At 67.6% G+C, this 57,671-nt stretch carries 43 protein-coding genes and 1 tRNA gene (1 of these 44 only partly in view); 23 read left to right on the plus strand and 21 right to left on the minus strand.

Features of this window, described 5'->3' with window-relative positions; genetic code table 11:
* Both R2601_RS07235 and R2601_RS07240 read right to left on the minus strand, forming a co-directional pair.
* Positions 1–1,374, minus strand: a 1,374-nt coding sequence (locus R2601_RS07235) for an alanine/glycine:cation symporter family protein (protein ID WP_007795817.1), incomplete at its 3' end; no start/stop codon positions are given.
* Positions 1,375–1,392: 18 nt separating this feature from the next.
* On the minus strand, positions 1,393–1,830 hold the full coding sequence (locus R2601_RS07240; RefSeq protein ID WP_007795820.1) for a universal stress protein: 438 nt from the start codon (positions 1,828–1,830) through the stop codon (positions 1,393–1,395).
* 277 nt (positions 1,831–2,107) lie between these two features.
* Here R2601_RS07240 and R2601_RS07245 point away from each other — a divergent pair, with 277 nt between their 5' ends.
* On the plus strand, positions 2,108–2,449 hold the full coding sequence (locus R2601_RS07245; protein WP_007795823.1) for a DUF2853 family protein: 342 nt from the start codon (positions 2,108–2,110) through the stop codon (positions 2,447–2,449).
* 439 nt (positions 2,450–2,888) lie between these two features.
* On the opposite strand, the gene R2601_RS07250 is transcribed toward R2601_RS07245, so the two are convergent.
* The 4 genes from R2601_RS07250 to tsaD are packed head-to-tail and all read right to left on the minus strand — an operon-like array spanning position 2,889 to position 5,617.
* Positions 2,889–3,308, minus strand: coding sequence for an EVE domain-containing protein (locus R2601_RS07250; protein ID WP_007795827.1), 420 nt, complete (start codon positions 3,306–3,308; stop codon positions 2,889–2,891).
* Positions 3,305–3,577: a YciI family protein gene (locus R2601_RS07255; protein ID WP_007795831.1), complete on the minus strand. Its 273-nt coding sequence runs from the start codon at positions 3,575–3,577 to the stop codon at positions 3,305–3,307. Before R2601_RS07255 ends, R2601_RS07250 begins: the two co-directional genes overlap by 4 nt.
* Before the next feature lies 1 nt (position 3,578).
* Entirely contained in the window at positions 3,579–4,541 is a 963-nt protein-coding gene (locus R2601_RS07260) for an NAD(P)H-dependent glycerol-3-phosphate dehydrogenase (protein ID WP_007795833.1), read from the minus strand.
* Positions 4,538–5,617 (minus strand): tRNA (adenosine(37)-N6)-threonylcarbamoyltransferase complex transferase subunit TsaD, encoded by a 1,080-nt coding sequence (gene tsaD / locus R2601_RS07265; protein WP_007795837.1) that lies wholly within the window; start codon positions 5,615–5,617, stop codon positions 4,538–4,540. The genes R2601_RS07260 and tsaD overlap by 4 nt, the downstream gene beginning before the upstream one ends.
* A 72-nt stretch (positions 5,618–5,689) precedes the next feature.
* On the opposite strand from tsaD, the gene R2601_RS07270 reads away from it, so the two are divergent.
* The 5 genes from R2601_RS07270 (at position 5,690) to R2601_RS26950 (ending at position 10,558) form a co-directional block, all read left to right on the plus strand.
* On the plus strand, positions 5,690–6,436 hold the full coding sequence (locus tag R2601_RS07270) for a uroporphyrinogen-III synthase (RefSeq protein WP_007795841.1): 747 nt from the start codon (positions 5,690–5,692) through the stop codon (positions 6,434–6,436).
* A 47-nt stretch (positions 6,437–6,483) separates the two neighbouring features.
* Positions 6,484–8,007: a COG4223 family protein gene (locus tag R2601_RS07275; RefSeq protein WP_110740000.1), complete on the plus strand. Its 1,524-nt coding sequence runs from the start codon at positions 6,484–6,486 to the stop codon at positions 8,005–8,007.
* Positions 8,008–8,017: 10 nt separating this feature from the next.
* A complete protein-coding gene (locus R2601_RS07280) occupies positions 8,018–9,553 on the plus strand; it encodes a heme biosynthesis protein HemY (protein WP_007795846.1) in 1,536 nt (511 codons plus the stop codon).
* 45 nt (positions 9,554–9,598) lie between these two features.
* Positions 9,599–9,674 (plus strand) — tRNA-Thr (locus tag R2601_RS07285).
* A 713-nt stretch (positions 9,675–10,387) separates the two neighbouring features.
* Positions 10,388–10,558, plus strand: a complete 171-nt coding sequence (locus R2601_RS26950) for a hypothetical protein (RefSeq protein ID WP_007795849.1) — start codon at positions 10,388–10,390, stop codon at positions 10,556–10,558.
* Positions 10,559–11,312: 754 nt separating this feature from the next.
* Here R2601_RS26950 and R2601_RS07290 read toward each other — a convergent pair.
* Genes R2601_RS07290 through R2601_RS07305 form a run of 4 tightly spaced genes read right to left on the minus strand, consistent with a single transcriptional unit; the run spans position 11,313 to position 15,496 of the window.
* Positions 11,313–12,323: a glycosyltransferase gene (locus R2601_RS07290; protein ID WP_007795853.1), complete on the minus strand. Its 1,011-nt coding sequence runs from the start codon at positions 12,321–12,323 to the stop codon at positions 11,313–11,315.
* A 29-nt stretch (positions 12,324–12,352) separates the two neighbouring features.
* Entirely contained in the window at positions 12,353–13,339 is a 987-nt protein-coding gene (locus R2601_RS07295; RefSeq protein ID WP_007795855.1) for a glycosyltransferase family 2 protein, read from the minus strand.
* Between the two features lie 11 nt (positions 13,340–13,350).
* A complete protein-coding gene (locus tag R2601_RS07300) occupies positions 13,351–14,274 on the minus strand; it encodes a glycosyltransferase family 2 protein (protein WP_007795858.1) in 924 nt (307 codons plus the stop codon).
* 4 nt (positions 14,275–14,278) lie between these two features.
* Entirely contained in the window at positions 14,279–15,496 is a 1,218-nt protein-coding gene (locus R2601_RS07305; protein ID WP_007795860.1) for an oligosaccharide flippase family protein, read from the minus strand.
* Positions 15,497–15,710: 214 nt separating this feature from the next.
* Between R2601_RS07305 and R2601_RS07310 the strand changes: the two genes are divergently transcribed.
* On the plus strand, positions 15,711–16,928 hold the full coding sequence (locus R2601_RS07310; protein WP_007795863.1) for a polysaccharide biosynthesis/export family protein: 1,218 nt from the start codon (positions 15,711–15,713) through the stop codon (positions 16,926–16,928).
* 12 nt (positions 16,929–16,940) lie between these two features.
* On the opposite strand, the gene R2601_RS07315 is transcribed toward R2601_RS07310, so the two are convergent.
* The 3 genes from R2601_RS07315 to R2601_RS07325 all read right to left on the minus strand — a co-directional run bounded on the left by R2601_RS07315 (position 16,941) and on the right by R2601_RS07325 (position 21,504).
* Positions 16,941–19,439: an ATP-binding protein gene (locus R2601_RS07315; RefSeq protein WP_254656041.1), complete on the minus strand. Its 2,499-nt coding sequence runs from the start codon at positions 19,437–19,439 to the stop codon at positions 16,941–16,943.
* A gap of 32 nt (positions 19,440–19,471) precedes the next feature.
* Entirely contained in the window at positions 19,472–19,990 is a 519-nt protein-coding gene (locus R2601_RS07320) for a putative pterin-binding protein (protein ID WP_007795867.1), read from the minus strand.
* 134 nt (positions 19,991–20,124) lie between these two features.
* Positions 20,125–21,504 carry a WecB/TagA/CpsF family glycosyltransferase gene (locus tag R2601_RS07325; RefSeq protein ID WP_007795869.1) on the minus strand — a complete coding sequence of 460 codons (1,380 nt, stop codon included), beginning with the start codon at positions 21,502–21,504 and terminating at the stop codon, positions 20,125–20,127.
* 313 nt (positions 21,505–21,817) lie between these two features.
* On the opposite strand from R2601_RS07325, the gene R2601_RS07330 reads away from it, so the two are divergent.
* From R2601_RS07330 to R2601_RS07340, 3 genes are all read left to right on the plus strand, one after another.
* Entirely contained in the window at positions 21,818–22,432 is a 615-nt protein-coding gene (locus tag R2601_RS07330; protein WP_007795872.1) for a response regulator transcription factor, read from the plus strand.
* Positions 22,433–22,558: 126 nt separating this feature from the next.
* Positions 22,559–24,031: a GumC family protein gene (locus R2601_RS07335; protein ID WP_007795875.1), complete on the plus strand. Its 1,473-nt coding sequence runs from the start codon at positions 22,559–22,561 to the stop codon at positions 24,029–24,031.
* A complete protein-coding gene (locus R2601_RS07340) occupies positions 24,028–25,332 on the plus strand; it encodes a hypothetical protein (protein ID WP_007795880.1) in 1,305 nt (434 codons plus the stop codon). Before R2601_RS07335 ends, R2601_RS07340 begins: the two co-directional genes overlap by 4 nt.
* Before the next feature lies 1 nt (position 25,333).
* On the opposite strand, the gene R2601_RS07345 is transcribed toward R2601_RS07340, so the two are convergent.
* Positions 25,334–25,666 (minus strand): 2-dehydro-3-deoxyphosphooctonate aldolase, encoded by a 333-nt coding sequence (locus R2601_RS07345; protein WP_007795882.1) that lies wholly within the window; start codon positions 25,664–25,666, stop codon positions 25,334–25,336.
* Between the two features lie 335 nt (positions 25,667–26,001).
* Here R2601_RS07345 and R2601_RS07350 point away from each other — a divergent pair, with 335 nt between their 5' ends.
* A complete protein-coding gene (locus R2601_RS07350; RefSeq protein WP_040544469.1) occupies positions 26,002–27,066 on the plus strand; it encodes a Hint domain-containing protein in 1,065 nt (354 codons plus the stop codon).
* A 34-nt stretch (positions 27,067–27,100) separates the two neighbouring features.
* Here R2601_RS07350 and R2601_RS07355 read toward each other — a convergent pair whose 3' ends face one another.
* Entirely contained in the window at positions 27,101–27,601 is a 501-nt protein-coding gene (locus tag R2601_RS07355; protein ID WP_007795887.1) for an SH3 domain-containing protein, read from the minus strand.
* A 105-nt stretch (positions 27,602–27,706) separates the two neighbouring features.
* Between R2601_RS07355 and R2601_RS07360 the strand changes: the two genes are divergently transcribed.
* Together R2601_RS07360 and R2601_RS07365 are read left to right on the plus strand one after the other, a co-directional pair.
* Positions 27,707–28,693, plus strand: a complete 987-nt coding sequence (locus tag R2601_RS07360) for a 2-hydroxyacid dehydrogenase (RefSeq protein WP_007795890.1) — start codon at positions 27,707–27,709, stop codon at positions 28,691–28,693.
* A gap of 258 nt (positions 28,694–28,951) precedes the next feature.
* Complete coding sequence (locus tag R2601_RS07365; RefSeq protein WP_007795893.1) at positions 28,952–29,800, plus strand: hypothetical protein; 849 nt, start codon at positions 28,952–28,954, stop codon at positions 29,798–29,800.
* Between the two features lie 65 nt (positions 29,801–29,865).
* Here R2601_RS07365 and R2601_RS07370 read toward each other — a convergent pair whose 3' ends face one another.
* Together R2601_RS07370 and R2601_RS27145 are read right to left on the minus strand one after the other, a co-directional pair.
* Positions 29,866–31,431 carry a 2-isopropylmalate synthase gene (locus R2601_RS07370; RefSeq protein ID WP_007795897.1) on the minus strand — a complete coding sequence of 522 codons (1,566 nt, stop codon included), beginning with the start codon at positions 31,429–31,431 and terminating at the stop codon, positions 29,866–29,868.
* 90 nt (positions 31,432–31,521) lie between these two features.
* Positions 31,522–31,746, minus strand: coding sequence for a hypothetical protein (locus tag R2601_RS27145; RefSeq protein WP_217626364.1), 225 nt, complete (start codon positions 31,744–31,746; stop codon positions 31,522–31,524).
* A 24-nt stretch (positions 31,747–31,770) separates the two neighbouring features.
* Here R2601_RS27145 and R2601_RS07375 point away from each other — a divergent pair, with 24 nt between their 5' ends.
* Positions 31,771–34,761 (plus strand): calcium-binding protein, encoded by a 2,991-nt coding sequence (locus R2601_RS07375; protein WP_007795904.1) that lies wholly within the window; start codon positions 31,771–31,773, stop codon positions 34,759–34,761.
* 45 nt (positions 34,762–34,806) lie between these two features.
* Here R2601_RS07375 and epsE read toward each other — a convergent pair whose 3' ends face one another.
* Positions 34,807–36,009, minus strand: coding sequence for an exopolysaccharide biosynthesis GT4 family glycosyltransferase EpsE (epsE, locus tag R2601_RS07380; RefSeq protein WP_007795908.1), 1,203 nt, complete (start codon positions 36,007–36,009; stop codon positions 34,807–34,809).
* Between the two features lie 242 nt (positions 36,010–36,251).
* Between epsE and R2601_RS07385 the strand changes: the two genes are divergently transcribed.
* The 7 genes from R2601_RS07385 to R2601_RS07415 all read left to right on the plus strand — a co-directional run bounded on the left by R2601_RS07385 (position 36,252) and on the right by R2601_RS07415 (position 53,061).
* Complete coding sequence (locus R2601_RS07385; protein WP_040544472.1) at positions 36,252–37,109, plus strand: glycosyltransferase family 2 protein; 858 nt, start codon at positions 36,252–36,254, stop codon at positions 37,107–37,109.
* A complete protein-coding gene (locus R2601_RS07390) occupies positions 37,106–38,470 on the plus strand; it encodes an oligosaccharide flippase family protein (protein WP_007795915.1) in 1,365 nt (454 codons plus the stop codon). The genes R2601_RS07385 and R2601_RS07390 overlap by 4 nt, the downstream gene beginning before the upstream one ends.
* A 186-nt stretch (positions 38,471–38,656) precedes the next feature.
* Positions 38,657–45,127, plus strand: coding sequence for a type I polyketide synthase (locus tag R2601_RS07395; protein ID WP_050768409.1), 6,471 nt, complete (start codon positions 38,657–38,659; stop codon positions 45,125–45,127).
* Positions 45,128–45,131: 4 nt separating this feature from the next.
* Positions 45,132–46,154, plus strand: coding sequence for a glycosyltransferase family 2 protein (locus R2601_RS07400; protein ID WP_007795920.1), 1,023 nt, complete (start codon positions 45,132–45,134; stop codon positions 46,152–46,154).
* Between the two features lie 5 nt (positions 46,155–46,159).
* Positions 46,160–50,854 carry a MupA/Atu3671 family FMN-dependent luciferase-like monooxygenase gene (locus tag R2601_RS07405; protein ID WP_007795923.1) on the plus strand — a complete coding sequence of 1,565 codons (4,695 nt, stop codon included), beginning with the start codon at positions 46,160–46,162 and terminating at the stop codon, positions 50,852–50,854.
* Positions 50,855–50,924: 70 nt separating this feature from the next.
* Positions 50,925–51,515, plus strand: a complete 591-nt coding sequence (locus R2601_RS07410; protein ID WP_254656042.1) for a 4'-phosphopantetheinyl transferase family protein — start codon at positions 50,925–50,927, stop codon at positions 51,513–51,515.
* A gap of 220 nt (positions 51,516–51,735) precedes the next feature.
* Entirely contained in the window at positions 51,736–53,061 is a 1,326-nt protein-coding gene (locus R2601_RS07415) for a GumC family protein (protein WP_007795929.1), read from the plus strand.
* 89 nt (positions 53,062–53,150) lie between these two features.
* On the opposite strand, the gene R2601_RS07420 is transcribed toward R2601_RS07415, so the two are convergent.
* The 3 genes from R2601_RS07420 to R2601_RS07430 form a co-directional block, all read right to left on the minus strand.
* Positions 53,151–54,287 (minus strand): CpsD/CapB family tyrosine-protein kinase, encoded by a 1,137-nt coding sequence (locus tag R2601_RS07420; protein ID WP_040545207.1) that lies wholly within the window; start codon positions 54,285–54,287, stop codon positions 53,151–53,153.
* Positions 54,288–54,505: 218 nt separating this feature from the next.
* Positions 54,506–55,264, minus strand: coding sequence for an MHYT domain-containing protein (locus tag R2601_RS07425; RefSeq protein WP_144266898.1), 759 nt, complete (start codon positions 55,262–55,264; stop codon positions 54,506–54,508).
* A 363-nt stretch (positions 55,265–55,627) separates the two neighbouring features.
* Positions 55,628–56,554, minus strand: coding sequence for an MBL fold metallo-hydrolase (locus tag R2601_RS07430; RefSeq protein ID WP_007795938.1), 927 nt, complete (start codon positions 56,552–56,554; stop codon positions 55,628–55,630).
* Between the two features lie 123 nt (positions 56,555–56,677).
* On the opposite strand from R2601_RS07430, the gene R2601_RS07435 reads away from it, so the two are divergent.
* On the plus strand, positions 56,678–56,887 hold the full coding sequence (locus R2601_RS07435; protein WP_040545208.1) for a hypothetical protein: 210 nt from the start codon (positions 56,678–56,680) through the stop codon (positions 56,885–56,887).
* An 11-nt stretch (positions 56,888–56,898) separates the two neighbouring features.
* A protein-coding gene (locus tag R2601_RS07440; protein WP_007795943.1) for a DUF6976 family protein crosses the window boundary here: on the plus strand, positions 56,899–57,671 show its 5' portion. The gene runs 226 nt beyond the window's last position; the window shows 773 of its 999 coding nt (coding positions 1–773); its start codon is at positions 56,899–56,901; its stop codon lies beyond the right edge, outside the window.

The following is a 57,671-nucleotide window of genomic DNA, read 5'->3' on the forward strand; positions in this document are numbered from 1 at the left end:
GCCGATCACGATGAACAGGCAGAAGATCACCTTGAAGACGACCTCCTTGGCCGCGCCCTCACCGAACATGTAGGTCCAGGCCTTGAGCCCGTAATAGCTCCACGAGATCATCGTAGAGAAGGCGAAGAGCACCACCGCGATGGCCAGCAGCGCCGGGAACCACGAGAAGGCCTGCGCGTAGGCCGCCGAAGTCAGCTCGACGCCCGCGACCTCTCCGGCGGTCGAGATCCGCCCGGCCTCGGCATTCCAGACATAAAGCCCGGTCTCGGGATCGACGTTGAGCACCCCGGTGATGACGATCACCAGCGCGGTCATGGTGCAGATCACGACCGTGTCGATGAACGGCTCGAGCAGGGCGACATAGCCTTCGGTCACCGGCTCCTTGGTGCGCACCGCCGAGTGGGCGATGGCGGCCGAGCCGATGCCCGCCTCGTTGGAGAAGGCGGCGCGGCGGAAGCCCTGGATCAGCGCCCCGGTGAAGCCGCCCAGTACGCCAAGCCCGGTGAAGGCACCTTCGAAGATGCGCCCGAAGGCCCAGCCGATCTGATCGAAATTCATCAGCAGGATGATCACCGAGACGACGACGTAGAAGATCCCCATGAGCGGCACCACCTTCTCGGTCACCTGGGCGATCGACTTGATGCCGCCGACGATCACGAGGAAGGTTACCGCGGCGAGGATCAGGCCGGTGATCCAGCCCGGGTAGTCACCGAGCACGCCCGAGAGCTGCGCATGTGCCTGGTTGGCCTGGAACATGTTGCCGCCGCCAAGTGCACCGAGGATGGTGAAGATGCAGAACAGCAGCGCGAAGATCTTGCCGCCCGGCAGGCCGCGCTCCTTGAAGCCCTTGGTCATGTAGTACATCGGGCCACCCGAGACGCGCCCGTCAGGGTACTCGTTGCGATATTTCACGCCGAGGGTGCACTCGGTGAACTTGGTGGCCATGCCGAACAGGCCCGCCATGATCATCCAGAAGGTCGCGCCCGGGCCGCCGATGCCGACGGCGACCGCCACGCCGGCGATGTTGCCGAGGCCGACCGTGCCCGAGAGCGCCGTGGCGAGAGCCTGGAAGTGGCTGACCTCGCCGGCGTCATCCGGGTCGGAGTAGTCGCCTTTCACCAGCGAGATCGAATGGGCGAAGCCGCGCAGCTGGATGGCGCCGAAGTAGATCGTGAAGACCAGGGCGGCGACCACCAGCCAGAGCGCGATCCACGAGAAGTTGGTGCCGGGCAGATCCGCAAAGATGAGCGCCACGTACCAGCCGGTATAGTCGGCGAAGATGGTGTTGATGGTTTCGTCGATGCCCTGCGCCGCGGCCTGGACGGGCAGCAGCGCGGCAACGAGCGCGAAGAGCGAAGCGATACGATTGAACAAGGGACTGTCTCCTCGGGCTCAGGGAACGATGACGGTAGGAACCGGTGCGAGTTGGGCAAGCCCCAGCGTCACCGAGCCGAAGACCCGCGCGGCCATCGACTGGGAGCCGGAGCGTCCGACATAGATCACCGACGCACTGGCCTTCTTGGTTTCCTCGAGGATCAGCTCGACGACCTGACCGTAGCGGATCACGCCATCGGCGGCGATGCCCTCTGCCTCGCATTTCTGCAGCGCCGGGGCCATCACCACCTCGTTGGCGCGCGACAGCTCCTGCTTGCGTCGGCCATGGCGCTCCTCGACCTCCTGCGGTGTCAGGAAGGAATAGGCCGACCATTCCAGAACATGCACCAGCAGCAGCTTTGCGCCCTCTGCCTTGGCGCGGATGATCGCGTAGTCGAGAACCGCCGGATCAGCGGGATGTCCCTCGTAGGCGACCACGAAAGTCTCCGAACTCATCTTGAATATCCCCGTTGTTGTTATGATTGTTGCGGCCCGATTTTGTTGCGCCGCGAATGAATCAATGCTCGGTGACGAAACGGGTCGGTGTCACGAATTTTTTGCAAAACAACCCAAAATTGTACGTCTTCAAGCGGTTTCATGCCGGACAAAGGGCGGCGCCGCGACGGAAAACCCTTTCTATCACCACATGTAGGGCTAAGCTGACCTTGGCCGCGGCAGGGATGTCTGCGGCGAAAAGGGGGCGGCCGTGTCCGCGAAAACTGGGAGAACGACCATGGGCAAGAGAGACGAGCTGATCGAGAAATACGCCGAGGACCTGCGCAGCAAGTGCGGCATGGAGCCCGACATGGCGCTGCTGACCAAGGTAACCATCGGTTGCGGTCCGGCGATCTACAACGATGACGCCTCGACCGTGGCATCGAGCCAGCCGGGCGAGCTCGAGACCGTGAAGGACAATTTCCTGATCAAGAAGCTTGGCCTGTCGGATGGCCCCGAGCTGATGGACGCGATCAACGCGGTGGTCGAGACCTATGGCCGCTCGGAGCGCAACAAGTACCGCGCCGTGGTCTACTACATGCTGACCAAGCATTTCGGCAAGGAAGCGGTCTACGGCTGACCGCCGCGCGGGGCAGGGGCCGACCTCTCGGGAGGGCGGTCCGCCTTGCGCTTGGCCGCCGCGAGAGGCGGTGCCGGGCAGCGGGCGTGATGCTCGGCATTTTAAGCAGATCCGTTTTGTCGCGGGCGCGGTGGTCAGGTATACAGGGGAATGGCCAGAATGGCCGGATCCACATCGAACCGTGCGCTGCGTGGGAGCAGCCAAGGGGTGAGAGCGGAGCCCGGCCAGCCCGGGCTCCGCGTCGCATGACCCTTATCGGAATGGCCTGCGTCGAACTGCCCGCGCGGTCACCTCGGAACAGCACTAGCCCGATCACCGAACCGCCGAATGCCGTGCAACCGCAGTCGCCGTAGATCAGCGTCGGGCGGAAGCGCCGAAGCGCGTGTCTCCGGCGCGATTGCCCTGCTGTCGTGGCAGCGCCGGCGCACGGGCGATCTGCCTAGGGATCGAGACCGGCCATCTCGCAGACCAGCCGCCATTCGACCTCGGTCACCGGCTGCACCGAAAGGCGCGCGCTTTTCACCAGCGCCATCTCCGAGAGCGCCGGCTTCTGCTTGATCTGCTCCAGCGTCACCGGGGTCTTGGCGGCCTGCACCGCCTTGATGTCTACGCACTCCCAGCGGGGATCATCGGTGCTGCTGTCTGGATGGGCGGCAGCGATCACCTCGACGGTGCCGACCACGGCCTTCTCCTTCTGGGAATGGTAAAAGAAGCCCAGATCGCCCACCGCCATCTGGCGCATGAAGTTGCGGGCCTGATAGTTGCGCACGCCGTCCCATTCCTCGCCCGCATCGCCCTTGGCGACCTGGTCCTGCCAGGACCAGGTCGAGGGCTCGGACTTGAACAGCCAGTAGCTCATCCGATCACCTTCTTCCACGCCACCAGCTCGACGCTCTCGAACAGGCCGGCCTTGGCGTAGGGATCGTTGGCCGCCCAGTCCTGCGCCGCGGTCATGTCGGTCACGTCGAGGATCACAAGGCTGCCCGCCATCTCGCCAGCCTCGTCGAGCAGCGGCCCGGCCTGCGCCACCACGCCGGTCGAGTCGATATAGGCGAGATGGGCGTCGCGGTTGTCCTTGCGGGTCTGGAGCGCGCCGGTCTTGTCCTTGGCGATGAGGGCGATCAGCATGTCATTCTTCCTTCAGTGGTCGGTTGAGCAGGTAGGTGATGGCCTCCGAGACGCTGGTGCCGCCGCCGCCGACCTCGTGCACCATGGCGCAGATCGGCAGCTCGATCCCGAGCTTGGCGGCGAGCCGGCTCACCGCCTCGGCGGTCTTCACGCCTTCGACGGTGAGGCTCGGGTCGAAGCGCTCGTGCTTCCCGAGCGACAGGCCGAAACGGTAGTTGCGCGACAGCTCGGACGTGCAGGTCAGCGCGAGATCGCCGAGGCCGGACAGGCCGGCAAGGGTTTCGGGCCTTGCGCCCAGCTTGGCGGCAAGGCGGGTCATCTCGGCGAAGCCACGGGTCATCAGCGCGGCGCGGGCGCTGTCGCCCAGCCCCTCGCCGATGCAGGCGCCGCAGGCGATGGCGATGACGTTCTTCAGCGCCCCGCCAAGCTCGGCGCCGCTGGTGTCGGTGGTGCGATAGAGCCGCAATGCGCCGGTGGAGAGCTGCTGTTGCAGCGCGGTCCCGGCGGCTTCGTCGCGGCAGGCCAGCGTCAGCGCGGTGGGAAGGTTGCGGGCGATGTCGTCGGCGAAGCTCGGCCCGGTGAGGATCGCCGGAATCGCCTGCGGCTTGGCATGGGCGATGACGCCGGTGGGGCCGGTGAGCTCTTGCAGGTCGACGCCCTTGCAGCAGGCCACCAGCCGCTGCCCGGCCAGCGGGCTCTCGATCCGGGTCAGCACGGCATGGAGCGACTGCATCGGCACGGCGAGCAGGAGGGTCCCGGCCCGGGCAACGGTCGCGATATCGGTGCTGGCGGAGATCGCCTCGGGCAGTGGGATACCGGGCAGCCGGGGCGCGCGGCGGTCGCTGTTGATCGCGTCGACGGTGGCGGCGTCGCGGGCCCAGATGCAGATCTCGTGGCCCTCGCGGGCGAGGCTCAGGGCGAGGGCGGTGCCGAAGGCGCCGGCGCCGAGGACCGCGATGCTCATGCCTTGGCCCCCTTCTTGCCGGAGCCCAGCAGCGGCGCGGCGGCCCGGTCGAGCGGCCAGCGCGGGCGGGCCGAGAGCGCCATGTCAGAGGTCTCACCCTCGGCCAGAAGCTCGCCCCCGGCATAGGCGATCATCGCCGCATTGTCGGTGCAGAGCCGCAGCGGCGGGGCGGTGAATGCAACGCCGCGCTCGGCGCAAAGCGACTCGAGCGCGCCACGAATGGCCCGGTTGGCGGCGACGCCGCCGGCGATGGCGAAGGCCGGGACCGCGGGGGCGTCTGCGAGGTAGAGCGCGAGCGCCCGGCGGGTCTTTTCCGCAAGCACGTCGCGCACCGCGGCTTGGAACCCGGCGCAGAGATCGTCGCGGTCGGCCTCGTGCAGCCCGCCCTGCGCCTCGACCAGCTTGTCACGCATCCGCAGCAGCGCGGTCTTGAGGCCGGAGAAGCTCAGGTCGCAGCCCTCGCGGTCGAGCAGCGGGCGGGGGAATTTGAAGCGGGTCTCGTCCGCGTCGCGCGCGGCGGTCTCGACCGAGGGGCCGCCAGGCTGCGGCAGCCCGAGCAGGCGGGCGGTCTTGTCGAAGGCCTCGCCCGGCGCGTCGTCGATGGTGCCGCCGAGGCGGGTGAAGTCCTCGGGTCCGCGCACGATCAGGAACTGGCAATGCCCGCCCGAGACCAGAAGCATCAGGTAGGGATAGGCCAGCCCGTCGGTGAGCCGCGGCGTCAGCGCGTGGCCGGCAAGGTGATTGACCCCCACCAGCGGCTTGCCGAGCCCGGTCGCCAGCCCCTTGGCCAGCATCACGCCAGAAAGAACGCCGCCGATCAGACCCGGCCCGGCGGTCACCGCGATGGCGTCGATTTCGGAGAGCGGCAGGTCTGCCTCGGCCAGTGCCTGCTCGACGGCAAGGTCGAGCTTCTCGGCATGGGCGCGGGCGGCGATCTCGGGCACCACGCCGCCGAAGGCCGCGTGCAGCTCGGTCTGGCCCATCACCACGGAGGACAGGATCTCTCGCCCGCGCAGCACGGCGGCGGCGGTGTCATCGCAACTGCTTTCCAGTCCTAGGATGATCGGCTCGGGCATCGGCGGGTCCGTTGCATTGTCGTCCCCTTGCAGCTACCACCTGCTCATCCGCCCCACAATGCCGGAGCGCCTATGCCCCCGCCCGAGCCCATCCTGCTGCTGACCCGCCCGAAGGCGGCCTCGCGGCAGTTCCTGACGGCGCTCGAAGACGCGGGGCTGAGCGGGTTCCGGACGATCGTCAGCCCGCTGATCGGCATTGAGGTGACCGGGCCGCTGCCGGATCTCGAGGGCGTTGGCGGGGCGATCTTCACCTCGGCCAACGGGGTTCGGGCCTATGAAAAACTTGGCGGCCCGGTGCTGCCGCTCTGCTTCACGGTGGGCGATGCCACCGCCGAAGCCGCACGCAAGGCGGGATTCGCACCGAAGAGCGCCGGTGGTGATGCCGCCGCTTTGGTCGGATTGATCATCAAGGAGGCACCGGGGGTGCCGCTGGTGCATTTCCGCGGAACACATGCCCGGGGGGCCGTGGCCGAGCGTCTGCGTGGGGCGGGGCTCAGCGCCCGCGAGGCGGTGATCTACGACCAGCCTGCACAGGAATTGAGCGCCGGGGCAAAAGCGGCGCTTCAGGGCGATGCCCCTGTGATCGTTCCGCTTTTCTCTCCGCGAAGCGCGGCCCAATTTGCCGGTGGCGCCCGCGGCGGCGCGCCGCTTATCGTCGCAGCGATGAGCAGAGATGTGGCCGCGGCGCTGGAGGCGCTATATGTGACTCGACTGGAGATTCTGGCACAGCCCGACGCCATAGGCATGCGGCGGGCGGTGATTGGTTTGTTGACGGACTTCGGGGCGCTTGTGAAACCTCGCGGGTCTGTGAAAGGTTAGACAGGCGCGAGTACCGTGCCGAAGCAAGATTTTTGAAAGGGTGGAGCGTGGCCGACGAAAAAAAGCCAGTGGATGGCGCCGAGGAACAGGCAGACGAGGCGAAGACGCCCGAGACGGAACTGACCCCGGAGACAACCTCGGACGCGGTCGTGACCGAAGAGGACGACGCCGAGATCACCTCGAGTGAGGCCGGCGACGATACGCCGACCGGCGAGATCGAGGACCGCGAGGCCGACGAAACCGTCGCGGCTTCCGGCGATGACAGCCTCACGGATGACGACAGCCTGAGCGAAGCGGGCGATGACAGCCTCGCGGATGACGACAGCCTGAGCGCAGCGGGGGAAGACAGCCTCGCGGATGACGACACGCTGGCTTCCGGCGAGGACAGCGTCGGGGACGATACGCTCGAAGGCGATGACCAGATCCATTCGGCGGGCGAGGCCGAGATGCTCGCGGCGGAAGAGCAGAGCTCGGATAGCGATGCCCGCGAGTCGGACCCGGCCTCGGTACATGAACGGCTTGCCAGTTCCCGCGCGGCGTCAAGGGCCTCCGCGGCACCGGCCGCAGAGGTCGCGACCCACGAGACCGTGGTCGAGCGCAAGGGCGGGTTCATGCCGATGCTGCTGGGCGGGGTGATCGCCGCGGCGCTGGGCTACGGCGCCTCGTCCTACCAGTCCGGCACATGGCCCTTCGAGACCGCTGCCGAACCCGACAGCTTCCGCGAAGACACCACCACTGCACTGGGCGAGCAGGCCGCTCGCATCGACGCGCTGGCCGCCGAAGTGCAAACCGCGACGGACACCGCCAACGGCATCGACCTTTCGGGGCTCGAAAGCGCGGTCGAGGGGCTTCGCGCCGATCTCGACGCAGCGTCCGGCTCCTACGACGCGCTTGCCGGCCGCATCGACGCGATCGAGCGGCGCCCGGTGGAAGAGTCGGTCTCGCCCGAGGCCATGGCCGCCTACGAGAACGAGCTGAACCTGCTGCGCGACGCCATCGCCCAGCAGCGGCTCGAGGTCGAGGAAATGACCCAGCAGGCGCTCGAGGCGGAATCGAACGCCGAGCAGCAGGCGGCGCTGTCCAAGGCCCGCGCCGCGCTCTCCGAGGTCTATGCCGCGCTGAGCGCCGGCGAGCCCTATGCCGAACAGGTCAACACCATCGAGGCCAACGGCGTCTCGGTGTCCTCCGAGCTGTCCGGACCGGCGGGCGACGGCGTTCCGACGCTGGCCGCGCTCACCGAGGATTACCCGCCGGCGGCGCGTGAGGCGCTGTCCGAGGCGCGACGCCTCGAGAGCGACGCCGAGACCGGCACCCAGCGCTTTGCCACCTTCCTCGCCGACCAGATCGGCGCACGGTCGGTGACGCCGCGCGCGGGCGATGCGCCGGACGCGATCCTGTCGCGGGCCGAGGCCGCACTGCGGGACGGCGATCTGCAACAGGCTCTGACCGAGCTCGAGGCCCTGCCGGACGAGGCCAAGGCACCGCTGTCGGACTGGATGGCTCGGGCACAGACCCGGGTCGCGGCGGTGTCTGCCGCCGACGGTCTGGCTCAGGAACTGAACAAGGAATAAGGGTCGCACAATGCTCTGGTCACTTCTGAAGATCATTCTCTTCGTCGCCGTCGTGGCGGCCCTGACCCTTGGCGCCGGCTACGTGATGGAAAGCCAGGGCGGCATCCAGATCACCGCCGGCGGCTACGAGTTCAACCTCGGGCCGCTGCAGTCGGTGATTGCCGTCATCGTGCTGGTCATCGCGCTTTACGTGGTGTTCAAGCTGGTCTCGTTGCTCATCGCGGTGCTCAAGTTCATCAACGGCGACGACACGGCGCTGTCGCGCTATTTCGACCGCAACCGCGAGCGCAAGGGCTACCAGGCGCTGTCGGAAGGCATGCTGGCGCTGAGCTCCGGCGAGGGCAAGCTGGCGATGGCCAAGGCCCAGAAGGCCGACCGCTACCTGCACCGCCCCGGCCTCACCAACCTGCTGACCGCGCAGGCCGCCGAGATGACCGGCGACACGCGCAAGGCAGAAGAGGTCTACAAGAAACTCATCACCAACGACGAGACCCGCTTTGTCGGCATCCGCGGGATGATGAAGCTGAAGCTTGCCAAGGGCGACACGGAGACGGCGCTCAAGCTGGCCGAGCGCGCCTTTGCGCTGAAGCCCAAGCACCCCGAGATCCAGGACACCCTTCTGCAGCTTCAGGCCCAGAAGCACGACTGGCGCGGGGCGCGCCAGACGCTGTCGGCCAAGCTCAAGCACGGCTCGCTGCCGCGTGACGTCTACCGTCGCCGCGACGCGGTTCTGGCGCTGTCCGAGGCCAAGGACATCTTTGCCGAGGACAAGCCGATCGAGGCCCGCGAGGCGGCCATCGCCTCCGCTAAGGGCTCGCCGGACCTGATCCCCGGCGCCTGCATGGCGGCGCGCGCCTACATTGCGCGCGGGGAGCAGAAGAAGGCCGTGCGCATCCTCAAGAAGACGTGGAGCGTGCAGCCGCATCCGGACCTCGCCGCCGCCTTCGCGGAGATCGCGCCCGACGAGACCCCGGCGGAGCGTATGAAGCGCTTCCGCACGATCACCTCGATCCGCCCGGATCACCGCGAGACGCGCCTGCTGCGTGCCGAACTGGCGCTTGCGGCCGAGGATTTCCCCGAAGCGCGCCGCGCCATGGGCGATCTCGTCGACAAGGAGCCCGATGCCCGCACGCTGACCGTGATGGCGGCCATCGCGCGCGGCGAGGGTGCCCCCGAGACCGAGGTGCGTGGCTGGCTCGCCAAAGCGCTGGTGGCGCCGCGCGGCCCGCAATGGGTCTGCGACAGCTGCCACCATATCCACGGCGAGTGGGTGCCTGTCTGCGAGAACTGCGGTGGCTTCGACACGCTGAGCTGGACCACGCCGCCGCAATCCGACGCGGCCCCGGCGGGCGCCGAGATGCTGCCGCTGATCGTCGGTGCGCTCGAGGACACGTCCAAGGACGAGAGCGCCCAGGCTGAGGCCGAAGACGCCCCCGAGATCCTCACGCCCAATCCTCCGACCGAGGAGGGCAAGACCGCCGCCGAGGAGACGGTCGAGGATGCCGAGGAAGTCTCTGACGAGCCTGAAAAGGAAGGCGCAAAATAGCCCTTCCCCCCGGGCGGCCCCGGTGCTAAGAGGCCGCCCACCAGTGCCGGTGTAGCTCAGCTGGTAGAGCACGTCATTCGTAATGATGGGGTCGTAGGTTCGAGTCCTATCACCGGCACCAGGTCCCCTTCAGACCCCACCTGTTTCGCAGGCGATCAAGCCCAGCCGATTGGCGCAGAGCGATTCGCCACACCCGGCGAAGCGCGACGTTTTGCGTCTCGGGTGATTCGAGAGATCGCGGAATTTTGCAACCTTGGGGTGTGCTGGAATTTCCGAAGTCATTGATTCTCGGGGATTGCGACCGGATGCCGCGGTATAGCGGAGAATCTTCTGGACTTTGCGCCCTTCGTGATGTGTCGTGCGTCCCACGGAGATATCGGAGGTCGGCCCGCCGGGAGGAGGAGGCGGACCGACCGACAGACGGATGGCGCTGAAAGGGAGAAGGGCCATCCAGTCGTGTTCCGGTCGCCCCTGGGGAGGATTTGGGGCGACCGGGCGTCTTCTACCGAAGTAAGCACCCTGCCGAGGATCGCAACCGTGACGTCGTCGTTAACCCGCGACATGCGACCAATTGGCATATCCGCTGCACATCTTTTCATCGGTGTCCACGGCAAACGAGCCTCGCACGAGCAGCGCGGGAAATCACCCGACAGGCGTGTAAACCTCTTGGAAACACGTCTCGGGGTATCGAAGCCTTGGTTGCGCTACCGTTTCATGCTAATACGAAGGCCCGTCACTGCTCGGACGGGTTGCCACACAGGAAGGCCCATTCACTGGACAGCCCGTCTGCCCACGTCTTCCTGCATGTTCAGCAGTCCTTAGGGAGAGGATCACATGACATTTTTCAATCGCGAACAGGCCAACGCCGTAGAAACCCTGCTCAAGCGCGGCATGTCTGATTTCGATATCGCGCGCAGCGTCTGTGCCGACAACGAAGACCCGGAACTGCTGCTCGAGGCGGTCTCGGCCCAGCGCGAGCGCCGGGAGCGCGCCGACGCGCTCTGATCTGCTCAGCCGGAAAAACGACCCTGGGCGGCGATGGCTCGCCCTCGGTCCTGTCTGAGCCCGAGGCCAGACACCACTCCCGCGACATCAGGATCTCGACGCGCTGAAAAGCGGTCACGTGCCTTTGGGCATGTATCGAAGACTTCGTGGGGGAGGAGCGCGGCGACCCTCAGGGAGGAGGAGAGAGGGCCGCCGCTGATTTCCGGGGTTCAGGGAGGAGGAGAGAACCCCAGGAAACTTGTGAACACCTTGTCGGCGTTGTTGGTATACAAATAAGCGACGCTGCATTGCAGAACAATATCTCTTTCTGCAAGGCAGCAATGAGATTTTTGCATGGCCTTCAGGCCACGGGGATTGTGCAAGTGCGAAATGCCCTCCTGCAAGCCAGCGGCGGGGGCCGCAGAAGACCCCCGCCAAGCCCGGCTCAAGCAGAAAGACGGACCGGTCGTACAGACCGACACTCGTGACAGCGACACAACTCGTACCGTCAACACTGGTACTCGACGGCCAACAGGGCCGTGACCACTTACCCACTCGCTACGCGAACAGACACAAACACCTCACCCGGATCGGACCTTGCCCCAAACACACGGGGCGCCGCGTCCTGACCGGGCCACTCTTCACCGCACTCCCCGATACACTCGTGACCGCACGTAAAAGCTCACTGGTTACTGCACATCCCGAAACACTCGTACCGAACCTCTCAGGCGGGCCCCGAACACCTTGGGGCGCCGCACATTTCGTTGCCGTGGCCTCAGCCCGCCGCGCGCAGGCTTGGCGCCGGCTGACCCAACCGCTCCGCGATCAGATTGTTCCAAGCCGCCGCAAATTCCGCAGCGGCACCTGAGGCGCGGCTCTCGTCGGCTGCATCCGCGCCAGAGCGCAGGGCGAGCGAGAGCGCGTTGCTCCAGCTCGCGATGCCGTGGCCGCGCACGAAGCGGGCTTCCGACCCGGCGCTGTCGCGCAGACCGTCAACATCGGCGACCACCAGCCTGCGGCCTGCGGCCCGGGCCTCGAGCGCCACCAGCCCGTAGGCCTCCCAGCGCGAGGGCATGGCCACCAGATCGACGGCGCGCATCGCCGCCTCGGGCGAGATCGCGTGACCGTGGAACGTGATGCGCTCGTCCCCTTTGGCGAGGGCACGCAGGCTCTCTTCCTCGGCGCCGGTGCCAAAGATCTCGAGCCGCAGCGATGCGTCGCGGATCTCGGTCACGGCGCGGATCAGCAAGTCGAAGCCCTTCTGCCGGTCAAGCCGTCCGATGGCACCGATGGTGCGCCCGCCGGGGCGCGGCGCGGGCAGGGCGCGGAAGCTGCGCAGATCGACCGCCGAGGGGATGACCCGCAGCGCCTGGGGCTGCACCAGCCGGCGCGCGGTGAGCCAGTCGCCCTGAGCGTGGCTGACCGCCACCACGGTGTCGAACAGCGCGTAGGCGTTGCGCAGAAGGGTGAAGAAGCGCAGCTTCGAAGGCACGTTCAGCGCGGTGAAGGCCTCGGTATAGCTGTGCTCCACATGCACCAGCGGCAGGTGGGCATGGCGGGCGCGCAGCGACACCAGCGCCGGCAGCCGCCGCCAGCTGATCGAAAGATGCGAGACGATCATGTCGGCCTGCACCGCGGGGATGCCCTTGTTGCGCGGCACGGCCCGGATCTCATGATGCGCGGCCTGCGCCATCAGCGGCGAGCCGTAGATGTGATCCAGCACCCGCATGACGCCGCCGGGGGTGGTGTCGTCGACCAGGTGAACGATGTGGGGCAGCTTGGACATCACGAAACTCTCCTTTGGCAAACGAAGGCTCACGACCGGCCGGCGGTCAGGACATTGCGGGCGAACCGCATCGGGGCGTCGCCGTAGCGGGCACAGAGCCGGGCGGCGGCGAGGGTGGTCAGGCTGCGCAGCGGCTCTTCGTAGAGCGGCGCGCGGGATTCGGCGAAGGCGCGAGTGACCAGGTCGCAGGCGGCCTCGCCGTCGTTGCTGCTGACCGCGCGGCGGGCGAGGTAGCGCAGCTGGTAGGCGCGGGCCGCCGCCTCGTGGCGCGCGAAGAAGGCCGGGTCGGAGGGGCGCAGCTTGGTCACCATGCGCTCCCACGCGGCGAGCTGCGCATCGGTGCGGGCCGAGAGGCCGGTGGCGTTGATGCGGTACTCGGTGAGCAGGCCGGGCACGCCCTCCATGCTCCAGTCGGTGGTCAGCGCGAAGCGCAGCCAGCACTCGATATCCTCGGACTGGCGGAAGGTCTCGTCGAAGACCCAGTCGCGCTTGGTCTCGCTGGCGGGGCGCCACGAGATCGCCTCGAGCGCCTCGCGTCGGAACACCGGCACCGAGCCGTTGCCCACCGGGTTGCGCTTGAACACATGCGCGGTGCTCACATTGCTCAGCCGCGGGCGCATGGCGTGGCCGGTGCGGCGGCCGGTTTCGTCGATGAAGGCCGAGCCGGCATAGCTCAGGCCGACATGCGGCGAGGTGGCAAGGTGCAGCACGTGGGCGTCGAGCTTGTCGGGCATCCAGCGGTCGTCGGAGTCGCAGAACCCGATCAGCGCGCCGCGGGCATGGGCGATGCCGGTGTTGCGCGCGCCGGCCAGGCCACGATTGTTCTGCTGCACGATGCGCACCCGGCGGTCGCCCTTGGCATGGGCCTCTGCGACCGCGGCGGTGCCATCGGTGGAGCCGTCATCGACGACGATGATCTCGAAATCGCCGAAGCTCTGGGCCGAGAGCGCGTTCAGTGTCTCGGGCAGGGTGGCGGCGGCATTGAACGCGGGGACGACGATGGAAGCATAAGACATCGGGCGGCTCCTTATTTCGAGAACAGGGTGTGGCGCAGCGGCGCGGGAAGCGCCGGGGCGAGCATCGCGGCAAGCGCGGTGGCGGCCCCGCGATGCAGCGGGAACAGGAAGGCACGTGCGTCGCGGCGCAGGCCCGAGAGCGCGAGGCGCAGGGCGAGGCGCGGCTCGCAGCCGACCCGCAGCGCGCGGCGGGCGAGGTAGCGCAGGTGGATGGCCTCGGCGCGGTCGTCCGGGCTGAAACCGAAGCGGCGCGCGGTCTCCATCGCCTGCTCGCGGCCCCGGAGCATGGCGGCAAGGTCCGAGGACAGGCCACCGCTGCTGGTGCGGTAGCGGATGTGATCCTCGTGCAGGCCGCAGAGCTCGTGGCCGCTGCCGACGAGACGGATCAGCCACTCGAGATCCTCGTTGTGCACCATGTCGGCGCGGAAGCCGCCGAGCTTGCGGAACACGTCGGTGCGGACGGTGAGGTTCGACATGGTGCAGACCGGGTTCTCGCCCATCAGCATCGGCACGGTGACGCGGCCCTCGGGCACGGTCGAGCGGGCTCCGACCTGCGCCGGGTCGCTCTCGAAAAACCCGATGCGGCCGAACACGGCGTCGGCTTCGCCCATCAGCAGCGAGGTCACGACCGAGGAGAGCTTGCCCGGCAGCCAGATGTCGTCGGCATCGCAGAAGGCGATGAACGCGCCACGAGCGAGGTCGATGGCGCCGTGATTGCGCGCATCGCTCGGGCCCTTGCCCGGGTTGCGGACCACGGTGAGGCGGGGCTCGTCTTCGGCCAGCGTCTGCGCCACGGCAAAGGTGTCGTCCTGCGAGCCGTCCTCGACGATGATCGCCTGCCAGTCGACCCAGGTCTGACGGGTCAGGCTCTGAACCGTGGCGGGCAGGGTCTTGGCTGCATTGTAGGCCGGGATGACGATGGTGATCAGGGACATGGGCTTACACTTTCACGAAAGACTTCACGAGGACCGGTCCGAAGGCGAACCGAAGCGCCGGCAGGGAGACGATCAGCATCGTCAGGCTGGCGGTGACGAGGTAGCCCCAGGCGATGGTTTCGAGGCCGTAGGGGGCGGTGAGGGCGATGTTGGCCATCAGCGCGGCGGTGAGGAGGACGGTGGCGAGCAGTTCCTGCTGGGGCCGGCCCTCGGCGCGCATCCAGCCGGCGGCGGCGGTCCAGAGCATGGTCGGGATCGCGGCGAGGCAGAGAACCGAAACCACGCCGCTGAGATCGGCCCAGTCGGAGCCAAGGAGCAGCGGCACGTACCACGGTGCGAGCAGCGCCTGCAGCACCACCGCCGGGCCCACGAGGCCGAGCGACACGCCAAGCCCCTGTCGCAGCGCGGCAGAGCGTTCGCTGCTGCCGCACAGGTGCGGGAAGAGCACTGCGGCGAAGGCGGTCGAGAACGAGGTGGCGAGGCTGAGGCCGGCGTTGAAGGCCATGAAATACATGCCGAGCGCGGCCGGGCCGAGCAGGGCGCCGACGATCAGCTTGTCGGCCTGCATCCGCGCCGCCTTGACAATCTCGACCCCGAGCACCGCCCAGCCGAAGGACAGGAAGGGCCGGATCGGCGCCTTTCCGGCGGCCTTGTCGGCGCTCCAGGGGTGCAGGGCGCGCATCGAGACGAGCCAGAACGGCGCGGTCAGCAGCCGCGGCAGCACCAGCGCCAGCGCGGAGGGCCAGACCAGCGCCAGCAGCACCGAGAGCAGGTTCGCCATCACCGCCTGGCCGCCGGCAATCGCGGCGGTCTGCTTGAGTTTGCCGGCGCGCAGCGCGAGGCCGGTCTGCACCAGCCCGCCGGGCATGAAGAGATATTCGCCGGCAAGCACGAGGATCATCAGCGCCAGCGGCACGTTGCCGGTGAGCGCCCAGACGCCGGCGGCGATGGCGCTCTGCACGGAGAAGAGGCCGAGGCACCATGCCCAGTTCAGGCCGTGGGCGCGGTTGCAGGTCGCGGCAAGCTCGGTGTCGGACGCGGCGATGATGCGTTGCCCGACACCATTCTCCGTGAGTGATTTCAGCAGGTCCCCGGTGGCCAGCGCCGCTGCCGCGACGCCGATCTCGGTGGCATCGAGGGTGCGGGCAACCGCAATGACGACACCCAGCCGCGACAGCTTGGTGGCGACTTCGGAGGCGCCATAAGCGAGCAGGTGGCTCATCAGTGGGGTTGCGGTGCGGGACACGGTCAGGTTCTCCTTGATGTTGGAGTAACCATAAATTGCAGGCCGGGTGCTGTCCTGCGCTCGGCGGGAGAGCCAAGCAACTCATGAGAGAGTAATCCTACCCTTGAGGATAGGTAGGCACTGCACATGAGCGAATTTTCTGTCATGCTGGCGACAGATAAGAAGAAAAAGCAGATCACGTGAGGGTTGCATGTCGAGCGCAAGCCGCAAAACCTTAGGCCTTTTTCTGGGCGTCGGCCTCGTCGCCGGCTGCGGCCCTGCGCCGTCGCCGAAGAACCTCGGGCCAATCGACGATGGCGGCGGCTACCAGGCGCAGTATCGCGACCCGCCGCTGAGTTTCGCCGAGACCCCGATACTGCAGTCCGAGCGGCTGAACGCCGCGCGCTGCAAGCCGCTGGCGGGCGGTGTCGCGAGCGGCGATGGCAAGACCGGCGGGCTGGCGCATCACGCGCTGCGCGGCGAGCGGCTGTCGCGCAACGATCTGGTCGACATCCGGGTCGCCGATGACGAGACGTTCGTCGGCAATTACGTGGTGTCGCGCGATGGCACGCTGAAGCTGCCCTTCTTGCCGCCGGTCCGCGCCGAGGGGCGCACCACCGCCCAGATCGAGGCCGACCTGATCAACGCGCTGCTCAATGACGAGTTCTATGACGAGGCGCCGCGCGTCTCGGTCCGTGTGGCGGATTTCGCCGGTGTGTCGGTGGCGGTCTCGGGGGCGGTGTTCGAGCCCCACGCGGCCGAGATCGGCCGGGTCTCGGGCGATGATCTCGACATCGCACGGCAGACCGCGCTGGGCGCCTCGACCGAAGGACGCAACCTCTCGGCCGCGATCCGCGCCGCGGGCGGCATCCGTCCGGATGCGGATATCTCGGCCGTCGAGCTTTATCGTGGCGGACAGCGCTACGTTCTGGACATGCGCGGTGTGTTCGAAGGGCGCAACGCGGTGGACGTGATGCTGATCACCGGCGACGAAGTGGTCGTGCCCTCCCGGCAATGCTTCCAGGAAGACCTGATGCGCCCGAGCCCGATCTCGCCGCCGGGTGTGTCGATGTTCCTGTCGAACCTTACGGTGCCCGCCACCGGCAACGCGCCCTCGGCCATCGGCCGCGAGGTGCGTCAGGTGCCCTACGGGACGCGCATGATGCAGGCGTTGATCGACACGAACTGCGTCGGCGGCACCCGCACCACCAGTGCGCATCGCTCGGCAATCCTGGTGACCCGCGATCCGACCACGCAGGTCTCGACGGTGATCGAGCGCAGCATCGAGAACCAGCTGCGTCGCCCGGACCGCGACGATTACGACCCCTACCTGCTGCCCGGCGACGGCATCGCCTGTTACGACAGCAGCGTCACCAACCTGACGCAGGCGCTGCTGGCGGTGGGTGTCGCCAAGGCGGTGCTGCCCTGACGCCGTAAGGGCCTAGCCGACGAGGCTGGGCTCCGGGGCCGCCTTCCACGCCGCCTGCGCCTCGCTTATGGCCACCACGAGATCCTCGCGGTCCCCGGCCTCGGCGGCCTGCTCGACCAGCAGCAGCGCCTCGCGCACGCCGGGTTGCCCGAAGGCGGCGGCGCTGCCGGCGATCTGGTGGGCGCGGTCGGCGATGGCATGGGTGTCCTCGGGCAGACCAGCCAGCCATTCGAAGAGCGAGCTGGTCTCGGACATGTAGCGGTTGCGCAGCTTTTCCATCGGGCTCTCCTTCTGTTCCACTAAGAGGGGCGTTGCGCCGTCCAGCTTCACCCGGCGGTCCCGACCGGCGCAGAAGCGGACAATGATCTGGGCGAGTTCGGTGCGTTGCAGCGGCTTGCCAAGGAAATCCGACATGCCCGCGGCGGCAAAGCGGTCCTTGGCCTCGGGAAGGACGTTGGCCGAGAAAGCCACGATCGGGGCGTTCCAGTTCGGCCCGTCGCCCTCGCGGATCATCTTGGTCGCGGTGAGGCCGTCCATAACCGGCATCCGGATGTCCATGAGGATCAGGTCGAACGGGCGCTTGGCCGTGATGTCCACCGCCTCCTGGCCGTTGCGGGCTTCGGTGACGTGGTGGCCCATGCCGACCAGCACCTCGTAGGCCAGCTGCATGTTGATGTCGTTGTCCTCGACCAGCAGGATCTCGAGATCGCTGGGCGCCTCGCTCTCGGGGCCGGCGCCGCTGTCTTCGACGGGGCGCTCGACCGGCAGGACCGGGATGCGCAGCCAGAAGGTGCTGCCCTCGCCAAGGGTGCTCTCGACGCCGATCACGCCATCCATGGCCTGCACGAAGCGGCGTACGATGCCGAGGCCAAGCCCGGTGCCGCCGACGCTGTCGCTGACCTGGTGCGAGACGGTCTGGAAATCCTCGAAGATCCGCGCCAGATCACCTTCGGCGATGCCGCTGCCGGTGTCGCTGACCCGGATCTCGATCTTGGCGGGCTCGCCCTGCTCGATCACCTCGGCCTCGATGCTGATGCGGCCTTCGCGGGTGAACTTGATGGCGTTGCCCACGAGGTTGAGCAGGATCTGCTGCAGGCGCGAGCTGTCGACCTCGACCCACTCCTCGGGTGTGCCGACCCAGCCCCATTGCAGGGCATTGCCGTGGGCATGGGCGGCGCTGGTTTGCGAGTCCACGATGTCCTGGAACAGGTGACCCAGGTGGGTGACATCCTCCTGCGCCTTGTCGGCCCCGGATTCGAAGCGCGCCACGTCGAGCACCGCATCCACGTGCCGCATCAGGAGCTCGCCCGAGATCTTCATGTTGCGCATGTAGCGCGACTGGTCACTGCTGAGCTTGGTGTCTTCCATCAGCGACAGGTTGCCGAGGATGCCGTTCAGCGGCGTGCGGATCTCGTGCGTCATCATGGCGAGGAACTCGGCCTTGGCCTGCTCTCCGGCCAGCGCCTTGTCGCGGGCCTGCACCAGTTCGTTCTCGGCCGCCAAGCGGTGCGAGATGTCGCGCAGGAAGGCCACCATGAGCTGCTCGTCGCCGGCATGGGCGGTCTCGATCGCCAGCTCGACCGGGAAGGTCTCGCCGTTGGAGCGCATTGCCTCGAGCTTGACCCGGCCCTGGCCGATCACCCGATGCTCGCCATCGGCGGCAAAGCGGGCCATGCCGGCCTCGTGCGCGTCGCGCAGGTGCTCGGGGACGATGATATCGCCGACCCGCTTGCCGCGCACATCCTTCAGGCGGCAGTCGAAGATCCGCTCCGCCGCCGGGTTGAAGTTCTGGATCCGGCCCGTTGTGTCGGTCACCACCACTGCGTCGAGCGAGGTGTTGAGGATGGTGTTCAGGCGGGCATAGGCGATGGCCAGTTCCTTGCCGCGCTTCTCGGTCTGCTGGGCGGTGCGGCGCGCGTGCATCAGCAGCGCCGCCAAGGCGAGCAGCAGTAGGCCCGTGAGCACCGCAAGCCGCAGCAGCGTCACCGCGACCGAGGTGCGCAGCTCGTCGGATTCGAGAGCGAAGTGCTGCAGGCCGGTGGTGGCGATCTTGCGCACGAGGACGCGCATCTCGTCGGCCTGCGCGGCCAGGTCATCGAGATTGGCGCGCAGCTCGTCCCGCGGGCCGTCGATCAGCGGGATCATCGCGTTGAGCCGGTCGCGCACCTCGGTCAGGGGGGCATCGAAGGCTGGGTCTTCGCGCAGCGAGGAGTAGAGCGAGCCGTTGGCCAGGGTCGAGGTGCGGCTGTAGAACACGTCGAACTCGACGATGACACTGCTCAGGGGCGTCTCGGGTGCGGTGCGGGCCCAGTTCACGGCGTTGCGGAACTCGAGGAATTCGACTTCGGCCTGCGACAGCGTCCAGTGAACATTGTCGGAGCTGGCCGAGCTGAGGAACTTCAGCTCCTTGACGACCTCTCTCACGAGAACGGCGATGGCCAGCAAGCACAAAAGGGCGAGGACCGTTAATACGGCTCGCCCGGTGCGCCGGAAACCGGTTGCTAGCGTCATTCAGCCTCCAGGGGCATGGGTTGAGTGGACCCCTACCTTATCGCCATACGGTCGAGTTGCCAGATGCTCCGTGAGTAGATCACTTCGGTCCGGTACTCGGCATTCGACGAGTACGGGTAAATCAGCCACAGAGGCCCCTTGTCGCGGCGTGACATCAGCTTGCCATCCATTTCATAGGCCACGATCGGACCTTCTTCGACGGCATCGCTGACCGGGATCACGACGGTGTAGTCGTTGATCGCGGTGGCATCGATCTCGGACCCGGTGGCGCCGACATGATCGAGCAGGGTCTTCAGTTCCACACCGGTGAAGGTGATGGTGCCAGGGGTCCAGATCGTCTCGGTGGTGACGTCGGTGGCGCCGAGGGCGCGCAGCATGTCGAGGTCGAACGCCGCGGTTCCGTCGCCGTTGGTGTTCTCGATGTCGCCGCTGATCGTCAGAAGAACGGGGCCGGTCGGTCCTTCGAGTTCACCCGCGGCGACAGAGGTGGCACCGAGGAGAAGCAGCAGAAGAGCTGCGACCCGGGTAAAACGTTCCGTAAGAGTGTACATGGCACCAACCTTGATTCAGATGTTCTGTGAATCCTGCCATCGGACAGGGCTTTTTTCATGCGGGGATCAGGACAGTGACCCTATCCGAAAGGATAGGTCTGACGTCTTTTTCCCAGATATTAGCGGAACTTCGCTCAATACGCGCCGCGTCCCGAGAATACGGCCTGTGCGGTCAAACCCAGCAGAATCAGGTCGAGCAGGAGGCTACGCGAGCGCACATAGGCGATGTCCATGTCCACCATCTTGTCGAAGCCGATATCGGCGCGGCCCGAGACCTGCCAGAGGCCGGTGATGCCGGGGCGTGCATCGAGCCGCTCGAGCGCGTGGGCGGGGTAGGCGGCGACCTCGGTGGGCAGGGCCGGGCGTGGACCGACCAGAGACATGTGGCCGAAGAGCACGTTGAAGACCTGCGGCAGCTCGTCGATCGAGTAGCGACGCAGAAGGCGGCCGACGCGGGTCACGCGGGGATCGCTGCGCGACTTGAAGCAGATGCCCTCGCGGTCCGAGCTGGCGCGCAGCTCGGCCAGACGCTCGGCGGCGTCGGTGTGCATGGTGCGGAACTTGAAGATGGTGAAGGGTTTGCCGTTGCGACCGACGCGGGTCTGGCGGAACAGCACCGGCCCGCGGCTGTCGGCCCGGATCAGCGCAGCCACCAGAAGCAGCAGCGGCGCCATGATCAAGGTGAGGGCGAGGCTGCCCGCGAAATCCAGCAGCCGCTTGCCGATGGCCTCGGGGCCGGCAAGGCGCAGCGCGTGCCACGCGGCCCGTGCCATGAAGGTCGCGTTGCCGACGAGGTAGCGCCCGGCCATGCGGCGCGGCTCCATCGCCAGCCGCCAGGCCCATTCCAGGCGCGCCTTGCGCACGGGCGCGGGCGCGCGTTGCACGGTCCCGGCGAGGAAGTCGAACAGTGCCCCGACGCCAAGCACCAGCCCGGGTGCGAGGTCTGACAGGTGGCGGTCGATCCACAGCTCCTGCTGTGGCACGCCCATGGCAACGAGCAGGATGTCGGCTCCCGAGGCGTTGATCTCGCGGATCGCCTCGGCGCTGTTGGCGGTGCCGCCATAGCCGTCGCGGGTGCCGGCGATGCGCAGGCCGGGGATCGTGGTGGCGAGCTTGCGGGCGGCGGCCTCGGCGGTGCCGGGCTTGGCGCCGAACAGGAAGACCGAGAGGCCGCGCCGGGCCGCGGCGCGCAGCAGCGCCGGGGTGAAGTCGGTGCCGTTGAGGTTCTCGGTCAGCTCCGTGCCGATCATGAGGGCGGCGAGCTCGATGCCGATGCCATCGGGCAGCACCGCGCCGGCGCGGGCCAGCGCCGCGGCATAGTGCGGATCGCGGGCGCGGATGTTGGCGCAATGCGCGTTGAGGAAGAAGACCGTGCGCGCCGCGCCGCCCAGCAGGGCCTCGACGCAGTCATCGGTGGTGGCGTCGACCACCGGCAGGCCAAGCACGCGCTTGGTGTTCAAGGCGGGGGTGGCGGCAAGTGAACGGGCGAATGCGGCGGGGGGCATCATCTTCATGGTGGGGGTCTCCTCCTGGCTGAGTGGCCCCTCCTGCATCGCCTGAAGACAGCGTTAACCTCAATTTCCCAGCCGGTGAGTCCGGTGGCGCGGACGGTGCGCATCCTCGCCGGACGCAGCGTCACGGGCGCGTTCATCCCCGCCTCCTATCCAGCGGGATAGACGCTCTATGCGGGCGTTTGCGAGAGCGACCTATACCTGTGGGTAGGAGGCCTATTCGGCTTTGCCGTGAGCGTTCGCAGAATTGCCTTAACGGGGTGCGGGCACTCGTGTAGCGTGTAGATCCGAAAGCAAGATCTTACGGTGCCCCGATATGCGCGTTCTCATCGCCGACGACCACGACCTGCTGCGCGACACGCTGATCGCCTTTCTTGATGACGAAGATGGAATCGAGACCGGCAGCGCGTCGAGCTTCGACGAGGCGCTTCAGCGCATGAAGGACGATGCGGCGTATGATCTGGTCCTGCTCGACTACAAGATGCCGGGCATGAACGGGCTTCAGGGCCTGAAGCAGGCGCTGGCGATCGGCGGCGCCCGCCACGTGGCGCTGATCTCGGGCGAGGCCAGCCGCGAGATCGCGGAAGAGGCGCTCGAGCTCGGGGCGGCGGGCTTCGTCCCCAAGACGCTGCCGGCCAAATCCCTTGTGAATGCAGTGCGATTCATGGCCATGGGCGAGCAATACGCCCCCATTGCCTTCATGACCGCCGCCGAGGAGGTCGAGGAGCACCCGCTGGCCAAGTCCCTCACCAAGCGCGAGATGGAAGTTCTCAAGGGGCTGACCGAGGGCAAGTCCAACAAGGAGATCGCCCGCGATCTCGAGATCACCGAGCCGACGATCAAGCTTCACGTGAAGACGCTCTATCGCAAGCTCGACGTGAACAACCGCACCCAGGCGGCCATCGTCGCGCGCGACGCCGGCATCTTCTGATCCGGTCACGCCACGGCCTCGCCGAAGGGATAGGTCGGCGGCGCATCCGAGGCCCCCGGCCCTCCGCCCGCGCAACGGCATTCATACACGCTTAAGGTTAATGTCACGGGCAACGGAGGATTGCCCATGACCTTTGCCGACCAGTCCCTTGCCGACCAGACCCTGACCGCCGAGACCGACGCAGCACCCGCCCGCCGCCGCTTCCGGCTGTGGCCGCGCAAGATCAGCCTCCGCCGGCTGCTGATGGGCGGCGCGACGCTCGATCTCAGCCGCCTGCCGCGCTACCTGTGGATCTTCGCGCTGGGCGCGGCGGCGATCTGGGCGCCGATCACCGGCTACCTCAAGACCGCGCCGCTGAAATATTCCAGCCACATGTCGCTGATCCTGCCCGGGTCCGGCGCCTCGGCCTCGGTCAACCTTGCCGAGATCGGGCAGGCGTCGAGCTATTCCAACTCGGCCTTCTCGAGCAACTCGGTCAGCCCGACCGAAACCTACAAGCGCCTGCTTGCCGCCGACCGCGTGCTGCGCGATGCCGCCGACCGGCTGGGCACCGACAAGGCTGGGTTCGGAGAGCCGCGGGTGCGGCTGGTGGACCAGACCGCCTTCATCCATATCGAGATGACTGGCCCCAGCGCCGAGGCCGCCCGCGCGCGCAACGGGGCGCTGCTGGCCGCCTTCTTCGACGAGATCGACCGCCTGCGCGGCGACGAGCAGGACAGCCGCCAGACCGGCGGACTGGCCGCGATCGAGGAATATCAGGGGTCTGTCGCCGCCACTCGCGACGACATTGCCCGCCTGCAGGCCGAGAGCGGGCTGCACTCGTCCGAGCAATACCGCCGCCAGCTCGACGAGCTCGACGACCTGAGGGCGCAGCACGAGACCCTCAGCGCCGAGCACCGCAACAAGCTGGCCGCCGTAACGCAGCTCGAGGCGCAGCTTGGCACCGACGCGGCGCAGGCGGCGATCATCCTGCGCCTGAACGGCGATGCGGATTATCTCGCCCTGCTCGAGACCATGTCGGAGGCCTCGACCGAGCTGGCGAGCGCCCGTGCCCGCTATGGCCGGCAGCACCCGGAGGTGGTGAAGGCCGCCACCGCCTACGAGGCCGCCAGCTCCGAGGCGCAGGCCCGCGCGCGGGCCCTGACCGGCGGGACAGGACAGCTCGAGCGCGCCATCGACGGCGGCCGCGCCACGCTGCTGACCGAGCTGGTGCGGCAGGAGGCCGAGCGCACCGGCCTCGCGGCGCAGGTCGCGGGCCTGACCGCCCATATCGAAGCCGAGGCCGCCCGGCTCGAGGCGCTGGCGCCGCTGGCCGCGCGGCTCGAGGATCTGCAGCGCGACTTCAGCGTCGCCGAGGCGGTCTTTGCCTCGGCCATCGCCCGCACCCAGTCGAGCAAGACCGACATCTACGCCTCGTACCCGCTGGTGCAGGTGCTCGAAGACCCGTCGCTGCCCGACGGGCCGACCTCGCCCAAGCGCAAGCTCGCCGTCGTGGCCGGGGCGGCGGCGACGTTCCTGCTGCTGTTCTCGCTGAGCCTCGCCTGGATCCGTCTGGCGCTGATCCGGCGGCTGCTCTTCACCAAGGCCGAGCGCACATGATCGCGCCGCAGAACCCCGCCGAGGGCATGGTCTGGAAGACCATCGTCTGGACCTGGCCACTCTACGGCATCGGCGCGCTCTACGTGGTCGGGCCGGTGCTGGCATGGCTGCTTGCGATGCTGGCGGTGCTGGCGCTCTATCTTGGCCCGGCGATCCGCAGCGACCTGCGCGCAACCGGGCCAGTGCCGCCGGTGGTCTGGGGCTGGATCCTCGGCATGGCGGTGATGCTGGTGGCGCTCTGGGCCGGGCATCTCGACTGGGGGCTGGGGCTGAAGAAGACCATCAAGTCCTCGATCGGCTGGGCCAAGGGCTGGGCGCTGCTGGCGCTGTTCCCGCTGGCTGGCGCGGTGCTGCCGATCCGGCGCGAGATCCTGATCCGGGCGCAGTGCAAGCTCGGCTTCTACACGCTTTGCCTCGCCCCGAGCCTGCTGATCGCGCCAACGCTGGGCCTGCCCGAGCGCATCTTTACCTCGCCGCTCAAGGCCATCGGCGGGCCGGGGCCGGAGTATTTCTCGGTCTACCTCTTCACCTTCGACCCGGCCTCCTGGACGCCGCGCTGGCAGTTCTTCGCGCCGTGGTCGCCCTTTGCGGCGCTCTTGGGGGTGACCACCGTGCTGTTCGCTCTGGAAGAGAAAGAGAACAAGTGGCGCGCGGCGGGCGTGGCGGCGGGTGTGCTGATGATCCTCGCCTCGAAGTCGCGCATGGGGCTGGTCGGGCTCGTCGCCTGCACCATCGGGCCGCGGATGATGCCGCTGATCCTCAAGGGATGGGCGTGGGGCGCCTTCGCCGGGCTGACCGCCTCGATGGCCATCGTCGGGCCTGGGCTCTTGCGCGCCATCGACAGCGGCGTCTCGGCCTTCAAGGGCGCGCGGGCCGACAGCACCCGCGTGCGCGAGACGCTGCAGCGCATCGCGCATGAGCGCTGGCAGGAGGAGGCGGTGTGGTTCGGCCACGGCACTGTGCATCCGGGGCCGCATATCGTCGAGTACATGCCCATCGGCAGCCATCACACGTGGTTCGGGCTGCTCTTCGTGAAGGGGCTGACGGGGCTTCTGGCCTTTGCCGTGCCGCTGGTCTGGCAGATTTGGATCGCGCTGAAGGACGCCGCGCTCGGGCCGCGCGGTCGGCTGCCGCTCGGCATCTGCATGGTGCTGGTGCTGCTCTCGTTCGGCGAGAATATCGAGATCGAGGCCTATCTCTTGTGGCCGGCGCTGGTGGTGCTGGGCCTGCACGCCCGCGAGGTCGCGGATGCGCGGGCCGAAACCCGGCCAGCGCCCCAAACAGAGCCTGTTGCGGCCTGACTTAGCCCGCCTTGGTCAGATCGTCGATCGCCCGAAGACCTTTCAGCAACCGCCCGAGATCCGAGATCGGCACCATGTTGGGGTCGTCCGAGGGGGCGTTGTCGGGGTCTTCGTGGGTCTCGATGAAGACCGCCCCCGCGCCCACCGCCAGCGCGGCGCGCGCCAGCGGTTCGACGAACTGGCGCTGGCCGCCCGAGCTTGCGCCCTGACCGCCGGGAAGCTGCACCGAATGGGTGGCGTCGAAGGCAGCGGGCAACTCCTCTGCCAGACGGGTCAGCGCCTGGGCCTCGGTCGCAAGCACCGTGCGGGCGATTTCGGAAGAGGTCTGGGACATGGATCTACCGTCAATGAATCTTGTCGCCTGTTACCTTGCAATGCGGGCGCTGTCCAATTGCGGCTGCCAAAGTGACGCGAGGGGCCGCAGAGCCTTTGCCCCGACTCGAAGCTGACGTATGGTAAACACGCTGTGATTGTTTCGCTTTCGGAGGCTCGCCGCTCCCTTGCGTCATAATCGCCTTAGGGATGTGTTTTGTCCTTGTATTGTGGTCCGGTCGCAACATTCAGCGGCCATTTGCGGTATCATAGGACCGCGTTTGCCGCGCGCTCTACAAATGCAACGCCGGTTTTGTTACCCCATGGAAAACAATAAAGAGAGCAGGCACAGGCAAGATGGGAACGGGCATCAAGGGCACGTTCGTCATATCCTGGTCACAAACACTGGTAGACGGTTTCGAGTGCGCAGGGTTTTCGTCGCTTCGTGTCGGAGCGGCATGGGCATGGCGCGGCGAGTCTGTTCGGGTGGATGGGCCTTCGGGGCTCCTCGAGCTTGATCGTGCGGATGACGTTGTCGACATCCGCCGTCGCGCGGCGCAGATGGTGCGCCGGCTTGTGGGGGCCGCGGTGACGAACAACAGCCGTCTCGACACGGTCGAGGTCGGACATCCTCTTTCGGAGAGCAGTTTCATCGTCACCGACGGTGCGCAGACCTATACGGTCACGCTGATCCAGGTGGATGGCGCGGCGCGTCCGCTGCTGATGTTCCTCAACGAGATCCCGCCGCGGGGTGTCGATCTCTGGGTTGTGCATGCGTCGCTCGGGCCGCTGGCCAGGCATGAGGGCGCGGAGCAGTCTGGCGGGGTGATCTGCTTCACCCCGGGCACCCGTATCCAGACCCCGACCGGCCCCGTACCGGTCGAAGCGCTGCGCGAGGGCGACCTGATCCAGACCAAGGACAACGGCCCGCAGGAGGTGCAGTGGGTCGGCAGCCGCCGGATGACCGGGGCGCGTCTCTTCGCCATGCCCAGGCTGCGCCCGGTGCGCATCCGCGCCGGCGCCTTCGGGATCGAGCGCCCCGACGAGGAGTTCCTGGTTTCGCCCGAGCACCGGATGCTGGTGACAGGTCCTGCAGCGCGGGCGCTGTTCAACACCGAAGAGGTGCTGGTGCGGGCCTCGGACCTGGTGAACGGACGCACCGTGGTGCGGGATCTGGCGGTGCGCGAGGTGACCTACGTGCACCTGCTGCTGCCGCGCCACGAGGTGCTGTTTGCCAACGGGGTCGAGACCGAGAGCTTCCATCCCTCGAACACCGCGCTGACCACGTTGCGTGACGCAGACAGGATGCGGCTTCTGGCGATGATGCCGGAGATCGATCACAGCCCGCAGAGCTATGGGGGCTTTGCCCGGCGCAATCTCTCGGAATCGGAAGCGGCGATCCTGATGCACGAGGCCGCCTGAGGGGGCGGGACATCGTGGGCTCAGTCAGGGTGGCTCAGTCGCGGATCTCGTCCGGCGCGACGCCCCAGAGCGCCGATTTCGGGGCCCAGCCATCATAGCCGCCGGCCGAAAGCTCGCACCACGCGGTTTCGCATTTGCCGAGGCGGGCAACCACGCCGAGCGCCAGCTTGGCATTGACCGGCGCAGCCGCGTCCGGGCGGCCATGCAGTTCGAGCATGTCCTGCTGCACCAGCACGGTGCGCACGCCCGACAGAAGCGAGTAATGCACCCAGCCGCCGGCACCGTCGGCATCGCGCACGCGGCGCCAGTGGCCATACTCGGCGGTGATCTCGAGCGGCATGTCGCGGCGGGTGTAGATCCAGTCGATGCGGTGGGTGAGCGACGGGCCGCGGCGCACGTTGCCCTCGGACGCCTTCATCGACACGTAGCGCGGCAAGGGCAGATTGGTGACCGGGCCACGCTCGTCGGTGGCGGCGGAGACGGTACCGGTCAACAGGGCGGCCATCAGCCCCACGATCAAAGCGGCCATGCGCATTTCACTGTCCTGCCCGAGTTTTTCAGGCGGGGTTCTTGTGCCCCGCACGCTCATGGGACACTGTGCCATCGGAGACGAGCAGTGGAAAGGGAGGGGAGGCGCGCCATGCCTCAGAAACGCCTGAGTGTTGTCGTGACGCGACGCTTGCCCGAAGCGGTCGAGACGCGTTTGAGCGAGCTGTTCAACGTGACCCTGCGTGAAAGCGACACGCCGATGTCGCGTGCCGAGCTGGCCGAAGCCATGGCCGAGTGCGACGTGTTGGTGCCGACCATCACCGACCCGATCGATGCCGGGCTGATCGGTCAGGCCGGTGAGCGGCTCAAGCTGATCGCGAATTACGGTGCCGGGGTTGATCACATCGACGTCGAGACCGCCCGCCGTCGCGGCATTCTTGTGTCGAACACGCCCGGCGTGATGACCGACGATACCGCCGACATGGTCATGGGGCTGATGCTCGCGGTGACCCGGCGGATGCAGGAGGGGCTTGCGGTGATGCAGGCCGGCACGTGGGAGGGCTGGGCGCCCAATGCCTTCCTCGGCACGCGGCTGGGCGGCAAGCGGCTGGGCATCCTCGGCATGGGCCGGATCGGTCAGGCGGTGGCCAAGCGCGCGCAGGCCTTCGGGATGCAGATCCATTATCACAACCGCCGCCGCCTGCGCCCCGAGACCGAGGACGCCTTTGAGGCGACCTACTGGGAGAGCCTCGACCAGATGGTGGCGCGGATGGACGTGATCTCGGTGAACTGCCCGCACACGCCCTCGACCTTCCACCTGCTCAACGCGCGCCGGCTGAAGCTGATGAAGCCCTCTGCGGTGTTGGTGAATACCTCGCGCGGCGAGGTCATCGACGAGAGCGCGCTGACCCGAATGCTCAAGGCGGGCGAACTGGCGGGTGCCGGTCTCGACGTCTACCAGCACGGCATCAAGGGCAATCCCGAGCTCGTCAACATGCCCAACGTGGTGATGCTGCCGCATATGGGCTCGGCCACCATCGAGGGCCGGATCGAAATGGGCGAGAAGGTGCTGCTCAACGTCAAGACCTTCGCCGATGGCCACCGGCCGCCGGATCAGGTCGTTCCCGCCATGCACTGACCTGTCTCGGGCCGGCCTCTGGGCCGGCCTGATCGTTTCGAAAGACCTAAGCTTTCGGAGAGCTTTGTGGGCAAGCGCCCCGCTATCGCCGCTTTTGCATGCCCTCCCGCGCCATTGCCGCGGATCACTGTGCCCCTCGTGAGTGTGTCACGGGCTGAACAGTGAGTGAGAACAGTGCTAGGTTATATCTTCGAACGTCTTATCAAACCTGTCTCGGAGGGCGGTGCGGCTGTCGCATCGGACCTCGGGATCGAATCCATGGAGGGGGCCGAGCGATCCGAGGCCGGAGAGCACCATGAGAGCCTCGAAGAGGAGCTCGAGGCCGAGGCCAACGCCTCGTATGGGGACGAGCTTTTCCACGGTCGCCGCATGGGCGGTCTTTCGGCAATGAAATTCGAAGGCGATGGCAGCGTGCGCGGCCTTCGCAACGCCGTCGTCAGCCTCGGCTATGTGGTGCCGCTCGGGATGGTGGATGCCGCCGAGGAAACGGCGCAGGAGCGCGCCATCAGGATGTGGCAGGCAGATGCGGACGGCGAGAGGACCGGGCTGGCCCCCGATGAGCTGACCGGGACTCTGGAGGGAGACGAGGCCGGTCCGTCGGCGCCGATCCTGTCACCGTCCGTGTCGCGCCTTATCGAGGGGGACGTTGAGGAAAGGCGTCCGACTGCTGCAGGTCCGTCACCCGACGGGGCCGACGGGCTGGCACCGACCCTGGGCCCGGATCAGGCCGCAGGCGACCTGCCAGACGCGGTGCTTTCGATTTCCGAGCCGTCCTCTCCAGCGCCTCAGTGGTTCACCACCGTTGCGGCAAGCAATCTGGTCGTCGGGCCAGCCTCGGCCCCGGAACTTGCCGAGATCGCGCTGTTCCTTGCAGAGGACGCCCCCGAGGTCTTCGAGTTCTACGCGCCGCAGGAGCGTCCCGAGGCGACGGTCGCCGACGGTGAACCGCCGCAGGACGACGCCATGGTCGAACTGCTGATGGCCGAGGTGATGCGCGAGATCCACGATGAGCATGAAGCGTTCGCGTTTGCGGACGAGCCCGGCCACGGCGCGCAGTTGGACGATCACGCGCAGGGCCACTTCGCGGATCACGCCGACATCGCGTAAGCCATCCCGCGCAGATCGAAAAAGCGCCCGCCCTTGTCGGGGCGGGCGCTGGCGGTTCCCTTGGATCAGCCGATGTCCTTGTAGCTGATTTCCTTCTGGTCGGTGCCGGTCTTGCTGCGGCGCACGTGAAGGCGGTTGAGCGCGTTCACATAAGCCTTGGCCGAGGCATAGACCGTGTCGGTATCGGCGGACTGGCCGGTGGCGATCTTGCCGTCTTCCTCGAGCCGGACCGACACGGTGGCCTGCGCGTCGGTGCCCTCGGTCACCGCGTGCACCTGGTAGAGCTGCAGCCGGGCCTTGTTGGGGTAGAGCGCGCGCACCGCCTTGAAGGTGGCGTCGACCGGGCCGTCGCCGTGCTCGGTGGCCGACATCTCTTCGCCGCCGACCTCCATTTCGAGGGTGGCTTCCGCAGGGCCGCCAGTGCCACAGGTCACCTTGAGCGAGACGATCTCGAGGTGATCGGCGCCATCGGTCATCGCGGCGGTCACGAGCGCGAGGATGTCCTCGTCGTAGACCTCCTTCTTGCGGTCGGCGAGGTCCTTGAACCGCACGAAGATGTCCTTGAGCTGGTTGTCACCGACCTCGGTGCCGAGCTCCTTGAGCTTGGCGCGGAGCGCGGCGCGGCCCGAGTGCTTGCCGAGCGGCAGCGAGGTGCCGGCGAGGCCCACGTCCTCGGGCCGCATGATCTCGAAGGTCTCGGCGTTCTTGAGCATGCCGTCCTGGTGGATGCCGCTCTCATGCGCGAAGGCGTTCTTGCCGACGATGGCCTTGTTGAACTGAACCGGGAAGCCCGACACCGTCGAGACCCGGCGCGAGATCTGCATGATCTTGCGGGTGTCGATCTCGGTGTCGAAGGGCATGATGTCGCCGCGGGTGCGCAGCGCCATGACCACCTCTTCGAGCGCGGTGTTGCCGGCGCGCTCGCCAAGGCCGTTGATGGTGCACTCGATCTGCCGCGCGCCCGCTTCGACCGCGGCGAGCGAGTTCGCCGTCGCCATGCCGAGATCGTTGTGACAGTGGGTCGAGAAGATCACCTCGTCGGCGCCGGGCACGGTCTCGATCAGGCGGCGGATGAGGTTCGCAGATTCGCGCGGTGCGGTGTAGCCCACTGTGTCGGGGATGTTGATCGTGGTGGCGCCGGCCTTGATGGCGATCTCGATCACCCGGCAGAGATAATCGAACTCGGTGCGGGTGGCGTCCATCGGCGACCATTGCACGTTGTCGCAGAGGTTGCGGGCGTGGGTCACGGTCTCGAAGATTCGCTCGGCCATCTCGTCCTGGGTGAGGTCGGGAATGGCGCGGTGCAGCGGCGAGGTGCCGATGAAGGTGTGGATGCGCGGGCGCGGCGCGCGCTTCACGGCCTCCCAGCAGCGGTCGATATCCGGAAGCTGGGCGCGGGCGAGGCCGCAGATCACCGATTCCTTGCTGCGCTCGGCGATCTCGGCGACGGCCTTGAAGTCGCCCTCGGAGGCGATCGGGAAGCCCGCCTCGATGATGTCGACGCCCATGTCTTCGAGAAGCTCGGCGATCTCGAGCTTTTCGTCATGGGTCATGGTGGCGCCGGGCGATTGTTCGCCGTCGCGGAGCGTCGTGTCGAAAATGTACACGCGGTCTTTGGTCTGGTCGGTCATGTCACTGAATCTCTTGTTGGTCTTCGTCCTGGTGTCTCGCCGGCGCGAAACGATGCCTCCTCTGAGCGGTCGCGCCGGGTGACTGCGCGCTCAGAGGCGGATTAGGAGAAGACGCAGGCCAAGCGCAAGCGTCGCGCCGAGGGCACGGGAGATTGCAGCGATATGGCCGGTGGTCATCATGTGGCGGACTATACGCGCAATCGAACGAATGAAAACCCGCAAAATGCCGCGATTGTTGCTGCCACAGGTGGCAGCGGGGCAGGGACCCGAGACAAGGCTTGAGCGTGGCGTCACGCCCGCCATATTGGAGGTCATGGCCGACCATCCGGGAGAGATCATGTGATCCGACGTATCATCCACGCCGCCTGCCTCGCGCTGCTCACGCCGCTCGCCGCGCTTGCACAGGAGCAGCGTGACGCCGCCAAGGTCTATGTCTTCGGCAACAGTCTCGTGCATCATCTGAACGAGGAAGGAACTGCCAACGTGCCCTACTGGATGGGGGTGCTGGCCCGCGCCGATGGCCGGGCGCTCGCACTGGATGGCCAGTGGGGTTTCCTGCGCGATTTCGCCTCCAGCCTGCCGCCGCGGCCGAACTGGTCTGTTCCCGACGTGAGCGGCCACTGGGATGCCGGGCGCGGCACGTTCGGGGATGCCGGGTTCGATGCGGTCTGGATCACCCCGACGAACTTCATCCAGTACCAGGCGCCCGACGCGCCCTATGATTACGACAACGCCGCGAACGAGAGCCCGATGGGCGCGATCCTGAAGGTCGTCGACTGGGTGGACAACCGGGTGCCGGGCATCCCGATCTATCTTTACGAGGGCTGGGCCGAGATGGCCGCGCTCTCGCGCAGCTTTCCGCCCTCTGCCCGCGCCCTTCGGCGCTATCACGCGATGAACCAGGGCGATTACCATGACTGGTACGAGACCCTGCGCGACGATCTGCGCTCAGAGCGGCCCGAGGCCGATATCCGGCTGATCCCGGTGGCGCCGATCCTCTCGGTGCTGCTGGGCGAGGACGGCCCGCTCGAGGACGTGCCCGCCGAGGCGCTCTATGTCGATCTCGATCCGCACGGCACGCCGAGCCTGTATTTCCTCGCCGCGATGATCACCTATGCCGCGACCTTTCAGGCGCCGCCGCCCGCTGACTTCACGCCGCCCGAGACGCTGCATCCCGAGATCGTCGCCAACTACCCCGAGCTTGCCGCGCTGGTATGGGACGAGATCTCGGCCTCCGGCGTGCTCGAAAGCGCCGGGCTGACACCGGAGGCGCCTGCCACGCGCACCGCTGAAGCTGCCGCCGAGTCCGAGCCCGAGGCCGCGCCCGCGGCGTCCGCCGAGCCGATGCCGGTGCGCGGGCAGGTGGCGCTGCCCGATCCGGGCGCGCGGCCGGAGGGCGCGCCGGCGCTTGCGATGGGACTGAACGGCATTGCCGATTGGTCGACCCAGGCGCCGTTCCTCGATCACATGAAGACCGCCCGGCAATGGGTCGGCCACCTGCCCGGGCAATGGGGCGGCGTGGAGGCCGAGGAGCTGCGCGCCGAAGGCGCCCTCGACGAGGCCGGCTGGCCGGTCAGCATCCCCGAGCGGGTTGAGCGTCTGGAGGCGCTGCTGCTCACCGATATCTCGTCGGATGCCGAGTACCTGATCGGCACCTACCGCGTGTTCTGGGAGGGCAAGGGCACGCTCGACATCACCGGTCGCGCCAGCCGGGTGCGGCTCGGCGAGGGCGAGGGCCAGTTCTGGTACGCCCCCGGCGAGGGCGCGGTGGGGGTCTCGATCACCGCCACCGATCCCGACGACCCGATCCGCAACATCCGCATCGTGCGCGAAGACCAGCTCGCGCTGTTCGAGGCGGGCGCGCTGTTCAACCCGCTCTGGATCGAGCGCATCCGCGACCTGCGCAATCTGCGCTTCATGGACTGGATGCACACCAACGGCTCGCCGGTGCAGAGCTGGGACGACCGACCCCGCATGAGCGATTTCAGCTGGACCTCCCGGGGTGTCCCGGCCGAGGTGATGCTGCGGCTCGCCAACCGCGTCGGTGCCGATCCGTGGTTCAATATCCCGCACATGGCCGATGACGATTACGTGCGCCAGTTCGCCGAACTGGTGAAGGCGCGGCTCGATCCGGATCTCAAGGTCTATGTGGAATACTCCAACGAGGTCTGGAACCACATCTTCGAGCAGGCGCGCTGGGCCGATGCGCAGGCCGATGCGCTCTGGGGCCGCTCCGAGGCCGGCTGGATGCAGTATTACGGGCTGCGCTCGGCGCAGGTCATGCAGATCTGGACCGACATCTATGGTGACGAGGCCGAGGACCGGCTGGTGCGGGTGGTCTCGACCCATACCGGCTGGCCGGGGCTCGAGGAGAGCGTGCTGATGGCGCCGCTGGCTTATCTGCAGCTCGGCCATCCGCCGCAGGACCTGTTCGACGCCTATGCTGTGGCGGGGTATTTCGGCTACGAGATGGGCGGCGAGGAGATGGCGCCGCAGGTCGACGACTGGCTGGCGCGCTCCGAGGCGGCGGCGGTGGCCGCGGGCGAGGCCGAGGGGCTGCGCCGCGTGGCGCTGCGCGAGTATGTCCGCGAGCATCGCTTCGACGCGGCGGTGGCGCCGGTGGCGCTGGCGCTGCTCGACGGCTCGCTCAAGGAACTGATCGAAGAGATCTTTCCCTACCATGCCAGCGCAGCCGAGGCAGCCGGGCTCGAGTTGGTGATGTACGAGGGCGGCACCCATGTCTCGGCCCAGATGGTTCGGGTCCAGGACGAGGAGCTGGCCGAGTTCTTCAAGTATTTCAACTATACACCCGAGATGGCCAAGCTCTACGAAGAGCTTCTGACCGGCTGGGTGGCGAGCGGCGGCACGCTGTTCAACGCCTTCGTCGATGTCGCCCCGGCATCGCAATGGGGCAGCTGGGGCGCGCTGCGGCATCTGGCTGACGACAACCCGCGCTGGAACATGCTGATGAGCTACAACGCCACCGCGCCTGCCGACTGGGAGCCGCGCGCACCGGGCAGCTTCGACGATGGGCTGCTGCTTGAGGGCGATGCCGGGAGCGAGACGCTCGAAGGCAGCGCGAAGCCCGACATCCTGCTCGGCGGAGACGGCGACGACACCCTGATCGGGCAGGGCGGCGACGACATCCTGCACGGTGGCGAGGGGCGCGACGTGGCGGTGCTGCCCGGCGCGCAGGCGGACTATGCTTTCACGCGCGAGGAGGGACGGCTCGTGGCGAATGGGCCGCAGGGTATCGTGCGGATGGTGCAGGTCGAGGCGCTGAGCTTTTCCGACGCACCGGGGGTCGAGCTGCCGACCGCCGGTCTCTGACTGCCGACCGCCGGTCTCTGAGTTCCCGCTTCGGGAGGGCTCCCTCTACGGCTCTTGCCGCGTCGCGAGGATCTCCGAGACCAGCGTCTCGGCACCGAGGCTGGCGCGGAAATGCGTCTCCACATGCGCCCGGCCGGCGGCGCTGAAATGCAGCGCGCTGTCGGGGTTCTGGGCAAGCTCGCGGATCGCGCGGGCCAGCGCGGTGGGCTCTTTCGGCGGCACCAGCTTGCCGGTGCTGCCGTCGTCGATCAGCTCGCGCACGCCGCCCGCATCGGTGCCGATCACCGGCACGCCGCAGGCCATCGCCTCCATGTAGGCCACGCCCAGCGGCTCGTGCCACGAGGCCAGCACGAAGGCATGTGCCTCGAGCAGCTTTGCCTTCACCGCCCCGGCGTCGATCGCGCCCAGCAGCTTGACGTGATCCTGCAGCCGCAGCTTGCGCAGATGCGCCTCGAGATCCTTGCGGAAGCCTTCGCCGCCGGCATCGTCCTCGCCGGCGATCTCGAGCCGCACGTCGACGCCCTGATCGAGCAGCTGGCGCATGGCCGACATCAGGTCCTGATGCCCCTTCACCACGTTGAGCCGGCCGCAGGAGAACAGCCGGATCGGGCGGCCCTTCTCGGGCGGTTGGTAGGGCGTCTCGCGTTTCAGCACCTCGGTATCCACCCCCATGGGGCGCACCGTCAGGCGCTCGGGGAGATCCTCGGGCATCGCCGCCTGCATCTCGTGCAGCAACTTAAGGGTGATGATCGTGGCAAACCCCGCGTGGCGCCACTTGAAGCGCTGACCGGGGCCGTAATCCGACAGCGGGCCATGCAGGGTCAGCGAATAGCTCGGCCCGCCGAGCTGCTGCGCCAGTGCCGCGATCAGCGCCGCGCGACCACAGGAATGCACGTGGACATGATCAAGCCCGGCCGTTGTCGCGTGGGCCTTCAGCGCCTGCGCCGCCGACAGCGTCACCGCCACGTCGCGGGCAAAGCCCGGACCCTCCCTCAGCGTCGCGCGCATCAGGCCGCGCGGCAGCAGCCCGCTCAGGGCACGCAGCGCGTTCAGCGGTTTGATCTGGCCGAGATAGGTGGTGCGGGCGATGGCGTCTTCCGACCAGTCATGCGCGATCAGGCCCGACGGCGGCATGCGCGTCGAGAGCAGGTCCACCTTGTGGCCCATCGCTTCCAGCGCCTGAACTTCGCGCCAGAAGAAGATATGAGTCTGGCCCGGAAACTGGGGTACCAGGTATCCGATCCGCAATCTCTGCGACACGCATCCCCCGCTGTCAGCTCGTCCACGCCAATGTGACCGGGAACGGCAGCGGTTTCCATAATGCCCTGCCGATTTCGCAAGAAGCCTCACCACCGTGTTCGCGGCGCATCAGGCGGGCTTGTATCAATCTGATTATATTTTGAGAGGGCTTCTTCCTTTAACCACAATTTGGTGGCATGTGGACGCTGTGAGGCGCGTTTGGCGCATGTGAGTGTCTGTTTGGTATCGATATGACGGGATCTTCCGAGACTCCCGGGACGCCAGCCGTTTCGGTCATCTTACCGGCAAGCAATGAAGCAGCGCTGATCGGCGGCTGCCTTGAGGCCTTGTGCGCCTCGCATTGGCCGGACGAGGCGCCCGTCGAGGTCATCGTCATCGCCAATGGGTGCCGCGACGACACCGCAGAGCGCGCCCGTGCCAAGACGCCTGCCTTCGCGCAGCGCGGCTGGACGCTGCAGGTGCTCGAGCGGCAGGAGGGCGGCAAACTTGCCGCGCTCGATGCCGGGGATGCCGCCGCGAGCGGTGCGACGCGAGTCTATCTCGATGCCGACGTGATCGTGGCGCCGGAGCTGCTGAGCCAGCTGCACGAGGTGCTCTCGTGCCCCGAGCCGCGCTACGCCAGCGGCACCGTCAACATCACTGCCCGCAGCGCCGTGTCGCGCGCCTATGCGCGGATCTGGCGACAGGTGCCGTTCATGGCGCAATGCGTGCCGGGCTGCGGCGTTTTCGCGGTCAATGCCGCGGGGCGCGGGCGCTGGGGATGCTTCCCCGACATCATCTCGGACGACACCTTCGTGCGGCTGAACTTCACCCCCGACGAACGCGTCGGCGTGCCGGCACGCTACGACTGGCCGATCGCCGAGGGCTTCGACCGGCTGGTCCGGGTGCGCCGGCGTCAGGATGCCGGCGTGGCCGAGATCGAGTCGCGCTATCCCGCCCTTGTCGCCAATGACGACAAGCCGGCCTTTTCAGCCTCGGACAAGCTGGCGATGGCACTGCGCGATCCGCTGGGCTTCGCGGTCTATACCGGGGTCGCGTTGAGCGTGCGCCTGCGCCCGGCCTCCGGCGACTGGAGCCGCGGCCGATGACGGGCGCGCTGCTCTCCCGCTTCCGCGGCGCGTCGCTGACCGCCCGGGTGATGCGCTCCTCGGCGCTGACCGTCGGTGGCTTCGCCTTCAGCCAGGGCCTGCGGCTGGCCTCGAACCTGATCCTGACGCGGCTGCTCTTCCCCGAGGCCTTCGGCCTGATGGCGCTGGTCTCGGTGTTCATGATGGGGCTGCAGCAATTCTCCGATGTCGGGGTCAGCCCGGCGATCCTGCAGAGCAAACGCGGCGACGAGCGCGATTTCCTCGACACCGCCTGGACCATCCAGGTGCTGCGCGGCGCCGGGCTTTTTCTCGTGGGCTGTGGCCTCGCCTGGCCAGCGGCGTATTTCTACGACGAGCCGCAGTTGCTCACGATCCTGCCGGCGGCGAGCTTTGCCCTGCTGATCGCTGGTTTCAAGCCGACCCGCATGGACAGCGCCAACCGGCACCTGAGTCTCGGCCTCGTGACGGTGCTCGACTTCGTCACCCAGACCACGGGCGTGCTTGCCGCGATCCTGCTGGCCTGGCTCACCGGGTCGGTCTGGTCGCTGGTCTTCAGCGGCCTGATCGCAGTGATCGTGGAGGTCGTCATCAACTGGATCTTCCTGCCGGGGGCTGGAAACCGCTTCCGCTGGGAGAAGCCCGCGGCGCGCGAGCTGATCAATTTCGGCAAGTGGATCTTCCTGTCGACGGTCTGCGGCTTCTTCTTCCACCAGAGCGACAAGATCCTGATGGGCAAGTATCTCAGCCTCGAGCTGCTGGGGATCTACAATATCGGCTACTTCCTCGCCGCCTTCCCGATGCTGCTGGGCGGCATGGTGACACGGCGCATACTGATCCCGATCTACCGCGAGAACCCGCCCACCGAGAGCCGCGAGAATTTCGTGCGCCTGCGCAAGATGCGTTTCGTGGTCACCGCCGCGCTGATCCTGATGGTCGGCATCTTCGCGGCACTGGGGCACTGGCTGGTCGATCTGCTCTATGACGAGCGCTATCTCGCCGCCGGCGCGGTGACGGTGATCGTGGCCTGCGTGCAGATGCCCCAGATCATCGTGCAGACCTACGATCAGGCGGCGCTGGCAGCCGGTGACAGCCGCACCTTCTTTGTCCTCGCGCTGGCGCGGGCGGTGCTGATGGTGGGCTGTATCCTCGCGGGGCTCGAGCTTGCCGGGCTCATGGGGGCGCTGCTGGGCATCGGGGCCGCCTATGTGCTGGCCTACCCGGTGGTGGTCTGGCTGGCGCGGCGCATGGGGGCATGGGATCCGCTGCACGACGCGCTCTTCACGCTGGTGGCGCTTCTGCTGGCGGCGCTGGCGGTGGCGATCAACTGGGAGGCAATCGTGGCGCTGGCGCGACTCGGTTGATAGAATCGTTCCTTATGAAGTCGACGCGACGGCGCCAAGGCCGATCATTGTCTCCAAATTCGCGACAATGGCAGCCAATTCTGCGAGAAACAGGGGTTATCGTTGCGAGTGACAACGGGCTGCCCCATTTTCTTCTAACTCTTCGTTTACGACGGCGGCACGTCGCGGGTTACGAGGTACTGGTTCATGAGCACAGCATTGCCGCTGCCAGGCAGCGAGAATGACATTGCCATCGTCGGCATGGCAGCGCACCTGCCCGGGGCCGACAGCATCCTCGCCTACTGGGACAACCTGCGCGCCGGACGCTCATCGATCCGCCGCCTGACCGAGGACGAGTTGCGCGCCGCCGGAGAGGATCCGGGCCTGATGCGGCACAAGGATTATGTTCCCTTCGCCGCGCCGCTCGATGATTTCGAGATGTTCGACGCCGAGTTCTTCGGGTTCTCCCCGAAGGAAGCGGCGATCATGGACCCGCAGCATCGCCAGTTCCTCGAGACCGCGTGGGAGGCGCTCGAGAATGCCGGCCACGTGCCCGACAGCTTCGACGGACAGGTCGGCGTCTTCGCCGGCTGCGGCATGGGCTCGTATTTCTATTTCAACGTCTGCTCGAACCCGGACCTCGTCGAGAACACCGGCATGTTCCTGTTGCGCCATACCGGCAACGACAAGGATTTCATGACCACCCGCCTGAGCCACGTGCTCGATCTGCACGGGCCGTCGATCAACCTGCAGACCGCGTGTTCCACCTCGCTCGTCGCCACGCACTATGCCGCGCAGGCGCTCTTGAACGGCGAGTGCGACATGGCGCTGGCCGGCGGGGTGACCATCGAACTGCCGCAGAACCGGGGCTATCTCTACAAGGAGAACGAGATCCTCTCGCCCGATGGCGCCTGTCATGCCTTCGACCACCGCGCGCAGGGCACGGTGTTCGGCTCGGGTGCGGGCGTGGTGGTGCTGCGGCGGCTGTCTGACGCCATCGCCGATGGCGACCACATCTGGGCCGTGATCAAGGGCACCGCCGTCAACAATGACGGCGCGCAGAAGGCCGGCTATCTCGCGCCGTCCGTCGACGGGCAGGCGCAGGCGGTGGCCGAGGCGCAGGCCATGGCCGGCATCCCCTCGGACACGGTGGATTACGTCGAGTGCCACGGCACCGGCACCTATCTGGGCGACCCCATCGAAGTGGCCGCCATGACGCAGGCCTTCCGCGAGAGCTCGGACGCGGTGGGGCATTGCCGCATCGGCTCGGTGAAGACCAATATCGGCCATCTCGACACGGCCGCCGGGGTGGCGAGCCTGATCAAGGCCTCCATGGCGCTGCACGAAGGCGAGATGCCGCCCTCGCTGGGCTACGAGGCGCCGAACCCGGCGATCGATTTCGAAAGCTCGCCCTTCGTGGTGAACGACAGACTGACGCCGTGGCCGCAGACCGGACATCCGCGCCGCGCCGGGGTCAACTCGCTGGGCGTCGGCGGCACCAATGCCCACGCGGTGCTCGAGGAGGCGCCCGCGCGGGCCCCCTCGGACGAGAGCGACTGGCCGTTCCAGATCCTGATGCTGTCGGCCCGCAGCAAGGCCGCGCTCGACGATGGCGCGAAGCGCCTCGCGGCGCATCTGCGCGCGCATCCCGAGCAGCCGCTGGCCGATGTCGCATGGACGCTGAAGCAGGGCCGCCGGGCCTTCGAGAAGCGCCGCATCGTGGTGGCCGAAAGCCACGAAGAGGCCGCGCGCCTGCTCGAGGAGGACGCGCCGCGCCGGGTCCATTCCCACAGCGCGCTCGACCGGCCAGAGACCGTGTTCATGTTCCCCGGGGGCGGGGCGCAATACGCCGGCATGGCGCGCGATCTCTACGAGACCGAGCCGGTCTTTGCCGAATGGATGGACCGCGGTCTCGACGCGCTGGCCGAGATCACAGACGCCGACATCCGGGCGCTCTGGTTGCCCGCCGCGGGCGACCGGGATGCCGCCGACGCGGCGCTGACGCGGCCGTCGCTGCAACTGCCGCTGATCATGATCACCGAGTACGCGCTGGCGCAGCTTTGGATGAGCTGGGGCATCCAGCCGGTGGCGCTGGCCGGCCACTCGATGGGCGAGAATACCGCCGCCTGCCTTGCCGGCGTCATGAGCTTCGAGGATTGCATCGGGCTCGTGCACCTGCGTGGCCGCCTGTTCGACAGCGTGCCGGCGGGCGGCATGCTGTCGGTGAGCCTCTCTGCCGAGGCGCTGCAGCCGCTGCTGGGCGAGGATCTCGATCTCGGTGCGGTCAACGCCCCCGAGCTCACCGTGGCCTCCGGCCCGCAGGCGGCGCTCGACGCGCTCGAGGCGCGGCTGCGTAGCGACGGCATCGACTGCCAGCGCATCCCCATCGACATCGCCGCGCATAGCCGCATGCTCGAGCCGATCCTCGACGATTTCCGGGCCTACCTGCGCTCCATCGACCTCTTCGCGCCGCAGATCCCGCTGACTTCGAACCGCAGCGGCGCGCTGATGACCGACGAACAGGCGACCTCGCCCGACTACTGGGTCGAGCACCTGCGCGGCACCGTGCATTTCGCCGATTGCATCGCCACGCTGGCCAGGCCCGAGCGCATCTATCTTGAGGTCGGGCCGGGCAAGGCGCTCTCGGCGCTGGCCCGGCAGCACCCCGACGTGGCGGGGCAGGCGGTGCTGTCCTCGCTGCGCCACCGCGACGATGCCATCGCCGATGACAAGCACATGTTCGAGGTGCTGGGCCGATTCTGGGCGCTGGGCGCGAGCTTCGACTGGGAGCAGGTCTGGGGCGATGCTCGGCGAAACCGCGTCGTGCTGCCCTCCTACGCCTTCCAGCGCGCGCCCTATTTCATCGCGCCGGGCAAGGCGCAGTCCGACACCACGCCGCAATTCCTGATGCGCAACGACGATGTCGCGAGCTGGGGCTGGAAGCCGGTCTGGCGACCGCGTGCGGCGGCTGTCGAGGTCGATGTCGAAGCCGGGCTTGCGGAGGCCGAGCCGCAGAGCTGGCTGGTCTTCATGGATGAGGCCGGGCTTGCTACCCGCGCAGTGACAAAGCTCCGCGCCGCCGGTCACACGGTGATCGAGATCCGCCCCGGCGACAGCTTCACCCGCGTCTCGGACACCGCCTACCTCCTGCCGCCCGAGCGGGGCCGCGAGGGATACGACCTGCTGTTGCAGGATCTCGCCCTGCGCGGCCACGTGCCGACCCGGATTGCGCATTTCTGGCTCGTCACCGAGGGTGAGAGCCATCGTCCGGGCTCGAGTTTCTTCCACCGCCTTCAGGAGCAAGGCTTCTACGCGCTGCTCTTCCTTGCGCAGGCGCTCGCCGAGGAAAACCTCCCCCGCCCGCTGCACCTGACCGTGGTCACGAGCGGTGCCGCCCGGGCGCGCGACGAGGCGCTGCCCTATCCTGCCAAGAGCACCATCGCCGGGCCCGCCCGGGTGATCCCGCGCGAGCTTCCGGGCGTGACGGTCTCGACCCTCGACCTCGCCCTGCCGCCGCAGCCCGAGGCCGGGCTCTTCGCGCAACGCAAGTCCGCAGCGCGGCACGAGCAGGCGCTTGAGGCGCTTGGCCTGCAAGTCCTCGAAGAGCTGCTCGCCGAGCCCGCCAATGCCATTGCCGCCCTGCGTGGTGCCAAGCGCTTTGAATGCGCCATGAAACCCGTCGATCTGCCCGAGCCCACCCCCGTTGCCCGCGACGGCGGCACTTACCTGCTCACTGGCGGCTTCGGCGGCATCGGCCTGACGCTGGCACAGGACTTCGCCACGCGCGGCGCCAACCTTGTGCTCATCGCGCGCCGGGCGCTGCCCGAGCGCGACGCATGGCCCGACTACCTTGCCCGCCACGCGCCGCAGGACGGGCTGGCGCGGCGCATCCGGGCCGTGCAGGCGCTGGAAGAGGCCGGGGCGCAGGTGATGATCGCCGCCGCCGATGTCTGCAACCCGGGCCAGATGCGGCAGGTCCGCGACGAGGCCGAGGCCCGCTTCGGCCCGATCACCGGCGTGGTCCACGGCGCTGGCGTTATCGACGACGCGCCGCTGCTCGCCAAGTCGCCCGCCAGCGTCGAGGACGTGTTCACCCCCAAGATCCACGGCACGCAGGTGCTGGGCGAGGTGTTCCCCGATGGCAGCATCGAATGGATGGTGCTGTTCTCATCCTCCTCCACCGTGACCGCGCCGGCGGGTCAGGTCGACTATGTCGCCGCCAACGTCTATCTCAACGCCTTCGCGCAGGCCCGTGCGGGCGGTCGCACCAAGGTTCTCGCGATCAACTGGGGCATCTGGAACGAGGTCGGCATGGCCGCAGAGGCCGTCGCCGCGCGCCGTGGCGAGGTGCCGCCCGCGCCGATCGAGCCGGCGGGCGTTCCGATGCTCGACGATAAGAGCTTCGACGCGCAGGGCAACCGCCTGTTCACCGCGCGCTATTCCGCCGACGACTGGTTCATCGACGAGCACCGGACCCGCGCCGGGGACGCGCTGCTGCCGGGCACCGGCTATCTCGCGCTTGCCGCCGAGGCGCTGCGGGCGCAGCACGAAACCGGCGCGTTCGAGATCCGCGACCTGACCTTCCTGCGCCCGCTGCGGGTGGCCGAGGGCGGCGCGCGCGATGTGCGCCTGCGGCTCTCGCGCCGTGACGAAGGCTACGGGTTCGAGGTGCTGGCGGATGCCACGCTGGCTGGCAAGCGCGGTCACGCGCTGACCGCGCAGGCGACGCTGGCGCTCCTGCCGATGCGCCGCCCCGAGCCGCTCGACCTTGCGGCGATTCGGGCCCGCTGTGGCAAGCCGGTGGTGGCCGCCGACGGTGGCAAGCTTGCCACCGCGCAGGAGGTGCAGCTCGCCTTCGGCCCACGCTGGCGCGTGCTCGACCGCCGCGCGCTGGGCTGCGGCGAAGGCATCGCCGAGCTGTCGCTGGCCGAGGCCGCGCAGGCCGATGGCTGCCTGCTGCATCCGGCGCTGATGGACATCGCCACCGGCTGGGCGATGGAGTTGATCGAAGGTTATCAGCCGACCCATCTCTGGGTGCCGGTGAGCTATGCCCGGGTGCGCGTGCACGCGCCGCTGACAGACCGCATCGTCAGCTGGGTCCGCAACGCCGCCGAGAACCGCGCCGATGCCGAGACCGCGAGGTTCGACATCACGCTTTCGGCCCCGGACGGCACCGTGCTGGTCGAGATCTCGGGCTTCACCATCCACAAGCTTGCCCAGCCCGATATCCTGCACGCCGCGCCGCGGCTTACCGCCGCCGAGCTCGAGGTCGAGGGCGCGCAGGGCACGGCGCAGCCGCTCTCGCCCGCGGAGGAGCGGCTGGCCCACAACCTCAGCCAGGGCATCCTGCCCGACGAGGGCGTGAGCGCCTTCGCCCGCGCGCTGGCGCTGGGGCTGCCGCAGGTGGTGATCTCGTCGATGGATCTCGACCAGCTTACCCGCCAGACCGCCGCGTCCACCGCCGAGGCCGGCGAGGTGCAGAAATTCGACCGGCCGCAGCTTGACGGCGATTACGTTGCGCCCGAGACCGATATCGAGCGCACGCTGGCGGGCTTCTGGGAGGAGCTGCTCGGGGTGCAGAATGTCGGCGTCGAGGACAGCTTCTTCGATCTCGGCGGGCACAGCCTCATCGCGGTGCGGCTGTTCTCGATGGTCAAGAAGACCTACCGCGTCGAGTTCCCGATCTCGGTGCTGTTCGAGGCGCCGACGATCCGCAAATGCGCCGCGATGATCGCCGAGGAGGCGGGGATCACCGCCTGCAAGGACGGCGCCGAGCCTGCGCCGAAAGCGCCCGAGCGCCGTTTCACCCATCTCGTGCCGATGCATGACGGCGAGGGCGGGCCGCGCACGCCGTTCTTCCTCGTGGCCGGCATGTTCGGCAACGTGCTGAACCTGCGCCACCTCGCCAATCTTCTGGGCGCCGACAGGCCGTTCTATGGCCTGCAGGCGCGTGGGCTCTATGGTGGCGAGGATCCGCATGGCAGCATCGAGGAGATGGCCCGCGACTACATCGCCGAGATGCGGCAGGTGCAGCCCGAGGGGCCGTACATGGTCGGCGGCTTCTCCGGCGGCGGCATCACCGCCTTCGAGATTGCCCGCCAACTCGAGGCTGCGGGCGAGGAGGTGTCGCTCTGCGTGCTGCTCGACACGCCGCTGCCCACCCGACGCCCGCTCGAGCCGAAGGACCGGATGCTGATCCAGATGCAGGAGCTGAAGGCCAAGGGGCTGTTCTACCCGCTGATCTGGGCGCGCAACCGCATCCGCTGGGAGATCGCCAAGCGGCAGGCCAAGGAAGACACCGCCGAGCAGCACAGCTTCCACAACGCCGAGATCGAGGCCGCCTTCCTCGAAGCCGTGGCCCGCTATGAGGTCACGCCCTGGCAGGGCCGGCTGGTGCTCTACCGCCCGCCGCTGGTGGGCAAGTGGCAGGTCTCGCAGGGGCGCATGGTGAATTCCGAGCGCGCCTACGTAATGCAGGACAACGACTGGAGCCAGTACGTGCCGCATGTGGAGGTGCACGAGGTGCCGGGTGATCACGACAGCATGGTGCTCGAGCCCAATGTGCGGGTGCTGGCGGCGCTGATGCGCGAGGCCATCACGAGCGCCGAGGCGGAGCTGCGCGGCGGTTCGGAGGTGGTCGACTTCCCCGGCCGCTCCGGCCACCGGGCGGCGGAGTAGGCGCATGGGTCCGAAGCTGCTGATCGTCTCGCTGAATTACCGGACGCCGGAGATGACCCTGCGCTCGGTGCAGGCGGCGCTGCGCGAGATGGCTGGGCTCAACGCCGAGCTGGTGATCGTCGACAATGACAGCGGTGACGCCTCGTTCGAGACGATGCAGGCGGCGCTTGGCTCGGAGGATTGGGCGCAGGGCGCCCCGATCCGGCTGATCCAGTCGGGCCATAATGGTGGCTTCGGCGCCGGAAACAACGTGGGCATTCGGGCCGGCTGGTCCGACGGCAGCGCGCCGGATTACGTCTATGCGCTGAACTCCGATGCCTTCCCGGATCCGGGCAGCCTGCGGGCGCTGCTCGACCATCTCGAGACACATCCAGAGGCTGGATTTGCCGGCAGCTACATCCACGGCGAAGCGGGTGATCCGCACATCACCGCCTTCCGCTTTCCGTCGATCGCCTCGGAGCTCGAAGGCGCGGCGCGGTTCGGACCGATCTCGCGCCTGCTGCATCTCCGGCGCGTGCCGCTCGAGATGCCGGCGCAGACCCAGCGGGTCGACTGGCTGGCCGGGGCCTCGCTCATGATGCGGCAGAGCGTTCTAGACGAGATCGGCCTCTTCGACGAGACCTTCTTCCTCTATTTCGAGGAAACCGACCTCTGCCTGCGCGCCGCGCGGGCGGGGTATGAGACCCACTATGTCCGCGACAGCGAGGTCACTCATATCGGGTCGGTCTCGACGGGGATGAAGACATGGGGGCGGGTGCCGGGCTTCTGGCTCGACAGCCGCTGGCACTATTTCACCAAGAGCCACGGGCGCGCCTATGCGGCCGTGGCAACGCTCGCGCATCTGGCGGGCGGTCTGCTCTGGCGGCTGCGGCGGGTGCTGCAACGCAAGGCTCAGGCCGACCCGGACCACTTCCTGCGCGATCTCGTGTTTCATGACCTCAGGGCGATGACCCGGCCTTTGCCGGTCACACGTGAAACCAAACCCGGCCCGGCGCCGGGGGCGGTGCTTGGGGCACAGTCGGAGTAGGCAGTATGGCGCAGTTTTCCAGCGTGGTGATCGGCAACGAATCCCTCCTCGTACAATGCAGCGAGAAGCTTCTTGCGGCGGGGCATCCGATCCGGGCGGTCGTGACCCGCAATCCGGATATCGCCGACTGGGCGACGGGCCGGGCGCTGACGGTCGTCGCGCCCGGCAAGGGGCTGGCCGAGCGGCTTGACGGGCTGGAGTTCGACTGGCTGCTCTCCATCGCCAATCTCGACATCATCCCCGCGGCGGTGCTGTCCCGGCCCGGCAAAGGTGCGATCAACTTCCACGACGGCCCGCTGCCGCGCCATGCCGGGCTCAACGCGCCGGTCTGGGCGCTCATCGAGGGCGAGAGCCGTCACGGCGTGACCTGGCACATAATCGAGGGCGGCGTCGACGAGGGCGACATCCTCGTGTCGCGCGGCTTCGACATCGCGCCCACCGACACCGCGCTGACGCTGAACACCAAGGCCTACGAGGCCGCCATCGACAGCTTCGGCGACCTGATGGAGCAGCTCGAGCACGGGCTGCGCCGCTTTCCGCAGGACCTGTCTCTGCGCAGCTACCATGCGCTGGCCGACCGCCCCTCGGCGCACGGGTTGCTCGACTTTACCCGCCCCGCGACCGAACTGGCGCGGCTGGTGCGGGCGCTCGATCACGGCGGCTATGCCAATCCGCTTTCGGCCCCGAAGTTTCGAGCGCATGGCGCGTTCTGGCTCGTCGGAGAGGCCCGCGCGGTCGACGGCAGCGGCGCGCCCGGCGCCGTGCTCGAGGCGACCGACGATCACCTGACGGTGGCCTGCGGCAGCGGCGCGCTGCGGATGGCGCATTTCACCCATCCCTGCGGCGCGCTGGCACTGGTGGCACAGGTCGGCAAGCCGGGCGAGGCGCTCGACCTCGTGCCCGGCGACGAACGCGCCGCCATTGCCGAGGCAGTGGCGCAGGTCGCGCCGCATGAGGGCTATTGGCGCAACCGTCTGGCCGAGCTGTCTCCCGCGGAGCTTCAGGGGCTCGGCAAGGCGGGCGGCGAGGTGGTCTCGCGACCTCTGGTATTGGGCAACGCGGTGCCAGCGCAGGTCATCGCCAGCGCCTTCGCGGCGCGGCTCGATGGGCACGAGCTCTGCGATCTCGCCTATGCCGACGACGCGCTCGCCGCGCTGGCCTCGACCGGGGGCATCGCGCCGTGGGCACCGCTGCGGGTGAAGGCTTCGGACAGTGTGGATGCGCTGGCGCAGCGCCTTGAAGAGGAACTTGCCGAGGTTCGGAAGCGCAAGGGCTTTGCCACCGACCTGCCGGCCCGCGAGCCGCAGCTCTCCGGTGCGCCGCAGGTGCCGCATATTGGTCTGACCCTTGGCGCGGGCCATATCGAGGGCACCGCGATCACCATCGAGCTGACCGCCGGGGGCGCGACGCTGCATACCGATACCGGGCGTCTGCCGCAGGCCCAGGCCGAGCTTCTTGCCGCGCGGTTCGAACTGATGGCGCGCGAGGCGCAGGGCCAGTCCGACCTTGCCAGCCTGCCGGTGCTGCCCGAGGCCGAGCGCGACATGGTGCTGAACCTGTGGAACGCTACCGAAGAGGCGCATGATCGCAGCCTGACCATGCAGGCGGCGTTCGAGGCGCAGGTCGCAAAGACCCCCGACGCGGTGGCGCTGGTCTTCGAGGATCAGAGCCTGACCTATGCCCAGCTCAACGCCCGCGCCAACCAGGCAGCGCATGTGCTGCGCGGCATGGGCGTGGGCGCCGGGGCTGTGGTCGGGCTGTATGCTCGCCGGTCGGTCGACCTGATGGTCGGCGCTCTTGGCATCCTGAAGGCGGGCGGCGCCTACCTGCCGCTCGACCCGTCCTATCCGGCGGACCGCCTGCGGCACTACATCGCCGACAGCGGCGCGCCGGTGATCGTGACGCAATCCGAGCTGAAGGGCGATCTGCCCGAGCACAGCGCTGACCTGCTGGTGATCGACGCCGATCCGCGCCTGCCGCAGGCGCCGACGCAAAACCCCGCCCCGGCAAGCGGGCCGGAGGATCTCGCCTACCTGATCTACACCAGCGGCTCGACCGGCACGCCGAAGGGCGTGATGATCGAGCACCGCAACGTGCTGAATTTCTACCTCGGCATGGACGCCAACGTGCCGCACGAGCCGGCGGGAACGTGGCTCGCTGTGACCTCGCTCAGCTTCGACATCTCGGTGCTCGAGCTGTTCTACACCACGGCGCGCGGCTTCAAGGTCGTGCTGACGTCCGACGAGGACCGGGGGCTGATCTCGAACGGGCCGATGCCGCTGTCGGACCGCTCCATGCAGTTCTCGATCTATTACTGGGGCAACGATGACGGCGCGGGCCGCGACAAGTACAGGTTGCTGCTCGAGGGCGCCAAGTTCGCCGATCAGAACGGGTTCTGCGCGGTCTGGACCCCTGAGCGGCACTTCCACGCCTTCGGCGGGCCCTATCCCAACCCCTCGGTGACCGGCGCCGCCGTCGCCGCGGTGACGCAGAACATCGCCGTGCGCGCGGGCTCGGTGGTGGCGCCGCTGCACCATCCGGCGCGCATCGCCGAGGAATGGGCGGTGATCGACAATCTCACCAACGGGCGCGCCGGGCTGGCCATCGCCTCGGGCTGGCAGCCGGACGATTTCGTGCTGCGTCCCGAGAACACCCCGCCCGAGAACAAGCCCGCCATGCTCGAGAACATCGAGCAGGTGCGCCGCCTCTGGCGCGGTGAATCCGTCGCCTTCCCGCGCAAGGACGGCTCGCTGCACGAGGTCGTGACGCAGCCGCGCCCGGTCTCGGCCGAGCTGCCGGTCTGGGTCACCACCGCCGGCAACCCCGAGACCTGGAAAGAGGCGGGGCGGCTGGGCTGCAACGTGCTCACCCACCTGCTCGGCCAGTCGATCGACGAGGTGGCCGACAAGATTCGGCTCTATCACGGCGCGCTGCGCGAGGCGGGGCATGACCCGAAGGACTTCACCGTCACGCTGATGCTGCACAGCTTCGTCGCCGCCACCCGAGAGGAGGCGCGCGAGGTCGCTCGCGAGCCGATGAAGGCGTACCTGCGCTCTGCCGCCGGGCTCATCAAGCAGTATGCCTGGGCCTTTCCGGCCTTCAAACGGCCGCAGGGGCTCAACAACCCGTTCGAGCTGGATCTCGAGATCCTCACACCCGAGGAACTCGACGCGATCCTCGATTTTGCCTTCGAGCGTTACTTCAACGACAGCGGCCTCTTTGGCACCGTCGAGGATGCGCTGGCGCGCACCGAGGAGCTCAAGCGCATCGGCGTGGGCGAGATCGCCTGCCTGATCGACTACGGCATCGAGCGCGAGCGCGTGCTCGAGGGGCTGCGACCGCTGGCGCAGGTGGTGCAGGGGGCCAACGTGGCGCCCGAGCTCGATGCGGGCGACTTCTCCATCGCGGCGCAGATCCTGCGCCACGAGGTGACGCATCTGCAATGCACGCCCTCGATGGCGCGGATGATCGCGATGAACGACGAGGCGCGCTATGCGCTGTCGAAGGTGCAGCACCTGTTCCTTGGCGGCGAGCCGCTTCCCGGCGCGCTGGTGCAGGAGTTCGGCAAGATCACCGAGGCCAGCGTCACCAACATGTACGGCCCGACCGAGACCACGATCTGGTCCTCGACCGAGGCGGCCGGGCCCGTCGACGGGGTGGTCAATATCGGTCTGCCGCTGGCCAACCAGCAGCTCTACGTGCTCGATGACGACATGCGCCCGGTGGGCGTGGGGCAGCCGGGCGAGCTTTGGATCGGCGGCGAGGGCGTGACGCGCGGCTATTGGGGCCGCGAGGATCTGACCGCCGAGCGCTTCCTTCCGAACCCGTTCCACGGCGGACGGATGTACCGCACCGGCGATCTGGTGCGCCGTCGCATGGATGGGCGCATCGACTTCATCGGGCGCGTCGATCATCAGGTGAAGATCCGCGGCTTCCGCATCGAGCTTGGCGAGATCGAGGCGGTGATGGAGGCGCAGCCGGGGGTGACTCAGGCAGTGGTTGTCGCGCGTGAGGATCAGCCGGGCGACATTCGCCTGGTGGGCTATTACAGCGCCGAGACGCCGCTCGACGAGGCGGCGATGAAGGCGGCGATGGGCGGGGATCTTCCGGGCTTCATGGTGCCCTCGCACCTGATGCGGCTCGAGAGTTTCCCGCTGACGCCCAACAAGAAGGTCGACCGCAAGGCGCTGCCCAAGCCGATGACCAGGGCGCTTGCCCCGAAAGCCGTAGCCAGCCCCGCCCCGGAAGCGCCCCCCGCCGCGGCGCCGCTCGTGGCGCGCGGGGCAGGGCAGGGCAGTGCGCAGGTCGAGGCGCGCATCGCCGAGATCTGGTCGACGGTGCTGGGCGTGGCCGAGATTTCGGGGCGCGACAGTTTCTTCGACCTTGGAGGCCATTCGCTTCTGGCGGTCCAGGCGCATCGCGCGATCCGCGACGAGCTTGGGGCGAAGGGGCTGTCGATCACCGACATCTTCCGCTTCCCTGTGCTTGCCGATCTGACCGCGCGGGTGGCGGGGCTTGTTAATCCCGGGGCCGCACCGACTGTCGCCCCGAAGCGCGCTCCCGCGCCGCAGCCGGAACTGGCCGCCGCCCCGGCCGCCCCTGCGCCCGAAGCGCCGGCCCCCGTCGCCAATGACCGGGCGAAGGCGCGGTCCGACGCCATGGCGCGCCGTCGGGCGATGCGGGCGCGGCGCAGCGCCTGAGGCGATGGATGCCGCCACGCTGAGACGGGCGCTTCGCAGGGTCCGCTTTCCCGAAGGGCTGGGATGGGCCGTGCGAGAGGCGACCGGTGATCCCGATGCGCTCTTCGCCGAGGAGCGCGTCGCCGTCTCGAAGGCGATCCCCGCGCGTATCGCCGAATTCGCCGGTGGCCGCAGGGCTGCGCGCGCAGCCATGGCGCAGCTCGGCCTGCCGCCCTGCGCCATTCCCGCCCGGCCCGACCGCGCCCCGCACTGGCCCGAGGGCGTTCTCGGCAGCATCAGCCATGCGGGCCCGGTCTGCCTTGCGGTGGTCGGGCGACGCGCCGACTGGGAGATGATTGGCATCGATCTCGAACCCGACCGCCCGATGGCGGCCGAGCTTGTTCCCGAGATCGCAGCGCCCGACGAGTTGGCGGCGCTGGCGCCGCTGCCGCGGACACTGGCCGCGACCCGGATCTTCAGCGCCAAGGAGGCCGCCTACAAGGCGCAGTACCCGGTGACGAGGGCGCTGTTCGGCTTCGACGCGATGCAGGCGAATCTGCAAATTGGGCGCATGAATATGGCGAAAAATGTCGGGCTCGGGCGCGGAGCTGTGCTGCCAATGTGGCAGCTTCTGGTCGCGAACCACGTCATTTCACTCTGCCTAAGCGCGAAAATAGGCTAATACCCCCGATAATGAGGCAAGAATAAGGCCGTGTTTCGCAAATCGGACACGAATTGTTTCCCATTCGTCGTCGTTTGAACGTGGCTAAATTTGGGCAAATTTGTTAGTTTGTGTCTCGAAAGCGGCGTGACCCCGACGCGTTTTGGCCCCAGTTGGGTCGGTCGGAGCAGGCGCTTTTTCCGAACGTAGGGTGGGGGCCAGACGTTGCCGGAGTAACGAGATGAACCAGTTCCAGTCGATCGGTGAGGTGCTGTCCGCACTGAAACGCCGTGCCCTGCTGATTTTACTAGTGACCGTACTTGGTAGTGCCGCCTCCGTCTGGCTCGCCCTGAACCAAATCAAGGTCTACGAAGCCACCGCCGTGGTGCAGATCGAGGAGGGCCAGATGCCCGACTCGCTCGCCGGGGCGTCTGCCCAGAACCAGGATGGGTCGCGTCGGGTGCGCCTGATCGAACAGCGCCTCATGTCGCGCGACAATCTTCTCGCCCTCATGGAAGAGCACGGCCTGTTTGACGGTGATACCGGTATGTCCGTGGGCCAGCGCCTGTTCCGGATGCGCGAGGCGGTCTCGATCCAGGAGATCCGGACCAACTCCAACAGCTTTGCCGCGCAGCAGGAGATGCCCTCTGGCCTGCGCATCAGCGTGGTCCTGCCCGATCCGCAGAAGGCGGCGGATGTCGCCAACGAGATGATGTATCAGGTCATCAACCAGTCGCGCGACCGCAGCCTCAGCAGCGCCCGCGACACGCTGGCCTTCTTCGAAAGCGAGGAGGCCCGTGTCGAGACCGAGATCGAGGCGATGGAAGCGAAGATCGCCACCTTCAAGCGCGAAAATGCCGAGGCCCTGCCGAGCGGCACCGGCGCGCTGCGCAGCCAACTCACCACGCTCGAAGACAGTCAGCTGGCTTTGGCGCGCGACATCGTCGAGATGGAAGGCAATTCCACCCGTCAGCGCGAGGAGGTCCTGGCGCGCCAGCTTGGCCTGATGCGCGAGCAGCAGAGCCTGATCGAACAGCGCATCAGCGAGATCGAGGAAACCTTGCTGCAGGCCCCCGAGGTTGAGCGCGAGCTCTCTGCGCTCGAACGCGATCTCGAACGGCTGAAGGATCAGTACAGCGTCATCACCCGCCGCAAGGCCGATGCCGAGATGGGCCAGATGCTCGAGGATCGCCAGCAGACGGACCGGTTCGAAGTGCTTGAAACCGCGCTTGTGCCCGAGTTCTCGGCCTCCAGCGGACGCAAGAAGATCGTCCTGGCCGGGGTCGTGGCCAGCGTCCTTGCCGGTGTCGTGATCGCGTTCGTGGCGGAGCTGCTGAACCCGGCGATCCGGAGCGCGGCGCAGATGGAGCGCGTCCTCGGCCTGCAGCCGGTGGTGTCGATCCCGGTGGTCGAGGCGCGGCGCGACCGCCGCAGCCGGCAGCTGCGGTCGGTCACCGCGGTGGGGCTGCTGGCGGCTCTGATGCTGGGGCTCTACCGGTTGTTCACCGACATCCTGCCGTGGCAGGGGCTTCTGGACAGGTTTCTGCCACGCATGGCCCGGTCCTGAGCGTCGCAGGGGCCGGGCCGGCGCCGGCCCCGAAGCGACGCTGAGACAAAGCTGCCGCGCGCAGCTCCCGCCAGACGATCAGCAGGTTTTCAGTAGGTATACTGCCGGATCTTGCTGCCTTCGGCCTTGTTGAGCACGGTGCCGAGCAGGGGCACGTCGTCGCCGAGCCGGCGCTGGGTCTCGCGGATCTCTTTCTCGGTGGTGATCCCGCCGCCGATCACGAGGATCACCCCGTCGAACTGGCCGCGGAAGGCCATCACGTCATCGTAGTAGAGCGCCGGCGGCAGGTCGAAGAGCATCACGTCAGGCGCGAACTCGTCCTCGATGTGGCGCAGCGCGGTACGGCTCTGCGGCGATTGCAGCAGCTCCGAGGCGTAGGGCTCGACGGTGCCGTTGAAGCCGAAGGCGATGTTGCGGCCGGCGTGGATCTCGTTTTCGCCCATACGGATCAGGTGATCTTCCGGCGGCACGAGGCCGCGCAGGACATCGCCCATGGAGCCGGGGTTCTTCACCCCCAGAACCTTATGCAGCGACGGGCGGCGCAGATCGCAATCGATGAGCATCGTGCGGCAGTTCTGCTGTCGCGAGAGGCTGATGGCGAGGTTGGCCGCGGTAAAGGTCTTGCCGCAATCCTTCGTTGGCGAGGTGATCGCCACGCGCGTCCACCCGCGTTCGGCCAGCGCCTGCAGCAGCCGCGTGCGCAGCACGTCGAAGGCGGCGTGGGCCGGGTCCTGACGCTCGGCGGTGATGATGCGGTGACGCTCGAGATGACGCGGATTGACGGTGAATTCCTGCAGCCGATGCCAAAGCGGCGTCGGCTTGCGGGCCGGGCTGCGGGGCGCCTGTGCCGGCGCGGTCTCGGCCTCGACCGGGGCTGATGCGGTCGCCGGCGCGGTGACTTTGTCGCCGTCATGCACGCGCAGCCGCTTGCGGATCTCCTCGCGCTTGGCGGTGGTCTGGCGCCGCGCCTCTTCGCGGGCCTCGGCCTCGCGCTGTTCCTGCAGGCGCGCCTCCTCGGCGGCACGCTGGCGGGCCTGTTCCTCGGCGCTGCGCCGGGCGGCCTCCTCGGCTGCGTGCGCCGTCTCCTCGGCCAGGGCGGCCTTGTCCTCGGCACGGCGGCGCTCGAGGCGCCGGTCGCGGGATTCAAGGGGCTCGATCGGCGGTTCTTCGGGGCCGTCATCGATGGGATTGCGGTTCCTGCGACGGAACTTGCGTCTTTCAACCATGGTCATGCCTCCGCACCTCGCAGATCACGCGGCGACCCATAGACTACCAGAACCTTGTATACCTGCATAAACCAGCCCGTTTGCCGGCGCGCCAGTCCACAGTCGTCCCGACCAGGGATTCGGCGCGCGTTAACCCTGACTCAGAGTAAACCAGAAGAATTTGACCAGAATGAGGACGGCCCCGTGACACTGCCGTCCCCAAGACAGGAGGTGCCCGCTCAGAGGCGGTCGAACTCCGATTCGCCCCAGTACCCGGCGCGGCGCATCGCAAGCGACCGGCGATAGCCCATCGTTCCGATCACCGTGACCGCGAACACGCCCAGCGAGACGCTGGCGACGAGGGTGGACATGAACTTGCCGCCGATCCCGTAGGCGATGCCCTCGAGAAGGTCGATCGAGACGCTGCCCATGGCGATGAAGTGAAGCGCGCAGACGCCGGCGACCATGCCGAGCCCCTTGCGAAGCTGGCTGCGCATGTCGTCGCCCTCCTGCAGCATGGCGAGCACGAATCCCGCGATGCCGGCGGCGATGCCGATCAGCAGGGTCATCGGGTTGTAGATCGCGAGGCAGTTCTCCAGCGCCGACATACCGGTCAGGTGCATGGCGGCGACGCCAAGCCCAGCCACCACGCCAAGTCCGACGCGCTTGTGCTCGCTCTCCACGAACAGGCTTGCCGCAACCGGGAGGCCGACCAGCACGACGCCGACAAGGATCGAGATCGCCGTCAGCGACATGTCGTAGGTCAGCGCCGCATCGGGACGGTAGCCGATCATGGCGACGAAATGCGTGGTCCAGACGCCGACCCCGGCGACCAGCGCCACCCAGACCGCCACGACGCAGCGCTGGTTGAGGGTGGCGTAGTCGCTGTTGCGCATCAGGAGCACGAGCATCCCCGCGGTGATCACGCAAACGCCGGCCGCGGCGGCGATGAAGTTGCTTTGGGTCTCGAGGATGCCCTGCAGTAGTGTACCTAACACGGTGGATTGCTCCGATGGTCGATTCTCAGTCTAAGTTGAGTTTGAGATCAACCTATCGATGCGGCGCAAAAGTGGCCGAGGAATGATGCTTTAATGTCAGGCTGTTAGTCCGTCTCACATTGAGATGACGGCGCCGCGTTCCGGGTGGGTGCAAGCTGCTGCCGAGACTGGATAATTGATCGTGTGCAAACAGTGCGTTGCGGTGGAAATCGCGCGGCGAAATCGGCCGAGACTTGGCAGCGGGTTTCTGGCTGAGGCGCAGTGAGCGGGCGGCGCGGGGCTGTCGGCATGAGACTCAGAAACCCGCCGCGACAGACAGGCATGGTCGTCGCCGCGCCCGGCGAATCGGGCGCGGCGGAAGGTTCAGAGCATCAGCTGGTAGCTGTGCGGCACGTATTGGAAGCCGTCGTCACGGGTCTCGGCATAGCCCAGGGCCGGGAACGGCATATGGTAGCCGATGAACGGGATCTTGTCGGCGGCCAGCATGTCGAGGGTCTTGCGGCGGGTCTGCGCGGCGGCTTCCTTGTCGGTGTCGAAGCTCACCTCCCAGTCGGGATGGGCCAGCGAGAACACGTAGTGATTGGCCAGATCGGCGATCAGCATCAGCTGCTTGCCGCCGCTCTCGAGCATGTAGCTCATGTGGCCCGGCGTATGGCCCGGGGTCATCACCGAGGTGATGCCCGAGGCGACGCTCTCGCCGTTGCCGATAAAGCTGAACTGCTCGGCCAGAGGCTCCACCTTGTTGGTGAAGGTGTCGTTGGCGACGCCGGACCAGTGATCGTACTCGGCCTGCCCGGTGACGTGCTGGGCATTGGCGAAGGTCGGGCCGTCGCCGCCCGTCAGGCCGCCGACGTGATCGCCATGCATGTGGGTGATCACCACGTGGCTGACATCGCCGGGCGCGTAGCCCGCCGCCTCGACCGCGGCGATAATACCGTCGGGGTTGAGGCCGGTGTCGAACAGGATCAGCTCGTTGCCGGTGTTGACCAGCGTGGGCGTGAAGAAGAACTGCGCCTTGTCGGTGGGAATGTTCGCGGCCTCGGCGGCCTCGGCGAATTCCTCGTCCGAGGCGTTCAGGCCGAAGATCGAATGCGGATCCTCGCGGGTGGCGGTGCCGGCCATCAGCGCGGTGACCTCGAAGTCGCCGAGCATGATGCGGTTCACCTTTGGCACCATCGCGCCTTGCTTGGCGGCCTGCGCCCGCAGCGGCGCGGCACCGGCCGCGACGAAGGGCATGGCAACGGCACCGGCGAGGGCGGTGCGGCGGCTGAATGTCGTCTGTTCCGTCATGTAGGTGACTCCCTCCTGTTGGTGTGCGGAAGGTAGATCGCGCGGGGCGGCTTGCCAGATCCGGCTTTGCAGCTTGTTAACGCGCCACGGGATAGGGAGCGGCACCCCAAGACGGAGATGCCGATGATTCCCGACACGACCAACCCCTGCTGGCGCCGCGTTCTCACCTCCGAGAGCGACCTGTCCGGCGCCGTGCTCGCCACCAAGCTGCTGGTCACGCGGCTCCGGCGCGAGGTCAAGGCACGCCCCGGAGCGCTCGGCCCCAAGATCGCCGAGCTGCGCGACTATTTCGAGAAAAATACCTTTGCGGCGAAGGACATCGCCCTCTTCTGAAAGGACTGGCCATGAAGAATGCAATGATGAGCGTGGCCGAGGCCGCGGCCCTGATCGAGGCCGGCAAGGTGCTGGTTGTCGCCGGATCGGAGGCGGCGCTGTCGCAGCTGCCCAAGGGGTGCTGGATCGGTGGCACCTCGGTCTATTTCATGACCGATACCGGCGGCCGGGTGGATCGCGATAACCTCTTCGTGACCGAGATCGAGGCCGCCGAAGACGCGCGCCCGGTGCTCTATGCCGGCGAGGATCTCCCGAGCCTGACGATGAACCGCTTCGACAACGGCCTGTCGGTGATCCTGATCCCGGCCTTCAGCAACGCTCATGAAGAGTTCGCCATTCACGGCAGCAGCTACTCGGGTGTGTTCGACCAGCCGCTCATGGGCTGGGTCACCGGCGTGCATCTCGACGATCTCGAGTCCGCCAAGCCCAAGGTGTTCGACGGGGCGCGCGGCATGGCTTTCGACGAGGGCGCGATGGTGCTGCACGTGAAACTGCGCGCCGATCGGGTCGCGGATATCGACATCCTGAACCTCTTCGAGCCCGATCAGACCGCCGACGAGATCAGTTTTGCAGGCACCGGGTTCACGGCGCAGACCGCGCTGGTCAATGGCGAAGAGGTCGACTTCGCAAGCTACCTTGCAGAGAAGGGCGTGGATACGCGCTGCCCGCTGGTGGCGAATTTCGCCGGCGCGATGATCAACGTCTCGTTCCAGTCGGTCGAGCCGGGCAAGCCGGTCAGCTTCTATGCGCCGGTGATCGAGGGCGTGAGCTATCGCGTCGCGCA

Source organism: Salipiger bermudensis HTCC2601 (assembly GCF_000153725.1).
Taxonomy (GTDB): Bacteria; Pseudomonadota; Alphaproteobacteria; order Rhodobacterales; family Rhodobacteraceae; genus Salipiger; species Salipiger bermudensis.

Bases quoted from the DNA above. Each gene is read 5' to 3' on its own strand.
- R2601_RS07240 (WP_007795820.1), bottom strand. From the start codon at position 1,830: ATGAGTTCGGAGACTTTCGTGGTCGCCTACGAGGGACATCCCGCTGAT.
- R2601_RS07245 (WP_007795823.1), top strand. From the start codon at position 2,108: ATGGGCAAGAGAGACGAGCTGATCGAGAAATACGCCGAGGACCTGCGC.
- R2601_RS07250 (WP_007795827.1), bottom strand. From the start codon at position 3,308: ATGAGCTACTGGCTGTTCAAGTCCGAGCCCTCGACCTGGTCCTGGCAG.
- R2601_RS07255 (WP_007795831.1), bottom strand. From the start codon at position 3,577: ATGCTGATCGCCCTCATCGCCAAGGACAAGACCGGCGCGCTCCAGACC.
- R2601_RS07260 (WP_007795833.1), bottom strand. From the start codon at position 4,541: ATGAGCATCGCGGTCCTCGGCGCCGGCGCCTTCGGCACCGCCCTCGCC.
- tsaD (WP_007795837.1), bottom strand. From the start codon at position 5,617: ATGCCCGAGCCGATCATCCTAGGACTGGAAAGCAGTTGCGATGACACC.
- R2601_RS07270 (WP_007795841.1), top strand. From the start codon at position 5,690: ATGCCCCCGCCCGAGCCCATCCTGCTGCTGACCCGCCCGAAGGCGGCC.
- R2601_RS07280 (WP_007795846.1), top strand. From the start codon at position 8,018: ATGCTCTGGTCACTTCTGAAGATCATTCTCTTCGTCGCCGTCGTGGCG.
- R2601_RS26950 (WP_007795849.1), top strand. From the start codon at position 10,388: ATGACATTTTTCAATCGCGAACAGGCCAACGCCGTAGAAACCCTGCTC.
- R2601_RS07290 (WP_007795853.1), bottom strand. From the start codon at position 12,323: ATGTCCAAGCTGCCCCACATCGTTCACCTGGTCGACGACACCACCCCC.
- R2601_RS07295 (WP_007795855.1), bottom strand. From the start codon at position 13,339: ATGTCTTATGCTTCCATCGTCGTCCCCGCGTTCAATGCCGCCGCCACC.
- R2601_RS07300 (WP_007795858.1), bottom strand. From the start codon at position 14,274: ATGTCCCTGATCACCATCGTCATCCCGGCCTACAATGCAGCCAAGACC.
- R2601_RS07305 (WP_007795860.1), bottom strand. From the start codon at position 15,496: ATGAGCCACCTGCTCGCTTATGGCGCCTCCGAAGTCGCCACCAAGCTG.
- R2601_RS07310 (WP_007795863.1), top strand. From the start codon at position 15,711: ATGTCGAGCGCAAGCCGCAAAACCTTAGGCCTTTTTCTGGGCGTCGGC.
- R2601_RS07315 (WP_254656041.1), bottom strand. From the start codon at position 19,439: ATGACGCTAGCAACCGGTTTCCGGCGCACCGGGCGAGCCGTATTAACG.
- R2601_RS07320 (WP_007795867.1), bottom strand. From the start codon at position 19,990: ATGTACACTCTTACGGAACGTTTTACCCGGGTCGCAGCTCTTCTGCTG.
- R2601_RS07325 (WP_007795869.1), bottom strand. From the start codon at position 21,504: ATGAAGATGATGCCCCCCGCCGCATTCGCCCGTTCACTTGCCGCCACC.
- R2601_RS07330 (WP_007795872.1), top strand. From the start codon at position 21,818: ATGCGCGTTCTCATCGCCGACGACCACGACCTGCTGCGCGACACGCTG.
- R2601_RS07335 (WP_007795875.1), top strand. From the start codon at position 22,559: ATGACCTTTGCCGACCAGTCCCTTGCCGACCAGACCCTGACCGCCGAG.
- R2601_RS07340 (WP_007795880.1), top strand. From the start codon at position 24,028: ATGATCGCGCCGCAGAACCCCGCCGAGGGCATGGTCTGGAAGACCATC.
- R2601_RS07345 (WP_007795882.1), bottom strand. From the start codon at position 25,666: ATGTCCCAGACCTCTTCCGAAATCGCCCGCACGGTGCTTGCGACCGAG.
- R2601_RS07350 (WP_040544469.1), top strand. From the start codon at position 26,002: ATGGGAACGGGCATCAAGGGCACGTTCGTCATATCCTGGTCACAAACA.
- R2601_RS07355 (WP_007795887.1), bottom strand. From the start codon at position 27,601: ATGCGCATGGCCGCTTTGATCGTGGGGCTGATGGCCGCCCTGTTGACC.
- R2601_RS07360 (WP_007795890.1), top strand. From the start codon at position 27,707: ATGCCTCAGAAACGCCTGAGTGTTGTCGTGACGCGACGCTTGCCCGAA.
- R2601_RS07365 (WP_007795893.1), top strand. From the start codon at position 28,952: ATGGAGGGGGCCGAGCGATCCGAGGCCGGAGAGCACCATGAGAGCCTC.
- R2601_RS07370 (WP_007795897.1), bottom strand. From the start codon at position 31,431: ATGACCGACCAGACCAAAGACCGCGTGTACATTTTCGACACGACGCTC.
- R2601_RS27145 (WP_217626364.1), bottom strand. From the start codon at position 31,746: ATGACCTCCAATATGGCGGGCGTGACGCCACGCTCAAGCCTTGTCTCG.
- R2601_RS07385 (WP_040544472.1), top strand. From the start codon at position 36,252: ATGACGGGATCTTCCGAGACTCCCGGGACGCCAGCCGTTTCGGTCATC.
- R2601_RS07390 (WP_007795915.1), top strand. From the start codon at position 37,106: ATGACGGGCGCGCTGCTCTCCCGCTTCCGCGGCGCGTCGCTGACCGCC.
- R2601_RS07395 (WP_050768409.1), top strand. From the start codon at position 38,657: ATGAGCACAGCATTGCCGCTGCCAGGCAGCGAGAATGACATTGCCATC.
- R2601_RS07400 (WP_007795920.1), top strand. From the start codon at position 45,132: ATGGGTCCGAAGCTGCTGATCGTCTCGCTGAATTACCGGACGCCGGAG.
- R2601_RS07405 (WP_007795923.1), top strand. From the start codon at position 46,160: ATGGCGCAGTTTTCCAGCGTGGTGATCGGCAACGAATCCCTCCTCGTA.
- R2601_RS07415 (WP_007795929.1), top strand. From the start codon at position 51,736: ATGAACCAGTTCCAGTCGATCGGTGAGGTGCTGTCCGCACTGAAACGC.
- R2601_RS07420 (WP_040545207.1), bottom strand. From the start codon at position 54,287: ATGGTTGAAAGACGCAAGTTCCGTCGCAGGAACCGCAATCCCATCGAT.
- R2601_RS07430 (WP_007795938.1), bottom strand. From the start codon at position 56,554: ATGACGGAACAGACGACATTCAGCCGCCGCACCGCCCTCGCCGGTGCC.
- R2601_RS07435 (WP_040545208.1), top strand. From the start codon at position 56,678: ATGATTCCCGACACGACCAACCCCTGCTGGCGCCGCGTTCTCACCTCC.